The organism is Levilactobacillus namurensis DSM 19117 (assembly GCF_001434785.1).
In the GTDB taxonomy this organism is placed as follows: domain Bacteria; phylum Bacillota; class Bacilli; order Lactobacillales; family Lactobacillaceae; genus Levilactobacillus; species Levilactobacillus namurensis.
In genome coordinates this window covers 1-56,644 of record NZ_AZDT01000058.1, presented here as the reverse complement: position 1 = coordinate 56,644, position 56,644 = coordinate 1, and the positions used below count along the sequence as shown (strand labels likewise).

The 56,644-nt window shown below is 52.9% G+C and carries 60 protein-coding genes, 1 tRNA gene and 2 riboswitches; of the genes, 31 read left to right on the top strand and 30 right to left on the bottom strand.

What is annotated here, in order from left to right; genetic code table 11:
• Positions 1–553: 553 nt before the first annotated feature.
• Complete coding sequence (locus FD30_RS08770; RefSeq protein ID WP_056944713.1) at positions 554–1,024, bottom strand: MerR family transcriptional regulator; 471 nt, start codon at positions 1,022–1,024, stop codon at positions 554–556.
• 203 nt (positions 1,025–1,227) lie between these two features.
• Between FD30_RS08770 and FD30_RS08765 the strand changes: the two genes are divergently transcribed.
• The gene (locus FD30_RS08765; RefSeq protein WP_024746740.1) at positions 1,228–1,710 is read left to right on the top strand and encodes a C40 family peptidase; all 483 of its coding nucleotides are present in this window, start codon (positions 1,228–1,230) and stop codon (positions 1,708–1,710) included.
• Between the two features lie 162 nt (positions 1,711–1,872).
• Here FD30_RS08765 and FD30_RS08760 read toward each other — a convergent pair whose 3' ends face one another.
• Positions 1,873–2,310: a GNAT family N-acetyltransferase gene (locus FD30_RS08760; protein WP_056944712.1), complete on the bottom strand. Its 438-nt coding sequence runs from the start codon at positions 2,308–2,310 to the stop codon at positions 1,873–1,875.
• Positions 2,311–2,327: 17 nt separating this feature from the next.
• Positions 2,328–2,993, bottom strand: a complete 666-nt coding sequence (locus FD30_RS08755) for a histidine phosphatase family protein (protein ID WP_056944711.1) — start codon at positions 2,991–2,993, stop codon at positions 2,328–2,330.
• 273 nt (positions 2,994–3,266) lie between these two features.
• Between FD30_RS08755 and FD30_RS08750 the strand changes: the two genes are divergently transcribed.
• Positions 3,267–5,357 (top strand): LTA synthase family protein, encoded by a 2,091-nt coding sequence (locus FD30_RS08750; protein WP_056944740.1) that lies wholly within the window; start codon positions 3,267–3,269, stop codon positions 5,355–5,357.
• A 553-nt stretch (positions 5,358–5,910) separates the two neighbouring features.
• Here the strand turns inward: FD30_RS08750 and FD30_RS08745 are convergent.
• Entirely contained in the window at positions 5,911–6,915 is a 1,005-nt protein-coding gene (locus FD30_RS08745; protein ID WP_056944710.1) for an NAD(P)/FAD-dependent oxidoreductase, read from the bottom strand.
• Positions 6,916–6,956: 41 nt separating this feature from the next.
• On the opposite strand from FD30_RS08745, the gene FD30_RS08740 reads away from it, so the two are divergent.
• A complete protein-coding gene (locus FD30_RS08740) occupies positions 6,957–7,712 on the top strand; it encodes an alpha/beta fold hydrolase (protein WP_056944709.1) in 756 nt (251 codons plus the stop codon).
• On the opposite strand, the gene FD30_RS08735 is transcribed toward FD30_RS08740, so the two are convergent.
• Positions 7,704–8,744, bottom strand: a complete 1,041-nt coding sequence (locus FD30_RS08735; RefSeq protein WP_056944708.1) for a PrsW family intramembrane metalloprotease — start codon at positions 8,742–8,744, stop codon at positions 7,704–7,706. The genes FD30_RS08740 and FD30_RS08735 overlap by 9 nt on opposite strands.
• 156 nt (positions 8,745–8,900) lie before the next feature.
• On the opposite strand from FD30_RS08735, the gene FD30_RS08730 reads away from it, so the two are divergent.
• Positions 8,901–9,860 carry a nucleoside hydrolase gene (locus FD30_RS08730; protein ID WP_024746733.1) on the top strand — a complete coding sequence of 320 codons (960 nt, stop codon included), beginning with the start codon at positions 8,901–8,903 and terminating at the stop codon, positions 9,858–9,860.
• A gap of 112 nt (positions 9,861–9,972) precedes the next feature.
• Here the strand turns inward: FD30_RS08730 and FD30_RS08725 are convergent, their stop codons facing one another.
• The 6 genes from FD30_RS08725 to FD30_RS08700 form a co-directional block, all read right to left on the bottom strand.
• Entirely contained in the window at positions 9,973–10,629 is a 657-nt protein-coding gene (locus FD30_RS08725; RefSeq protein ID WP_056944707.1) for a hypothetical protein, read from the bottom strand.
• A 78-nt stretch (positions 10,630–10,707) separates the two neighbouring features.
• Entirely contained in the window at positions 10,708–11,511 is an 804-nt protein-coding gene (locus FD30_RS08720; RefSeq protein WP_056944706.1) for a Cof-type HAD-IIB family hydrolase, read from the bottom strand.
• Positions 11,512–11,566: 55 nt separating this feature from the next.
• On the bottom strand, positions 11,567–12,388 hold the full coding sequence (locus tag FD30_RS08715; RefSeq protein ID WP_056944705.1) for an alpha/beta hydrolase: 822 nt from the start codon (positions 12,386–12,388) through the stop codon (positions 11,567–11,569).
• On the bottom strand, positions 12,388–13,677 hold the full coding sequence (locus FD30_RS08710) for a PTS transporter subunit EIIC (RefSeq protein WP_056944704.1): 1,290 nt from the start codon (positions 13,675–13,677) through the stop codon (positions 12,388–12,390). Before FD30_RS08710 ends, FD30_RS08715 begins: the two co-directional genes overlap by 1 nt.
• 139 nt (positions 13,678–13,816) lie before the next feature.
• Complete coding sequence (locus tag FD30_RS08705; RefSeq protein ID WP_056944703.1) at positions 13,817–14,638, bottom strand: HAD-IIB family hydrolase; 822 nt, start codon at positions 14,636–14,638, stop codon at positions 13,817–13,819.
• Between the two features lie 131 nt (positions 14,639–14,769).
• On the bottom strand, positions 14,770–15,939 hold the full coding sequence (locus tag FD30_RS08700; RefSeq protein WP_056944739.1) for a D-alanyl-D-alanine carboxypeptidase family protein: 1,170 nt from the start codon (positions 15,937–15,939) through the stop codon (positions 14,770–14,772).
• A 329-nt stretch (positions 15,940–16,268) separates the two neighbouring features.
• Positions 16,269–16,360: riboswitch (TPP riboswitch) on the top strand.
• A gap of 86 nt (positions 16,361–16,446) precedes the next feature.
• On the opposite strand from FD30_RS08700, the gene FD30_RS08695 reads away from it, so the two are divergent.
• The 6 genes from FD30_RS08695 (at position 16,447) to FD30_RS08670 (ending at position 21,123) form a co-directional block, all read left to right on the top strand.
• Positions 16,447–17,013 carry an ECF transporter S component gene (locus FD30_RS08695; protein ID WP_056944702.1) on the top strand — a complete coding sequence of 189 codons (567 nt, stop codon included), beginning with the start codon at positions 16,447–16,449 and terminating at the stop codon, positions 17,011–17,013.
• Positions 17,014–17,029: 16 nt separating this feature from the next.
• Entirely contained in the window at positions 17,030–18,454 is a 1,425-nt protein-coding gene (locus FD30_RS08690) for an ABC transporter ATP-binding protein (protein WP_056944701.1), read from the top strand.
• Positions 18,444–19,097 carry an energy-coupling factor transporter transmembrane component T family protein gene (locus tag FD30_RS08685; protein WP_056944700.1) on the top strand — a complete coding sequence of 218 codons (654 nt, stop codon included), beginning with the start codon at positions 18,444–18,446 and terminating at the stop codon, positions 19,095–19,097. Before FD30_RS08690 ends, FD30_RS08685 begins: the two co-directional genes overlap by 11 nt.
• Before the next feature lie 17 nt (positions 19,098–19,114).
• Positions 19,115–19,759 (top strand): thiaminase II, encoded by a 645-nt coding sequence (tenA, locus tag FD30_RS08680; protein ID WP_056944699.1) that lies wholly within the window; start codon positions 19,115–19,117, stop codon positions 19,757–19,759.
• A 76-nt stretch (positions 19,760–19,835) separates the two neighbouring features.
• On the top strand, positions 19,836–20,198 hold the full coding sequence (locus FD30_RS08675; RefSeq protein ID WP_056944698.1) for a hypothetical protein: 363 nt from the start codon (positions 19,836–19,838) through the stop codon (positions 20,196–20,198).
• A 157-nt stretch (positions 20,199–20,355) separates the two neighbouring features.
• The gene (locus tag FD30_RS08670; RefSeq protein WP_056944697.1) at positions 20,356–21,123 is read left to right on the top strand and encodes an SDR family NAD(P)-dependent oxidoreductase; all 768 of its coding nucleotides are present in this window, start codon (positions 20,356–20,358) and stop codon (positions 21,121–21,123) included.
• 212 nt (positions 21,124–21,335) lie between these two features.
• Here the strand turns inward: FD30_RS08670 and FD30_RS08665 are convergent, their stop codons facing one another.
• Positions 21,336–21,527: a hypothetical protein gene (locus FD30_RS08665; protein ID WP_056944696.1), complete on the bottom strand. Its 192-nt coding sequence runs from the start codon at positions 21,525–21,527 to the stop codon at positions 21,336–21,338.
• Positions 21,528–21,767: 240 nt separating this feature from the next.
• On the opposite strand from FD30_RS08665, the gene FD30_RS08660 reads away from it, so the two are divergent.
• A complete protein-coding gene (locus tag FD30_RS08660) occupies positions 21,768–21,968 on the top strand; it encodes an LBP_cg2779 family protein (RefSeq protein ID WP_056944695.1) in 201 nt (66 codons plus the stop codon).
• Between the two features lie 59 nt (positions 21,969–22,027).
• On the opposite strand, the gene FD30_RS08655 is transcribed toward FD30_RS08660, so the two are convergent.
• From FD30_RS08655 to FD30_RS08635, 5 genes are all read right to left on the bottom strand, one after another.
• Positions 22,028–22,540 (bottom strand): O-acetyl-ADP-ribose deacetylase, encoded by a 513-nt coding sequence (locus FD30_RS08655; RefSeq protein WP_056944694.1) that lies wholly within the window; start codon positions 22,538–22,540, stop codon positions 22,028–22,030.
• A gap of 5 nt (positions 22,541–22,545) precedes the next feature.
• Positions 22,546–22,806 (bottom strand): zinc-ribbon domain-containing protein, encoded by a 261-nt coding sequence (locus tag FD30_RS08650; RefSeq protein ID WP_056944693.1) that lies wholly within the window; start codon positions 22,804–22,806, stop codon positions 22,546–22,548.
• A gap of 14 nt (positions 22,807–22,820) precedes the next feature.
• The gene (locus FD30_RS08645; protein WP_056944692.1) at positions 22,821–23,165 is read right to left on the bottom strand and encodes a hypothetical protein; all 345 of its coding nucleotides are present in this window, start codon (positions 23,163–23,165) and stop codon (positions 22,821–22,823) included.
• A gap of 53 nt (positions 23,166–23,218) precedes the next feature.
• Positions 23,219–24,382, bottom strand: coding sequence for a hypothetical protein (locus FD30_RS08640; RefSeq protein WP_056944691.1), 1,164 nt, complete (start codon positions 24,380–24,382; stop codon positions 23,219–23,221).
• Positions 24,383–24,462: 80 nt separating this feature from the next.
• Positions 24,463–25,473 (bottom strand): asparaginase, encoded by a 1,011-nt coding sequence (locus FD30_RS08635; protein ID WP_056944690.1) that lies wholly within the window; start codon positions 25,471–25,473, stop codon positions 24,463–24,465.
• A 56-nt stretch (positions 25,474–25,529) separates the two neighbouring features.
• Here FD30_RS08635 and FD30_RS11570 point away from each other — a divergent pair, with 56 nt between their 5' ends.
• From FD30_RS11570 to yaaA, 10 genes are all read left to right on the top strand, one after another.
• Positions 25,530–25,700 carry a hypothetical protein gene (locus FD30_RS11570; RefSeq protein WP_156652559.1) on the top strand — a complete coding sequence of 57 codons (171 nt, stop codon included), beginning with the start codon at positions 25,530–25,532 and terminating at the stop codon, positions 25,698–25,700.
• Positions 25,701–25,785: 85 nt separating this feature from the next.
• Positions 25,786–25,884, top strand: a riboswitch (purine riboswitch).
• Positions 25,885–25,997: 113 nt separating this feature from the next.
• Positions 25,998–27,365 (top strand): nucleobase:cation symporter-2 family protein, encoded by a 1,368-nt coding sequence (locus tag FD30_RS08630; protein ID WP_056944689.1) that lies wholly within the window; start codon positions 25,998–26,000, stop codon positions 27,363–27,365.
• A 162-nt stretch (positions 27,366–27,527) separates the two neighbouring features.
• Positions 27,528–28,424: an ABC transporter ATP-binding protein gene (locus FD30_RS08625; protein ID WP_024746712.1), complete on the top strand. Its 897-nt coding sequence runs from the start codon at positions 27,528–27,530 to the stop codon at positions 28,422–28,424.
• Entirely contained in the window at positions 28,417–29,637 is a 1,221-nt protein-coding gene (locus FD30_RS08620) for an ABC transporter permease (protein ID WP_056944688.1), read from the top strand. The genes FD30_RS08625 and FD30_RS08620 overlap by 8 nt, the downstream gene beginning before the upstream one ends.
• A gap of 17 nt (positions 29,638–29,654) precedes the next feature.
• Positions 29,655–30,026, top strand: a complete 372-nt coding sequence (locus FD30_RS08615) for a hypothetical protein (protein WP_024746710.1) — start codon at positions 29,655–29,657, stop codon at positions 30,024–30,026.
• Between the two features lie 165 nt (positions 30,027–30,191).
• Positions 30,192–30,264 (top strand) — tRNA-Ala (locus tag FD30_RS08610).
• 1,578 nt (positions 30,265–31,842) lie between these two features.
• Complete coding sequence (locus FD30_RS08600; RefSeq protein ID WP_056944686.1) at positions 31,843–32,583, top strand: hypothetical protein; 741 nt, start codon at positions 31,843–31,845, stop codon at positions 32,581–32,583.
• A gap of 278 nt (positions 32,584–32,861) precedes the next feature.
• On the top strand, positions 32,862–33,806 hold the full coding sequence (locus FD30_RS08595; RefSeq protein WP_147000052.1) for a hypothetical protein: 945 nt from the start codon (positions 32,862–32,864) through the stop codon (positions 33,804–33,806).
• Positions 33,807–34,082: 276 nt separating this feature from the next.
• Positions 34,083–34,457 (top strand): hypothetical protein, encoded by a 375-nt coding sequence (locus FD30_RS08590; protein ID WP_056944684.1) that lies wholly within the window; start codon positions 34,083–34,085, stop codon positions 34,455–34,457.
• A 112-nt stretch (positions 34,458–34,569) separates the two neighbouring features.
• Positions 34,570–35,316 (top strand): peroxide stress protein YaaA, encoded by a 747-nt coding sequence (gene yaaA, locus FD30_RS08585; protein ID WP_056944683.1) that lies wholly within the window; start codon positions 34,570–34,572, stop codon positions 35,314–35,316.
• A 3-nt stretch (positions 35,317–35,319) separates the two neighbouring features.
• Here the strand turns inward: yaaA and FD30_RS08580 are convergent, their stop codons facing one another.
• From FD30_RS08580 to FD30_RS08570, 3 genes are all read right to left on the bottom strand, one after another.
• A complete protein-coding gene (locus FD30_RS08580) occupies positions 35,320–35,706 on the bottom strand; it encodes a hypothetical protein (RefSeq protein ID WP_056944682.1) in 387 nt (128 codons plus the stop codon).
• A 102-nt stretch (positions 35,707–35,808) separates the two neighbouring features.
• Positions 35,809–36,399: a pentapeptide repeat-containing protein gene (locus FD30_RS08575; RefSeq protein ID WP_056944681.1), complete on the bottom strand. Its 591-nt coding sequence runs from the start codon at positions 36,397–36,399 to the stop codon at positions 35,809–35,811.
• A gap of 229 nt (positions 36,400–36,628) precedes the next feature.
• Entirely contained in the window at positions 36,629–37,150 is a 522-nt protein-coding gene (locus FD30_RS08570; protein ID WP_056944680.1) for a GNAT family N-acetyltransferase, read from the bottom strand.
• Between the two features lie 278 nt (positions 37,151–37,428).
• On the opposite strand from FD30_RS08570, the gene FD30_RS08565 reads away from it, so the two are divergent.
• The 4 genes from FD30_RS08565 to FD30_RS08550 are packed head-to-tail and all read left to right on the top strand — an operon-like array spanning position 37,429 to position 41,207.
• Entirely contained in the window at positions 37,429–38,541 is a 1,113-nt protein-coding gene (locus tag FD30_RS08565) for an ABC transporter ATP-binding protein (protein ID WP_056944679.1), read from the top strand.
• The gene (locus FD30_RS08560) at positions 38,528–39,343 is read left to right on the top strand and encodes an ABC transporter permease (protein ID WP_056944678.1); all 816 of its coding nucleotides are present in this window, start codon (positions 38,528–38,530) and stop codon (positions 39,341–39,343) included. The genes FD30_RS08565 and FD30_RS08560 overlap by 14 nt, the downstream gene beginning before the upstream one ends.
• A complete protein-coding gene (locus tag FD30_RS08555) occupies positions 39,340–40,140 on the top strand; it encodes an ABC transporter permease (protein ID WP_056944677.1) in 801 nt (266 codons plus the stop codon). Before FD30_RS08560 ends, FD30_RS08555 begins: the two co-directional genes overlap by 4 nt.
• A complete protein-coding gene (locus tag FD30_RS08550; RefSeq protein ID WP_056944676.1) occupies positions 40,137–41,207 on the top strand; it encodes an ABC transporter substrate-binding protein in 1,071 nt (356 codons plus the stop codon). Before FD30_RS08555 ends, FD30_RS08550 begins: the two co-directional genes overlap by 4 nt.
• Positions 41,208–41,409: 202 nt before the next feature.
• Here FD30_RS08550 and pstB read toward each other — a convergent pair whose 3' ends face one another.
• From pstB to FD30_RS08530, 4 genes are all read right to left on the bottom strand, one after another.
• Complete coding sequence (gene pstB / locus FD30_RS08545; protein ID WP_056944675.1) at positions 41,410–42,213, bottom strand: phosphate ABC transporter ATP-binding protein PstB; 804 nt, start codon at positions 42,211–42,213, stop codon at positions 41,410–41,412.
• 12 nt (positions 42,214–42,225) lie between these two features.
• Complete coding sequence (pstA, locus tag FD30_RS08540) at positions 42,226–43,113, bottom strand: phosphate ABC transporter permease PstA (RefSeq protein ID WP_056944674.1); 888 nt, start codon at positions 43,111–43,113, stop codon at positions 42,226–42,228.
• On the bottom strand, positions 43,103–44,056 hold the full coding sequence (gene pstC / locus FD30_RS08535; protein ID WP_056944673.1) for a phosphate ABC transporter permease subunit PstC: 954 nt from the start codon (positions 44,054–44,056) through the stop codon (positions 43,103–43,105). Before pstC ends, pstA begins: the two co-directional genes overlap by 11 nt.
• Before the next feature lie 71 nt (positions 44,057–44,127).
• Positions 44,128–45,024 carry a phosphate ABC transporter substrate-binding protein PstS family protein gene (locus FD30_RS08530; protein WP_056944672.1) on the bottom strand — a complete coding sequence of 299 codons (897 nt, stop codon included), beginning with the start codon at positions 45,022–45,024 and terminating at the stop codon, positions 44,128–44,130.
• 316 nt (positions 45,025–45,340) lie between these two features.
• Here FD30_RS08530 and FD30_RS08525 point away from each other — a divergent pair, with 316 nt between their 5' ends.
• Positions 45,341–45,688, top strand: coding sequence for a hypothetical protein (locus FD30_RS08525; protein WP_024746692.1), 348 nt, complete (start codon positions 45,341–45,343; stop codon positions 45,686–45,688).
• A gap of 62 nt (positions 45,689–45,750) precedes the next feature.
• Here the strand turns inward: FD30_RS08525 and FD30_RS08520 are convergent, their stop codons facing one another.
• Both FD30_RS08520 and FD30_RS08515 read right to left on the bottom strand, forming a co-directional pair.
• Positions 45,751–45,954, bottom strand: a complete 204-nt coding sequence (locus FD30_RS08520; protein ID WP_024746691.1) for a hypothetical protein — start codon at positions 45,952–45,954, stop codon at positions 45,751–45,753.
• A gap of 63 nt (positions 45,955–46,017) precedes the next feature.
• A complete protein-coding gene (locus FD30_RS08515) occupies positions 46,018–46,281 on the bottom strand; it encodes a PTS sugar transporter (protein WP_024746690.1) in 264 nt (87 codons plus the stop codon).
• 160 nt (positions 46,282–46,441) lie between these two features.
• Between FD30_RS08515 and FD30_RS08510 the strand changes: the two genes are divergently transcribed.
• Genes FD30_RS08510 through FD30_RS08500 form a run of 3 tightly spaced genes read left to right on the top strand, consistent with a single transcriptional unit; the run spans position 46,442 to position 50,420 of the window.
• Positions 46,442–48,805, top strand: a complete 2,364-nt coding sequence (locus FD30_RS08510) for an ATP-dependent DNA helicase (RefSeq protein WP_056944671.1) — start codon at positions 46,442–46,444, stop codon at positions 48,803–48,805.
• A complete protein-coding gene (locus tag FD30_RS08505; protein WP_056944670.1) occupies positions 48,802–49,494 on the top strand; it encodes a hypothetical protein in 693 nt (230 codons plus the stop codon). The genes FD30_RS08510 and FD30_RS08505 overlap by 4 nt, the downstream gene beginning before the upstream one ends.
• Positions 49,491–50,420: a sce7725 family protein gene (locus FD30_RS08500; RefSeq protein ID WP_056944669.1), complete on the top strand. Its 930-nt coding sequence runs from the start codon at positions 49,491–49,493 to the stop codon at positions 50,418–50,420. The genes FD30_RS08505 and FD30_RS08500 overlap by 4 nt, the downstream gene beginning before the upstream one ends.
• 118 nt (positions 50,421–50,538) lie before the next feature.
• On the opposite strand, the gene FD30_RS08495 is transcribed toward FD30_RS08500, so the two are convergent.
• Entirely contained in the window at positions 50,539–51,582 is a 1,044-nt protein-coding gene (locus FD30_RS08495) for a lactonase family protein (RefSeq protein ID WP_056944668.1), read from the bottom strand.
• A gap of 137 nt (positions 51,583–51,719) precedes the next feature.
• Between FD30_RS08495 and FD30_RS08490 the strand changes: the two genes are divergently transcribed.
• A complete protein-coding gene (locus FD30_RS08490; RefSeq protein ID WP_056944667.1) occupies positions 51,720–52,166 on the top strand; it encodes a GNAT family N-acetyltransferase in 447 nt (148 codons plus the stop codon).
• 116 nt (positions 52,167–52,282) lie between these two features.
• Here FD30_RS08490 and FD30_RS08485 read toward each other — a convergent pair whose 3' ends face one another.
• From FD30_RS08485 to FD30_RS08475, 3 genes are all read right to left on the bottom strand, one after another.
• Positions 52,283–53,917: an APC family permease gene (locus FD30_RS08485; RefSeq protein WP_056944666.1), complete on the bottom strand. Its 1,635-nt coding sequence runs from the start codon at positions 53,915–53,917 to the stop codon at positions 52,283–52,285.
• 252 nt (positions 53,918–54,169) lie between these two features.
• The gene (locus FD30_RS08480) at positions 54,170–54,880 is read right to left on the bottom strand and encodes a VIT1/CCC1 transporter family protein (RefSeq protein ID WP_056944665.1); all 711 of its coding nucleotides are present in this window, start codon (positions 54,878–54,880) and stop codon (positions 54,170–54,172) included.
• Positions 54,881–54,897: 17 nt separating this feature from the next.
• Positions 54,898–55,584, bottom strand: coding sequence for a VIT1/CCC1 transporter family protein (locus FD30_RS08475; RefSeq protein ID WP_056944664.1), 687 nt, complete (start codon positions 55,582–55,584; stop codon positions 54,898–54,900).
• A gap of 278 nt (positions 55,585–55,862) precedes the next feature.
• On the opposite strand from FD30_RS08475, the gene FD30_RS08470 reads away from it, so the two are divergent.
• On the top strand, positions 55,863–56,384 hold the full coding sequence (locus tag FD30_RS08470) for a Fur family transcriptional regulator (RefSeq protein WP_056944663.1): 522 nt from the start codon (positions 55,863–55,865) through the stop codon (positions 56,382–56,384).
• Positions 56,385–56,644: the final 260 nt, after the last annotated feature.

Here is a 56,644-nt window from a genome sequence, read left to right as displayed (position 1 = left end):
GGGTAGACTGTCGTATCCCCCGCCTTACCGGACGGCCAGACAAGGCGGGAACGCCGTGGGCACCACTTCGAGCCAAAGAGCGGTCTCGAAGCTGGGCCTTTTCCTAGGCGAGCTGAAACCCGCTCACCAAGGAAAATTTCACGGCTGAGCCTTGTCTGGCCGTCCTCTCGGCTTACAGTTGTGTGTCACCATATCGGAAATGCACTATCAAACCATGTTCCCCAATCCTATTGGTGCCTCATCAGTAAAAAACCTCATTCTAAACAGGATAAGGTTCCACAGTGGTCATTTGGGTGAATTAAACCATCAACTTGTTGGTATTTCCAATTTTAAGTGTCAGAAAACACTGTCTTGGGTACGCACAATTTAGCCGTGAGATTGGGCCTGAAGAGGCTCAGTAGTGTCGTTTGGGTTATTTCCCGGATTACCCAAAGGCCAGCTTGGGGACTATGGATTTGGACGCCAAGTCGTGCCCACTGCGTTCCAGCCTCTTCAGGCCCAACCGGTAAGGCGGATGACCATCACCACGGTGACCGTTCGTCAATTTCCAGCATTAAGCCGGAAACTGACGGGTCACGCGTTGTGCTTCTGCATTAGGCAATAGCTGGTAGGTAACCGGCCCCTCCTCTGGAATCAACGCCATTAGGGTCTGCTGGTCGTCAAAGCGGCCCATGTTGAGCGCCATTTGACCATCGATGTCAGCAAAGCCTTGGATGCCCTGCTTGATGAACCGGTGAAGGATCCGCGCATTATCCTGGCGCTTCTGCGCGTGCTCAGCAGCGGCAGCTAACGTATACCCCTGGTCCAAGAAGTACTTCATCATAGAGACTAGGACGAAGGTCTTAAACGCGTAAACCCGCGCTTGTTGCCCGTCTTCCCGTTCTCGCGAGTGAATCAGGCCCTTCTTTTCCCAGTATCTTAACTGGCGCGCAGAAACTCCCGTCATCGCGGATAATTCCCCGATTCGAAAGACCAGTCGGTGAACATCAAAAATATTTCGTATCTCCTCAGTAAATTCTGCCACGTCGTTTCGCACTCCTTAGCAATTGTCAAATAAGTTACCAATTCTGTTAAATTCTAACAAGCTTCCCGCTAAAAACCAAGTTAAATCCCAAAAGTAACGTTTTGTTTAAGAGTTTTAACGGCATTGCAACTGGCTTGTTACATATTTGTCATATTGCACTGGTAATCTAGTACTTGTAAATTCATGAGGAGCTGTGATTAGGAATGAAAAAATTTGTCAAACGAATTGCCACGTTAGCTTTAACTGTTGCCGGTGTGATGACTTTTGCCACGACTACGGCGTCTGCCGATTCATCCAGCAACGCATCCGATGCTGATTTTTCTTCAATCTACAAAGTTGCTAAGTCCAAGTTAGGTGCTAGTTACGTTTACGGTGCCGTTGGTCCTAACGTCTTTGATTGCTCAGGGTTCACGAGTTACGTTTACAAGAAGGGTGCCAAGATTACCTTACCACGGACGGCCCAAGCTCAATACAACAGCTTGAAGCACGTTTCCTACAAGCACATCAAGAAGGGTGACTTAGTCTTCTTCGGTGGCAGCAAGTACAGCATTTCCCACGTTGGGATGTACATTGGTAAGGGTAAAATGATCGATGCACAAAACCGTGGTGTGGTTCGCGAAGCCGTTCACGCCCCATGGTGGCACGCGGTAGGTTACGCCCGCGTCTCTGCTTCAATCGCTGACTAATAACTAGATGACGATCCTCATGAATACTTAGATCGTGATTAAGAGTTGAACCGTTACGCACCAGCAGGTGGCTGGTCGTAACGGTTTTTTGTTTGCCACAAAAAGCAGGCTAACGGAAGGTGCAAGACCATTCCGTTAGCCTGCTTTTTTAGTCTCGGATGCCTAGTGGGCAGCCTTATAGCGCATGGTCCGGTGCTGGATCCCCGCTTCTTCAAACGGCTCTCCGACCGGCTCAAAGCCTAATTCTTGGTAGAAGGCGATTGCGGGCAACTGTGCGTCTAATTCGATGTGGGCCACATCTGAACGTTGCGCATCCCCAATGATCTGCTTGATCAATTGGCCGGCATACCCGTGATGCCGGGCTGACGCCACCGTTGCGACCCGCTGAATCTTCACGCGGTTCCCCGCCAGCATATCGATGCGCGCCGTGGTCACGGGCTGGTCATCGACGTACCCGACGTAGTGCATCTTGTCTTCGTCAGTGCCGTCCAGCTCGTCCTTAGGGTCAATCCCCTCTTCATTGATAAAGACCGCCTTACGAATTGCTACGGCGTCTTGGTAACACGGATTTAACTTGCCCCATGCCATTCTACATTCCATCAAACCAACCTCATTCCTTAATCTTTTTGATTGTAACTCAAGACCTGGATGTCGTCAGGCGTCAGCAACAGCTTGGTCAGACTCCCATTCGCTGGTCGGACACTCAGGTCATACTTGCCTTGGCCATACCGTTCCATCAGACTCAGCAAGGTATTCCCGTGACTGATCATCAGGACCTGGTCGCCATCCTTCAAGTCTGGATTCTGACGAATCAGATCAAAGCCTTGGTCGACTCGTGCCCAGTACTCTTGGTTATTTTCCGCTTGGCGGAACGGGTCGGCTTCCTTCAGAAAATCCTTGGCTTTCCCAATCGAATACGTCGACTCAATGTCTTTAAACGTTGGGACCCCATGGGGCGCTCCCGCCAGGTACCAAGCCTGTGCCATGTCCGTTCCTTCATAGTACCCGTAGAATTCTTCTCGGAAGAAGGGACTGGTGGTCAGCTTAGGCGTTGGGGTCGACTGGTTCGCCGCCAGGATTGTCCGTGCCGTCTGTTCAGCCCGAGTCGTATCGCTGCAGTAAGCCGCCGCAAACGGTACCGTTTTTAGCCGGTCGCCGGCCTGTTGCGCATCGGCGATCCCCGCTTCAGTTAACGGTGAATTACTCCATCCCTGCAACTTATTATAAATGTTGAAGTAAGTTTGGCCGTGCCGCACCACATACAGCGTGATCTGTTTATCCATAACGTCTCCACACCTTTCGTTTGAGCTACCTCTAGTGTACCAAATAACCTCTGCAAAGCGGTTACATTTTGGTCGTTGCTTTAAAGTTTTTCTAAACTTGACGAGAAGATTGCCACACCCCCCAATTATTTGCTAGGATAGGGAAAACGCGGTCAGCTCTGAACTGGTCGACGCACCGAAATTTTATGGTAGAATAAGGCTACTTATTCTGTCTTTTAAGGAGCAATTATCGTGGAACGTTTCAAACGTATCTGGGCCAGAACTGGCACCCGTATGGGCTTCGTGACCTTACTGGTGGTTTTGTTCTGGCTCAAGACCTTGATCGCCTACTTTGTGGACTTTAACCTCAACCTGAGCGATCCCTTTCAATTTCTGATTCTCCTGCTGAACCCACTGGCAACGACGATTCTGCTCTTTGGGTTGGCCCTATACTTCAAGCGGGCACGCTTCTTCTACCCCTTCCTCTTCCTGATCGATATTCTCAACTCGTTGTTGCTCTACATCAACGTCATCTACTTTCGAGAATTCACCGACTTCATGACGGTCAGTACCATGTTGGGCTATTCGAAGGTCGACCAAGGCCTCTCCGGTAGTTCACTGGCCCTGACCTCGCCCCACGACATCCTCTACTGGCTAGACTTAGTGGTTGTCCTGGTCTTGCTGGCCACCCGGCGAATCTACATCGACCCCCGTCCCGTCAACAAGCGGGTGGGCCTGGCGGTAACTTCCGCCGCCCTGCTGCTCTTTACAGCTAACCTGACTCTGGGCGAGATGGACCGACCACAACTGCTGACCCGGACTTTCGACCGAACCTACGTGGTCAAGTACCTGGGGTTGGACGCCTTTACCGTCTATGACGGCATCAAGACGCAACACACCAGCGAGGTCCGCTCCCACGCCAAAAAGTCGGAGCTCAGCGGAATTCTGAAGTTCGTACACAAAAATTACGCGGCACCGGATAAAAAACTCTACGGCGTCGCCAAAAAGAAAAACGTCATCGTGATTCACTTGGAAAGTTTCCAACAATTCCTGATCAATAAAAAGATCAACGGCCAAGAAGTGACCCCGTTCCTGAACAAACTCTACAAGAGCAAGGCCACTTACAGCTTCGATAACTTCTTCCACGAAGTCGGACAAGGGAAGACTTCTGACGCCGAAACCATGCTGGAGACCGGGACCTTCGGCTTATCGCAAGGCTCCCTGTTCACCCAACTGGGGAACGATAACACGTTCCAGGCCGCACCAGCCATCTTCGACCAAGCCGGCTACACCACCGCGGTCTTCCACGGAAACGTCGCTAGCTTCTGGAATCGGAGCAACACCTACAAGAACCTGGGATACCAGTACTTCTTCGATGCCAGTTACTACGATACGTCGGGTGACAAGTCCTTGGGTTACGGCTTAAAGGACAAGTTACTGTTCAACGACTCCGTCAAATACCTCCAACACCTGCAACAACCGTTTTACGTGAAGTACCTGACCGTAACCAACCACTTCCCGTACACCCTCGATAGTGAAGATTCCACCTTCAAGACGCCGAATACCGGTGATAAGACCGTCGATAACTACTTCAAGACGGCGCATTACCTGGACCAATCCGTCAAGGAATTCTACCACTACTTGAATAAGTCCGGTCTCGCCAAGAACTCCCTCATCATGCTTTACGGGGACCACTACGGCATCTCCAACTCCTCCAACCCTGCTTTAGCCAAGGTCTTAGGGGTAGACCCGGATGACTGGAACGATTACGACAACGCGCAACTCCAACGGGTCCCCCTGATGTTTAACATGCCGGGGTACACCCATGGTAAGATCGAACACCAGTATGGCGGGGAAATCGACGTCTTACCGACCCTGATGCACCTGATGGGGATGAACTCCAAGAAGTACCTGCAGTTCGGGACCGACCTGTTCTCTAAGGAACACAATCAGGTCGTGGCCTTCCGGAACCGTGATTGGGAAAGTCCCGACTACACGTCGGTAGACGGCACCATTTACAGTAACAAGACTCAACAGGAGATTCACCCGACTAAGGCCCAACAGGCCCGAATCGACAAGATGCAGAAGCACGTCAACCAAGCACTGAGTTTCTCCGATTCCCTGAACCAGAAGAACTTACTGCGCTTCTACCATCCTAAGGGCTTTAAGGCGGTCAATCCAAATCACTATAACTACGCGGATGGCCTCGAAAAAGCCGAAAAGATCGAGAAGAAACTGGGGCTCAAATCAACCAGCCTCTTCTCCCGGAACCGTGACAAGTCCACGCAATCCTGGTACCAGACCGATGCACCGGAATTGCACCACAAGGAAACGGACTCCAACCGTATCAAGATTACCAACCAAGACGATACCAGCGGCAAGTAATCAACAGCACCACAAACGAAAACCGGAATCACTAGTTTGGACTAGCGATTCCGGTTTTTTTTGACGTCTGAGGTAATCCCCCGCCTTACCGGTTGGGGACTCTTAAACTAAAACACTAAATCTTATCAGACCTCGAGTCCGTGGTAGGCATCATCATACTTGCGCCATGGCTACAAACGGATGGCAACCTTATTCATACCAACCACTACGGCCCGTTGGCAAATCATGTTCCGCTATGGTTACAGGATTGTAAGCCGAGAGGACGGCCAGACAAGGCTCAGCCGTGAAATTTTCCTTGGTGAGCGTTCCTTAGCTCGCCTAGGAAAAGGCCCAGCTTCGAGACCGTTCTGTGGCTCGAAGTGGTGCCCACGGCGTTCCAGCCTTGTCTGGCCGTCCGGTAAGGCGGATGACGATCACCATGGTTTTGTCTTAGGATTGTATACCGTAAGGGCCTATGGTCAATCTTCAGTGCCAAATAGGCCACTGCCATTCAAAAAGCTCTATAAAACCGACTTGGTTTTACAGAGCTAATCTTAGTATAGTTGCAATCGAGTCATTGATGAGGCGTTGGCCGGTGAAGCGAGGTACTATGAATAGGGCCCCGCCGTTCGGGGAAGAAACGGTCCATGATCCCGTGCACCGCCAACGGAGCCTCCCCGTAACCCGTCGCAATCAACGGTTGCTTCCCCGGATAAGTGACCCCGTCGCCAATCGCGTACACGCCGGGGACGTTGGTGGTCATCGTAGAATCTACCGCGATCAACCGGCGTTCTCGGGCCACCTGGAGGTCCCAGCCCTCAATCACGTGATAGTCGGAGGTGAAGCCGTAGCTGACCAGTAGGGTATCCACGTTCAAGGTCTGCTCTTCCGTCGCCCCAACCTGCTTTAGGCTCACGTTCAGGCTCTGGTCCGCGGCGACCGTTACGTTGCGAATCAAGTACGGTGTCTGGACCTTAACCGTCGATTGATGCAAGAGGTCCACCATGTGTTCCAATCCCCGGAATTGGTTCCGGCGGTGCACTAGGGTCACGCTGGCCGCCACGGGCTCCAGCATCAGAGCCTGGTCAATCGCCGAATCACCGCCACCGGCTACCAGGACGCGTTTGCCCCGAAAAGCTTCTCGGTCGGGCACACTGTAGCGCAACTGACCACTCGCCACGAGTTCCGCGGCGTTCGGTACCGCCAGTGGCCGGGGCTGGAACGCCCCGTTACCCACCGCAATAATCACGGTTCGCGTCTGCGTGGTGCCGGCTGGTGTGGTAATCTGAAAGCCCTCTGCCTGCGCCTCAACGTTGGTCACCGGCTGGTGAGTCTTAATGGTCAACGGAAATTGTGCGAGTTGTTGCCGTTGGGCGGCAATCAAGTCGCGGCCTTGAATCGCCGGGAACCCGGCAACGTCCAGGATGGTCTTCTCCGGGTACAGGGCGTTGACCTGGCCACCCAAGTCGTCCAGGCTCTCCACCAGCTGCGTCCGGGCGTTGCGCATCCCCGCGTAGAAGGCAGCAAACATACCGACGGGACCCCCGCCAATAATCGTGATATCGTAAGTCTCTGTCATTTTAGTTCCTCCATAATTTGTGATTGAAAGGTGATTCCTGCATGCATTATCAACGTTTCTGGATCAGTCTCATCGTAACCCTGGCCCTCTTGGGGGGACTGACGGCGGCTTGGGCCAACCATCACCAGGCACTCCGCCACCTGCGCGTTCCCCAGACCCGTACCGCCACCCTACTTCTTCCCGGTGACGGTGGCAACTGGCTTTCACTGCGCAGTATGACCCTGACGCTGGCCCAACCGCACCTGGCCACGCACAGCCTGACCGCACACGTGGCCGCAAACGGCCGGGTGACCTGGGACCACCTAGCCCCCGTCCGGGCCAACAATCCCCTGATTCCCGTCTTGTTTGCCGACAATACACATCCGCAACGGGAAGCCCGGCAACTGGTCACGGTGATTCAGCAGTTACATCAGCGCGACCATATTTCCCGGGTTAACCTGGTCGGCCACTCCTCCGGTGGGACCATCGCTGTGGCCTACCTCAACCAGGCTCCTCAAGACACCGCCCGGGTAGGTAAGCTAGTCTGCATCGGCGCCGACTTTCCCGGCGTCGCCCCCCTGCGACGTCCCGAACCGCAACTCCAAGTCCTCAACCTCGCCGGGGTCATCGGTCAGGTCCCCAACGACGGTGAAGTCCCCGTCAGTGACGCCACCAAGCTCCGGGCGTTAGTTGACGGTAAAGTCGCTAGTTACCACTTCCGACTGATCCACGGCCAGGTCTGGCAGACTGAGCATTCGCTTCTGCATGAGAACGCGACCGTTGACCGCATCATCGCGACTTTCTTATTCTCAACCTAACTGCGTCTTCTTCAAGATACGTTGCCCTTGTAAGGTTCGCGCCTCCCGTAGCCCCGCGTTGATCAACACGAAGATGGCTAACCACCCGATGGCAATCAACAGCCACTGTTGCAGGTACAGGATATTCAGAACCGCAAACGGTGCATTCCAGTCCCAGGCCGCGTGAAGCCCAATCGCCAGAATGTAGAACCGTAAGAACTTAGGCGCCACCATGTTGCTTCCGGTGATCGGTCGATGCCGGTCCTTGGCTAGAATAATGGCAGCTCCCATGATTGCCGACCAGATGGTGTGGGTTCCGATGGCCTGCCAGCTGCGCATCAGCAGGGTGACCAGGCCGTACTGGCCGGTGTAGCCCGCTGTTTCAAAGACGGCAAACCCCGCGCCAATCGCCGCCCCTACCAGCAATCCGTTAAAGATATAGTTGAGGTGGAAGCGGTTGATGAAGGAGGCAATCACCAACATCTTGGCGGTCTCTTCGATGAACCCGATGATGACGGCCGACCCCAACGAAACGCCGTTGCCCGACGGAATCAACGAATACAGGATCATCGTGGCCACCAACGATAGGATGCCGCCCACCAAGAAGACCGTTAAGAGCTGATAAACCGAAATATTTTGAAAAACGTTCATCTCAAAAAACATCATCATCAGTGAGAATGGTACCGTGAGTGACCCAATAAAAATCATCCCCGGCACGGCATTATTACTGCGGAAAACCAAAAATAACATGGCTAACAGGAAAAAACTGACTCCGAGTAATGCAAATACGCGCGAAAATAGCCAAGGCTTGACCGGGGTCACCGAGACAGCCTCTAGCGACGGCGTGGTCTCGCGAGTTCCCACGATAAACAAGGCTTCCGCGGCATCGTGGTCGTGAGTTTTGAAGACTTCGGAGAACATCTGAAACAGGTGAATCTCAACCACCTTGTTCTCCCCCGTCCACTCATTCATCTCCTTAGTCGCATCGTCTAGTAGGTGATTATGGTACTCAAAATGCCGTTTAAACGGCTTTACAGACTCCTTATTGGCCATGCTTGTTCCCCCTCATCATCGCCTAAGTGTGTATGCTTACCATCTTACCTTGATACGCCATCAGCTTCAACCACGGGGTTGATTAATGAAACCAGTTACATTATAGTTAAACTAGGCTTTGTAGCCAATTACGTACCAAAGAGGGGATTAGTTACTATGGCAAAACGTAAAATGATTTTGGACCTGGACACGGGGATCGATGATTCCTTGGCAATCGCCTACGCGCTAGGTGCACCGGATGTTGATCTGATCGGTATCATGAGTTCTTACGGGAACGTCTATGTCGAAGACGGTGCGGTCAACGCACTGAAGATCTTGGAATTATTGGGCCACACCGATATTCCAGTCTACGTGGGTGAGAGTCACTCCTCGACCAGCGACCATTTTGACCGGATGCAAGTTAGTGCCAACATTCACGGTGAAAACGGGATTGGCCAAGTAGAACTGCCAGACCCTTCACGTCCTGTTGAGAAGGGGTCCGCAATCGACTTCTTAATTGATTCCGTACATAAATACGGTAAGGACCTGACCTTAGTGCCAACTGGTCCGATGACCAACTTAGCAGCTGCTTTGAAGAAAGCACCTGAAATTGCGACCGAAATCGGCAACATGACGTTCATGGGTGGGGCCTTGACCTTACCTGGGAACGTAACCTTCGTCGCGGAAGCCAACATCAACCAAGATGCTGAAGCCGCTGACGCCGTACTGACGAGTCCAATGCACTCGACCATGGTCGGGTTAGATGTCACGTTACGGACGTTGCTGACGCGTAAGGAAACCCAACAATGGCGTGACTTAGGCACTGTTGCGGGTGAAAAGTTCGCCGACATCGTGGACTACTACATCGATGCTTACCGTCAATTCAACGACAACTTAGGCGGTTGTGCCTTACACGACCCACTCGCCGTTGGGGTTGCGCTGGACCCAAGCTTCGTCCAAACGCTGGACCTGAACATGCGCGTGAAGTACGGCAAGGAAGACTACGGTCGGACGATTGGGGACGAAAACCGTCTCAACGAACCAACCAACGTCAAGGTTGCCGTTCAAGTCGACAAAGACCGTTACCTGAAGGTCTTCATGGACTACCTGACCACCCTGTTCAAGAACAACAAATAAGCATAATTTTATCAAACACGCCGACTGGTCCGCTGACCGGTCGGCGTGTTTTTTGTTTCCAATAACTAAAAAATGGCGGGAAGCCCCCACCATTTCGGTTACATTAAATGCCTTATTTTAAGTTAAAGTTGGCTACCAGCGTCTTAAGATACTGGTTGACCTGCTTGGTCGTGGCCTTTTGCCGTTCTGCCGCCGAAACGTCCGGATACTGAATATCCAAGGCTTGGCTCACTTGCTTGGTCAGCGTGGGCTTCGCGTACTTATTGGCATACGACTTCGCTGGATTCTTCTTAGTCAACGTGTAGGTGTAGGTCTTGCCGGACGTTGAGAGGTACCGTTGCTTAGTGGTCGACAACTTGGTGGTGAACTTAGTGGCTGACTTCTTAGTCAGCTTGAAGTTATAGGTCTTCTTGGACAACGAAGCCTGCGGCGTCTGCTTGTTCGTGGTCTTAAAGTTGATCAACCGGTACTTGCAAGACAGCGTCCGCCCGCAGTTACTAAGCTTGAAGGTCGTGGTCGGGACCCCGTACCGAATCCCCACTTGCTTGCCGAAGTCCCCTAAGACTAAGTAATTTTGGACGCGTTTACCAGACTTGACGGACTTAAAATGAAAGGCCGTCTTGGACTTAGCACTCTTATAATACCGCTGTAGATCAGAATTCTTAAAGCCGGGCGCCTGCTTGGCACTGGCCACACTTGGCACGGCCATCCCACTCAGGGTCCCCAACGTGACCAATGCCACTCCTAGCTTGATTCCTAAACGTCGCATAAGCTCTCCTCCTTAAAGTGATGCCCATTCAACATTCATACTGCCACCATTGCACCTAAACCGCAACTGAAACGCCTCTTACCCGAAGACTTGGTCCAGGTAACCAGCGACTCCCGCCGCATTATTGTCGCGCGTCGTCTGGTGATTAGCAACCGCCTTGACACCGGGTTGCCCGTTCAACATCGCGACACCGTCACCAGCGGCTTTGATCATGCCCAGGTCGTTCTCCGCGTCACCAAAGGCCATCAGGTTGGTAAAGTCCCAACCATAGTGGGTCAACAACTGCCCTAACCCCACGGCCTTATCCATATCCGCCGCTAAGAATTCCAAAATCTTAGGTTGCGAGCGAACAATGTGGTACTGGTCCTTGAGCTCTGGCGTCAATCGGGCTACGACCTGGTCCAAAGTCGCAGCATCCGTCGCCATGACCGCCTTGCTGTAAAGGGTCTCGGGCAGGTCCTCAAAGCGCATCGGCTTGAACGTCATCGGAGCCTTCAGCATCTGTTGGTACACGGACGGCGTCAAATCGTTCATGGGATAGACCTGGTCAAAGTCCAGGATATCCAGCGGGTACCCGTTGGTCTTGGCAAAAGCATGGAGCGCCTTAAAATCGCTCCGGCTCAGGCCACTCTGGGCCAAGGTCTCCTTGGTCGCGTTGTTGACCACTAACGCCCCGTTAAAGGTGATCGTAAAGTCATCATCCCCGGTCAACCCCAGCTGTTCAATGTATCCCCAGATGGCGTTGATGGGCCGTCCCGTACAAAGGACGATCTTCAACCCGTTCTCATGCAACCGCCGCAACGTCGCGACGTTGGTGTCATTAATCGTTTTATCCGTGTTCAGTAGCGTCTCGTCAAGATCGAGCGCAATCATCTTAATCATTCTCAATACCCTCCAATGTACCTTCAGTGTACCCGTTAACGCGCTGAAAGTGAACCTACTTTAAGAGGTCTTGGCGCATCAGCTTAATAATTTGTTGATTTTCTGGTAACCCACCATGCTTGGCCTGCGTCCCCGTCACGGTGACTTGGGTAAAGCTCTTGACCTGCTTTTGAAAAATATACTTCCCTCGGTTGACGCTATCAACGGGCACAATTCCGTCCCCGCCATACGTCTCCGTTCCGGCAATCGAATAGACCACCAGTTCCTTGGGCAGACTCTGACGGTCCGCAACCAATTCCTTGAAGAGCGGCGTCTCAACACTGGTATCCCACTCTTCCAGGTTAAAGGGGGTCCCAATCGTCATCAGTCGCTCGGCATGGGCGCCCGTGGCCTGCAAGTCGTGTTCCATGAACAGGGTCAAGACTAGGCCCCCGTTAGAATGGCCCATTGCCGAGAAGCGGTTGAAGTGAAAGGCCTTTTGGAGCGACTTAAAGGCAATCGTAAACCACTTGGCCTGACGTTGAATATTCGCCGGACCATCCCGTGAGTCCTGAAACCCCACGACGATGAAGGGACGATAATCGCCCTTACGAATGGTCCCCGTGGTTTTCAATTGGCCATTGGTCAGGACTTCGACCCGCAACAGGCTATGCTGCGTGCCCATCTCCGTATTCAACTGCTGGACTAACTGATTGAACCGGTTCTGATTGGCACTCGACCCTGGCACCATGATAATGGGTGCCAGGGGGCTCCGGTAATTCGCCCGGACCTGGGCCAACTGTTGGGACCGCCAGAACAGCCCGGGAATCGCCAAGAGTAGCAGTAACCCCAGAATTAGTCCCAGGCCACCTAAACGTTGTTTCGTCCAAAACTTCATCACGACGCCTCCCCCTGCTTCACTAACTGATCAGCTAAGTTCGCCCACTTCACGAACGGGTAGTAGATGGCCGTGCTTAAGACCAAGTTAACGCCCGCCAACAAGACGGGCGTCCAAGCACCACTAGTCCCCAAAAACGCCAATAACGGCCCCGGCGTCCCCGTCAACAGCGGGTAAGCCGTGGCGGGGACCCAGTGCAGGCCTAAGAACAGGCAACTGGTCCCGATACAAGCCACCGGGGCTAGTAGTAACGGAATCCCCAGAATGGGACTTAGCACGACTGGCAACCCCAGTAATAGCGGTGCATTGAAGTTCCCCAGCACGGGCACCAGGCTCAACCAGCCGATTCGGCGTTGTGCCGCGTTCCGGCGGCCTAAGAAGATGGCCATCAGAAGGCCAAGGGTCATCCCCGGGCCACCCATGTTGACGTAGGTCTGAATCACGGTTTGCTCAGTCAACGGGTGCGGTAAGTGCCAGCCCGGCGTCGTCAGGACCGCTGCCAAGTTCTCACCAGCGACCAGGGACTGACTACCACTGTTCGGAATTGGTCCCAGTGACCCGCCCCAAGTGAAGAGCCCGTTTAAGACGCTGAAGTCGATCAACCGCCAGACGTCATTGGTCAGCTGTAACGGGGCGCGCATGATGGCCATGAACGTGGCGTGCAGGCTAAACGGCTGGCGCATCAACCAGTAAGCCGCGACTCCGGCCGCAGCCACCATCCCCACTAGGCTAAAGGTCATGGGCCGCACTAAGTCATTTTCAGGTTGGCGCCACCGTAAAACACCCCACCGGTAGGCGTTGCCCACGATCAGCCCCATCAGCAAGCCCAGGACCAAGCTCCGTAACCCCAAGTCCATGGCGACCCACTGGATGGGCCGGGTCACCGCTAGTGTCAGGGGGTTCACGTTAATCAGTTCTAACCCCAAGACCCCCACAAAACCGGCCGTTAACCGGTCGTTGGTCCGTGGCGTGGCGGTCGCGACTAACTGGTAAGCGACCACGAAGGCTGCCCCTAAAGTGGCCATGCCAAAGGCTCCCGCTTGAAGGAGTAAGGTAATCTGTTGAAGCCGGACCCGTCGTAGCAACCAGTCCGGTACGTGCAATGTTCGATAGTAATAACCGGTGGGCTCCAACCACGCCTGGTTGACAAAGTCCGCCAAAGTCCCCAACACTACCAGCGGTAAAATTACCCGAAAGCTCCGGTAAATCGCCGCAATCTGCCGATTCTGACGCCACCGTACTTCACCGGCAATCAGCCACCGACCTAACCGACTAACCCGTTCTGTCATCCGACCATCCCCTAATCACCTGCGATTGTAGCGCATCACAGTACTCCCGACTCAGTCGCACGCTTAGTTGATGTACTCACCCCTCAAACTGAGTATTGTCCGGAAACGCGATGGCGATTTCCCGTAAAACCACCATCCATTAAGCCGTTAGCCACGCCTCGAGCTGGTCAAGGACGGCGGGTGCCGCGTTGGTCTGAGCCGTGTGCCGGGGAATCGCAGTGAGTACTTCCGGGGACGCGTTAGCCATGGAAATCCCCTGTCCCACGGTCTGGAGCATCGCGAGATCATTCCCCGAATCACCAAACGCTGCGGTCTGAGCTACCGGAATCTGCCATTCCTGCTGCAGCAAGCGAATGGCCGCTCCCTTATTGACCGTAGGCAACGTCACGTTCAGCCCGCCCAGCCCACTACTGGTCCCCAGGAGTTGCCCCGCAAACTGCCGGTTAAAGGCCGCGACCTGGTCCCGCACATCCGTCCGTAACCAGGTCAGATCTAACTTTAGAATCGGTTCTGGGACCGTCAGCAGGTCCGGAACACTGGTCAGACTGGGGTAAAAGGCTCGTGAGGCCGCAAAACGCTGACTATCCGCGGCCAACGTGGTGTAAGCCCGCTGCGCCCCGCACGCAATCAGAAAGTTCTCCGACATCTCAGGAGCTGTCTGAATCCATTGAATGGCAAAGCGGCTTAGGTCTGAGGGAATCTCAGCCATCCGCAAGACGCGTCCCGTGCCCGTGACGATCAGCGCCCCGTCTTCGACCACGTAAGTCAACCGACTGGCATGCGCTAAGTCACCGAACAAGTCATGCACGTGGTCGAGCGGATCTCCCGTCGCAATGACGAATCGGCTTCCCTGCGCGTCCAGGGCGCCTAGTAACCGGTCAAACCGGTCGTGGTCGTACTTTCCATGCGGGTCTAAAAACGTGCCATCTAAATCGGTGGCAATCAATTGGGGTAGTTCCATCTGGTCTCAGTCCTCTCATGTTCAAAAACTGCTCTCATCATACGCGAGCCGTCACGTCCATTGCAACCAACTGTCTTCTATGGCGCAAAAAAAACGCTTGGAGTGACCACTCCAAGCGTCCAATAGTATGATTAAGCGTTCATGCTGCTACTCTTGTATGCGTAGTTCATCAGCGAACGGGTCTCAGTGAACTCATTTTCATCGTGCAAGACCACCGTGATCAACCGGTGCTTGCCCGTCTTTTGACCAGTTCCGACGAAGCAGTAGCCCGCCAATGGCGTGTACCCGGTCTTCAAGCCGTCGACCTTTAACGAGGCCTGGTAATACTTCCGCCCCTTCAACAGGTTGTTGTAGTTGTAGAGCAACTGGCCATCCACATACTTCGAACCAATCTGACCGTCCGTGACCACCCGTGGGTAGTCCGTGATCAGGTGCCGGGCAATCTTGGCCACGTCGATTGGGGAGACCTTATTGGCGTTGGCTGACCCGTAACGGTAGCCAAATGCTGCCAAGTCACTGTTTTCCAACCCCGAAGCGGAGACAAAGCTGGCGTGCTTTAAGCCCCAGGCCTTGGCTTGAGCGTTCATCTTCCGGATAAAGGCGCCGTTACTGCCAGCGACCCACTTCCCCAACGCAATCGCCGCGTTGTTGGACGAATCCAGGTAAGCCGCGTAGTAGAGGTCCTTGACCGTGTACTTGTGCCCGGACTTGAACTTAAAGCCCCCACAAGCAGCACTGTTGCCCATGGCAATCAGCCCTTTACTGCTAGTGTTGACCACGTCGTTCCAACTGCCCTTGCCACTTTCGACCTTTTGCAGCGTCAGGTAGAGCGTCATGATCTTGGACACGGACGCGATAGGCCGCGCCGTGTTCCCGGCTTTAGACCAGATCACCTTACCAGTCTGGGCATCCATGGCCACCGCCCCTTTGGCGTACTTCAAGGACAGTGGGGCAGTCCCCTTCTTCAGGTAACCGTGCCAGACCCAGCCCTTGATGGACCCCGACTTATTGGCCACATACAGGTAAATGCCCTTGGAATTGGCATGCTTTAACGTGGCTTGCTTTGTGGCGTACCAGGTCGTATTGGGATGCGCCGACAGATTCACGACTTTACGCGTGTGTGTCTGATTATACAGGGCCCCCTTTTTCGACTTTTTATGGTAGGCCGTCTTAGTGATGGTCTTGGACGTGACTGTCTGATAAGCCGCCGCTTGGGCCGTTGTCGCTTGGCCAACGCCCAAACCAACCATCAGAGTAACCAACAGGGCGAAAAGGCCCCACTTAAATTTTGTGACTTGCATAATTGTTTCTTGCGCTCCCATCTTATTACATTTCTAATAATAACCTAACACGTCAATCACGCCACGGGTAGCTTCTACCGCTTTTTGTAACCAGCTTGTTGTGACCGTAACGTGCTTGTAATCCATTTTTAAGTCCTTGAACTAAATAGTCTCGCAACTACTTTGTGCTAACCCCTGCATTACGCGCTAACTTTACGTCAACCAGATGATTTGAGGCCCCACCGATTAGACTTGAGCACTATTCAAGTTATAAAAGCTTAGACCACTCCGTACGATTTTAGAGGATAGCGGTTGCATTTTTCGTTCAGATTAGTTACGCTAAAAGTAATTTAAATCCGACGGGGTGCCTATTTTGGCTGAGATTAAACCCATTGAACCTGCTCTGGTTAAGACCAGCGAAGGGACGGTGTATTTTCAAATGCAAGCAAGAACCCCACCTAGCCGCGCGCTACGTGGGGATCTTTTTGGTTGTGACCGCGTCACTATAACCTATAGGGGGAAGACAACATGCAACGTTGGCACATTCGTGACATTATTCTGGTCACCATTTTAGCAATTTTTATGGGGGTTATTTTTTGGGCCGTGGGACCACTCTACGCCGTTTTAACAGCCGCTTTAGCACCCGCGGGACTTCAGCCGCTGGCTAACGAACTACTCTTAGGTATCTGGGTCATGGCGGGCCCCTTAGCCGGCTTCATCATCCGGATTCCCGGATCCGCAACTCTAGGCGAATTCCTAGGGTCTGCGGTGGAAATGTTCCTGGGGGGAACTTGGGGCGCATCTACTTTAATTTCTGGTGCCGTTCAAGGTATCGGTTCCGAATTAGGCTTCGCCGCCGTGGGTTATAAGGTCTACAACTGGCTAACCTTAACACTCAGTGCACTGACCACCACTTTGGTCACCTTCTTATGGGACTACTTCCGGTCCGGTTACAACGCCTATCACCTAGGCTTCTTGCTGGTGTTACTGGTAGTCCGCTTCGCCTCAATCTTCGTCTTCGGGGGAATCCTGACGCGTCTGATCACCAACCTCTTAACTCGGGCCCACGTCCTCCCCGCAACCTCTAAGAACTAAACTGGAGGGATTCACTTTGGCAACCATTACGATTCAACACTTAACTTACGCACCACCAGCCCGGGAGACTCCCGTGCTCAAGGACTTAACGGCCACCTTTAGGGGCGGTCGTTTTTCCCTATTGACTGGTCCATCTGGCAGCGGCAAGACCACCCTACTCCGGTTGATCGCCGGCCTGACCCCGCTCCCCACCACGGGGACCATCACCTTCGACGACCAGGCCCTGGCCTCATTCCCGGCAACCACCCACTCCCGTAGAGTCGCGTTACTGTTCCAGGAACCCAGTACCCAATTCACCATGGATACCGTGACTAACGAGTTGCGCTTTGTCTTGGAAAATCAGGCGGTCGACCCAGCCCAAATGCCCGCTAGAATTGATGCCGCCCTAGCCTTCGTCGGCATCGCCAAGCTTCGTGACCGCTCTTTAATGCAGCTATCCGGCGGGGAACAACAGAAGGTCGCCCTGGCCAGTATTGTGGCCATGGACAGTGACGTTATCTTACTAGACGAGCCCTTTGCCAGTATCGATCCACCGACGCGCCAAGTTCTGATGACCAAGCTGGTCCAACTCTGCCACGAGCGCCATAAGACCGTGATTCTCGCCGACCATGACCTCAGTGGCTATGACCAATGGGTCGACCACCTGACCGTCTTAGATCACGGAATGGCGACCCAGCTCTCGGCCGCCGCTACCCAGGCCCGCCTAGCCGCCTTTACTCCGGAACGGTTACGGCTTACTCAGGTCCAGCTCCCCGCACCCGATACGCCGCAGGTCCTGACTAGCCACCAACTAGGGTTACGCCGAGGGACCCGACAACTGTTGCGGCCCCAAGATCTCGCCATCCTAGCGCATAAAACCACGCTGATCACCGGCCCCAACGGTAGTGGAAAATCCACTTTCTTCCGCGCGCTGGTCCGGCTGAGTTCCTATGATGGTACGATCACCTACCGCCAACAGGACATCCAAAAGCTACGGCGTCGCACCTACGCTCGCCATGTGGGGTTGATGTTTCAAGCCGCTCAAGCGCAATTTCTCAACGTCACCCTAGGTGAAGAATTGGCGTTGTCCCAGAAGAACGGTCAACACGCGTACTTCACGCCCGACCGGGTGGCCGCCGCGCTCAAAGCCCTCCAGCTCAATGGCCGTGAAGACCAGGTCATCTACTCACTCAGTAGTGGCCAGCAGAAGAAGTTCCAGTTGCTCTGCATGCTGATGATGGCCCCCGACGTACTCCTGCTAGACGAGCCCCTAAAGGGACTAGACCTGGCCTCGATTCACGCGGTACGTCAACTCCTGACGACCACCCAAGCAGACCTCAAGCTGACCTTAGTGTTGATCAGCCATCAGCTAAGCGGCCTCGATAGCTTTATCGATTACCACTTGGCCTTGGCCGACCAACAATTCAGCTACCAAGCTCAGGAGGTGCGCCATGAATCCTAGTCTCAAGCTCGCTACCGTCGTGTTGATTGCGTTCGAAATTTCGTTTACCCAAGTTTTGACCGTCAACTTGGCTTTGATTGGCTTTAGTTTAATCGTCTTAGTGGTTCAACGTATTCACTTCAAGACTCTCCTGTGGCTAACGGCCGTTCCCCTCTTCTTAGCCAGCGCCCTAGTCTGGTCACTGGCCTTGCAGGGGGACGCCTCGCACCACTTCTTAGCGGTCATCTTCACCCGGATGTTCGTCTACGTCTACTTGGGGGCCACCTTTACTCAGACCACCCAACCGCTGGCCTTGGCCCGTTCGCTGGAACAGAATGCTAAGTTGCCCGCGAAGTTCGCTTACGGGTTCCTGGCAGCTTTCAATCTGCTGCCTAAGATTCGTGCCGAGGTCGCAACGATCCACGCCGCCGCCCTGATGCGGGGACAGGTACTTCACTTCTGGTCCCCCCAACTGTACTTCAAGGTCATCCTAGCGGCCATGAACTGGTCAGACCAGTTAGCGGATGCCATGACCTCACACGGATTCGTCGAAGGGGCTCCCCGGACTTACGCGGTCACGATTCCCCTCCGTCGGCGCGATTGGCTACTCTGTGGTCTGGGCTTTGTCGTGGTCCAAATCGGCCTCTTCGTCGGCTTGCCTTAACAGAAAGGAGTTTTTTGATGTTCACTGATCAAGCTCATGCCGCTACCCGCACCAGTTGGGCGGCTTCCAAGCACCATCCCTTCATTCAAGCCTTGCAAGCGGGGACCTTACCCGCAGCCACCTTCCGGTATTATCTGATTCAAGACCACCACTACCTGCAAGAATTCGCGACGATTCACGACTTAGCCGCGGACCAGGCCACGGATCCGCAGGCAGCCCACCAGTTACGGGCCGGAGCTGAACACTTACGCCAAGGCGAGATGGCGGTCCGCGAAACCTTCTTTAAGCAACTCGCCATCACGGATGCCGAAATTGCGGCGACGCCCATGGCTCCCACGGGGTACGCCTATACCAGCCACCTCTACCGATCCCTAGCGACCCTAGGAACCGCTGGTGCCGTAATCGCCCTATTACCGTGTTACTGGCTCTATGCCGAGATTGGCCACGACCTAGCCCACCAGGGATCACCCATCCCCATCTACCAGGCTTGGATCGATACTTACAATGCCGACGACTACGCCGGAGAGATGCCTGACCAATTGGCCCTCGCCAACCGGGTCGCTACTCCCCAGAACACGCCGGCCCTCCTGGATATCTTCCAGAAGAGCAGTTGGTACGAGTTACACTTTTGGCAAATGGCTTTGGATCACGAAACCTGGTAACCTAAGCATTAGGATTCCCAATCGCGCGCGCTTGCTTTATAATAAAGGCACCATCTGAGGGAAAGCGGGTGTCGTGATGCAAAAAATTCGTCAAATGACCTTTCTTCAATTTTTCGGTTACTTAGCTTTAATCCTAGGCATTCTGATTGAAGGGTACGCCCTGTTGAATCACCCCGGCAGCCTGAGCAGTGGTGATGACATGTTCGGTGGTGCCGTGGTCCTGGCTCTAGCAGTGTCCTTTCTCCACGACCGACCACTGGGCCGGAAGTTGGTCATCATTGCGCTCAGCACCCTGGGCTTCGGCTACTTTACCTTCATCCACACGCACGCGTGGCTCTGGACCATCCTCTTAGCCATCGCCATTGCGGCCTTCTTGATTTACGTCGTGGGGATTCGCGAAGATATTCACCGTAGCCACAGTGACTGGTTACACTTTTAAAGACTTGTTTTGATTCCTATCGGGCCACCCCGCTAAACGGGGGATGGCCCGATTTTTTGTGACCTCAGTAAATAATAATTTTTGTTGAAACCGTTTACATTTCTATGGTATACTCCTCGCTGATCATAATACTATCAGTACATAGGAGGACGATAACATGCAAATCACTTACGACTTCTCTGATAAACGCGTCATCATTACCGGTGGTGCCGGCGGCATCGGCCTGGGAATGGCCACGGCCTTCGTCAAATCGGGCGCCAGTGTCCTGGTGGTCGACGTCAACGCTGAACTCATCGCGCAAGCCAAGCGGGAGCTTCAGGCACTGAATGCCGGTCAGGTGGTCACGCTGCAAACCGACATCAGTACCAAAGCCAACGACCAACTCATCATCGACACGGCTGTCAAAGCCTTTGGCGGAATCGATGTGCTGATCAACAACGCCCACGCTTCCCACCAAAAGCCCTTCACTGCACTAACCGACGATGACTTGGCCCTGTCCTTCAACACCGGCTTCTACCCGACCTGGCATCTGATGCAACTGGCTTATCCACAGCTCAAGGCTAACCAGGGAAGTGTCATCAACTTTGCCTCGGGGGCTGGAATCAACGGGCAACCGACCCAAGCCGCCTACGCTGCGGCCAAGGAAGCCATTCGGGGGCTTTCCCGGGTGGCGGCCAACGAATGGGCTGCCGATAACATTCGGGTCAACCTGATTTCCCCAATCGCCGAAACGGCCGGTGTGAAGCGCTGGAAACAGGCCGCTCCGGACCAATACAAGGCAATGGTCAACCAGATTCCGCTCCACCGACTGGGCGATCCCGAGCACGACATTGGGGCGGTCGCCCTCTTCCTAGCCAGCGACGCCAGCAGTTACATCACCGGTCAGACCTTCATGGTCGACGGTGGTGACATCAAGCTTCGTTAATTAAGGTCCCTTGCTTGCCAGCGAAATGGTCATGGCACGCAAGGGGCTTTTCGTATTGGAAGGTGAACAGACCAAAAGAAAACAGGCCAACCGAAGTCGACCTGCTTTCCCGCTTGATAGACTACAAGAGACTGTAGTCATGTAATCATCACGATTACCATTAATTAATAAAACCACCGGTTCACCCGGCACCCGTTTTAATGCCCGCAAAATTACCGTGGCATCTCCCGCGTCGTCGGCGGGATCTGTGGTTCGGACTGCGCAACATGGGGCCCTACGGCGTGCGCCGTCAGTAGCCACGAAAGACCACTGACCACAGCCAGTAGGACGATTGCCGTTCCCAGTCCCAGAATAATCCGTTTTAAGTTCACCTTGTCACCCCGTTCATCCCGACTTTCCGTCAACACGTGACCTCTAGTGTACGGGCTGAACGTCACAAATCGATGACAGCGACCCAAAATCGCGGTAACAATTCCTTAACACACAGAAAATTCATATTGCATTTTAGTTTACGCAATTTTGGGCCATTCATCAAGTAAAATTCAAAATATTCTCGGATACGAGGACTTATTCCCCAGATTTCGCCAAACTTTAGTATAATAAACAGTGAGCAGCAAGATGGATTATCATTTGGAGGGATATTAATGAGTCAAGAACAAGAGCTAAGTAGTCTGGCTGAAGCAATCATCGCCTACCAAAAGAAATACGATAAGACCGACGGCGAGATGGCCTTTGGTTCTCGCCTAACCGTTGAGAAGTTCCACGCCATCAAGACCGGTGAGCTGCAGCCCACTACCGACGAACAGGCAGCGCTCCACAGCCTAATTGCCAAGAAACCACTTTAAGCCAAGCAACAGACCTGAGTCTCCCTTTTGAAGGCTCAGGTCTGTTTTTGTCTTCATCGTCATCCCAACGCGGCCCAAGCTTGGCGGTACGCCTGCGCCGTGGTCGCATCAAACGCGACCAAGCGGACCCGCAGCTCCTGCTTCGAAGCGGCTAACCAAGTCGCAATCGTCTGCGTTGCCACTTGTGCCGCCGCGGCCAGCGGATAGCCGTAGACCCCGGTACTCAGGGACGGAAAATCAACCGTCCGGCACCCCTGCGTCGCGGCCAAAGTCAGACTATTGCGGTAACAGTTGGCCAGCAACTCGGCTTCGTGGTGGTGACCACCTTGCCAGACCGGTCCCGGCGTATGAATCACCCATTTAGCGGGCAACTCAAACCCGGGGGTCAGCTTAGCCTCGCCGGTGCGGCAACCGTTCAGGGGCACGCAGGCCGCGAAAAGTTGCGGTCCCGCCGCCCGATGAATGGCCCCATCAACACCGCCACCACCCAGTAACGTGGTATTTGCCGCGTTTACGATGGCATCGACTTGACTTTGCGTGATATCGCCCTGAATGACCTCAAAACTTCCCATCTCATTCACTCCTTCGACCACGGCCAATGCCAACGGTGTTTCGTAGTCGTGGGCTGAGACCCTTCCCGCGCCTTGAGCCGTTTCATGCCCTCCCGGTAAGGATTAGCCGATAAGGTGTTCAGGTTCAACTTCGGTTTGGCCGGTGCCGCTTGGGGTTGCTTCACCTCGCGAAACGGCCGGAGATCCGTATGACAGCGCGGACAAGTCTGGTCGGTCGCCGTAATTTTAGCCCCACACTGGGGACAGAATTTTAGATCCGTTGCCATGTTTATTAAACCTCCTAATGTTGCCGGCGTTGTTGATGTTGCTGGTTCCGGTTCGCATTGCGTTCATGCGTCACGGCCGCTTGCTTGGCCCCTTCCGCAGCCCGTTGCTTGCGCCGTTGTGCCCGAGCTGCCGCATCGGCTTTCTTCTTGGCGTCAGCGGCCTTGCGCTTGGCTTGGCTACGATAGCTAAAGTAACTCCAAGCGCCAACCGCCAACAACGCTAGAATGATCTGTAAAGGCACTAACGCCCAGTTCACATTCTTCGCCAATAACCAATCGTACATAATCAATAAAATCGACATGGCACCCACGACCGACACCGTGTCGCGCATCCACCGCGGTAACTTTTTCCACTGCATCATTCAAAACTCCTTATGTAGACCGCCGAGCGCCCGGCGGCTTTTTTCCGTTTCTATAAATCGCCCTCGACTTTAAGTTGTCGCTCCGTCAAGTAGGCGTCGAGGTACCCGAAAGCCACTTCATCCACGTCAGTAATCGCGTACGCCTTACCGACCTGGTCAACCTGATTATCCACTACTTCATGAAAGATGAAGTGCTGATTGCCGACCTGTGCGGGGTAGCCCAGCACGCTAGTCCCGTCGTGGAGCTTCAGCCGAATGATCGACCGGAACGTGGCCGCTTGCGTCAGTCGGGCCGTAAACTGGTCGTCCGTGGCATCGAACAAACGCTCATCGTTGAGAACTGGTTGAATGGGGTGTTGCCGCGCTTGGTTCAGCAGCGTAAACAACCGCATGGTCTGCAGATAATCCGACTTCAGCATCACCGCGTGCAGTTCACTTAGCCGCATCAGGGTATATCCACCGAACTGACCGGTCATGTCGACCAAGTTCAAGATCACGGCATCTGCCGTCACCGTATTCACCCGGCCCACGAAGAATAGGTCCTGGTCGTGCTTAGGAATCAAGGCCACGAAGAGTTCCCGGCCCACTAACTCCCGCAAGGTCCCTGCAATCAGCTCCGGTGACGTGACCGTCACGGTCTCCTGATGCGGCAACTTTTGAAGGCGGGTCGCGGCAGCACTCTGTAAGGATAGTTCCTGACCTTGAAATTCGATGACCTCGATTTGACTCGGGTCGATCTCGCGAACGGGGCGGTCCTGATAATCGAACTTATTCAAGAGTTGAATCGTCACCTTATCCGCGGCGATGCCCGTCACCAGTCCCTCGTAGAAGTGCTGATCCTGATTCAGGACCAACATAATCACCAAGTGGTCGACCCACGCGTGACTCAGAACTTGTCGGCGTAAGTCTCGCTGCGGGTCAAAGTGCATGGTCAGGCCCCCGGCGGCCACGAAGTGTTCGTCATGGGCCGTCTGAATGCGAAACGCCATGTTATCCAGATCATCACTTGAAAATTCGACTTCATCTACCACGTTAAGGTCCAAGAAGACGGCACCATCCGGTAAGCCATAATCGTCATAGGTCGCCAGAATGAGGCCTTGGGCCCCCACAGCCGTCACGTATCCGGTATACACCACGTCTTGGTTCACCTGATAGACGTTGACCAGTATCTGCTGTGCTAGGGCCCGGTTAAGATCGTTAACAATAGAATTCATCATGTGGCCCCCTTTTCTGCTTTTTTGAAAATTCTACCATATTATGCGAAAAATAGCTCGCCACGGCCGTCCATTTCCGATTAAGAGACCGCCGTCCGTAAGAAGTCTGCCAAGTCGGAGCCCGTTAACCCAGCACTGAGTCCGACCAGTAACTTAATGCGGGCCTTCTGGCCGTTCAGTCCTTGACACAACAATAACCCCATCTTGCGCAAGCCGATCCCGCCACCCGGGTAATCATAGATGTCCTCGGCCACACCGTTGTAACACCGTGAAACCAACACGATTGGAATCTGGCGGTCCAGTAACCGTTGAATCCCTGGCAGCGTTGCCGGCGGCAGGTTTCCCGCGCCGACACCCTCGATAACTAGGCCCTGGGTTCGGTCCGTCGCTAAGGCATCAAACAGACTGGCGTCCATCCCTGCGTAGGCCTTTAAGAGGTAAACGCCGTCGATCACGTGGTCGATGTCGCAGGTGGTCTGCTGGATCAACTTCTGGAAGTACATGGGGTGGCCCTTGGTGACCAACCCTATCGGCCCAAAGGTCGGGGTCCGGAAAGTCGCCACGTTGGTGGTGTGGGTCTTGGTCACGTAACGCGCCGTGTGAATCTCGTCGTTCATGACCACCATCACGCCATTATCCCGTGACGCATCGGCCGCGGCCACCTCGATGGCCGATTGAAAATTGTACAAGCCGTCCGAGCCGACTTCATTCGACGACCGCATGGCCCCCGTCACCACTACGGGAATCGTGTTCGGTAACGTCAGGTCTAAGAAGTACGCCGTTTCCTCCAGCGTATCGGTCCCGTGCGTAATCACGACCCCGTCGATGCCCTGGGCTTCAGCCTTTAGAATCCGCTGCTTGATCTGCAACATCTGAACCGGCGTCATGTGGGGCGACGGCAAGTTGAACATTTCATCCGTGATCAACTGGACCCGGCCCGCCAGAATCGTGGCGTCTTGGGCAATTGGGTTCTGGTCGTTGGGCACGACCTCCCCTTGTGCGTTTTGCGACATGGAAATGGTGCCCCCCGTGTGAATCGCTAAAATCTTCTTCACAACATTTACTCCCCTTCCAAAAAATTGGTTACCCATATTGTACCCTAGTTGCGGTAAAATTTAGGTAAGAGTTTAGAAAGGAGGTCGCCAGGATGCCCCAACCTAAAAAAGCGGACCACTTCTACAAGCCTGGACCCGAAGTTCACCCCAAAAAAGACAGTGTCTCCGGTGGACTGGCCGACTGGGGACCGTTGATGGCCCTGTTCAGTACCGGCTTTAAGAAGCTCTGGCACCTGATCAAAAAATCCCCCAATGCTCACTAACGATTTTGGCTAAACCCGCCATCAGTGGTCAACCCGGCCTTGTGTTTTTAGCGCCACCGTGCTAAAGTAAGTAACATTCTACATCAGTTAAATTAATGAAATTGCCTATATAATGCCAAGATAAGGTTGGTAAGTCTCTACCCGGAGCCGTAAATTCCGGACTATAAGCAAATTGAGGACCGAAACTCTTTTTGCCGATGAAAAGAGTCATCGGTCGAGTTTTACCGCTCCCTTTTTGCGTTATGCGAAAAGGGAGCTTTTTTGATTTCATTCACAGACATGATAGGAGGAAATATCTTGCAAACCACGCAATCATCTCAAGCTACGCAAACGACTGACGGCCAACCCGTCTCCACCTGGAAGGCCGCAATTCTGGGGTTCCAACACCTCCTCGCCATGTACTCCGGCGACGTCTTAGTGCCCCTCTTGATTGGTGGTGCGTTACACTTTAACGCCATGCAAATGGCTTATCTGATCAGTGCCGACATCTTCATGTGCGGTATCGCGACCCTCCTCCAGTTAAAGCGAACCCGCTTCACCGGAATCGCCTTGCCCGTGGTCTTGGGGTGTGCGGTCCAAGCCGTGACGCCCCTCTCCGCCATCGGTCGGAACTACGGGGTCGGTACCATGTACGGGGCTATCATCGGGGCGGGGCTCTTCGTCTTCCTGAGTGCCGGTTGGTTCTCCAAGATCAAGAACCTGTTCCCCCCCGTTGTCACGGGGTCGTTGATCACCATCATCGGGTTCACCCTGATTCCCGTGGGCTTCCAGAACCTAGGTGGTGGCGACGTCAGCGCTAAGAACTTCGGGGACCTCAAGTTCCTGTTGGTCGGCTTCCTGACCATGGCCATCATCTTAGGCCTGAACGTCTTCGCTAAAGGCTTCATGAAGTCACTGGCCATCCTCTTAGGAATCCTGTTAGGCACCGTGATTGCGAGTTGGTTGGGCATGGTTAACCTGAGTGCCGTGGGGCAAGCCAGTTGGTTTCACCTGCCGCAATTCTTCTACTTCAGCACGCCCAAGTTCGAGTGGTCGTCCATTCTGACCATGATTCTGGTCTCCTTAACCACCATGGTCGAATCGACTGGGGTCTTCTTCGCCTTAGGGGACATCACGGGCAAGCAGATTAAAGAGGCCGACTTAAAGCGCGGCTACCGGGCTGAGGGCATCGCCGTGATCCTGGGCGGACTCTTCAACACCTTCCCGTACTCGACCTTCTCCGAAAACGTGGGGGTGGTCCAACTTTCCGGTGTTAAGACCCGCAAGCCCATCTACTTCTCCGCCCTTTTCCTGATGCTTCTGGGGCTCTTACCTAAGATTGGGGCGTTGGCAACGGTCATCCCCGACCCCGTTTTGGGTGGTGCCATGATCGTGATGTTCGGCATGGTCGGCGTCCAAGGTATCCGCATGCTCCAACAAGTCGACTTCAAGGACAACAATAACCTGTTAGTCTCGGCCATCTCGATTGGCCTTGGGTTGGGCGTGACGGTCTACCCGCAGATTTTCCAAGACCTGCCGCAATCCCTGCAAATCATCGTGAATAACGGGGTCGTCATCGGGAGCTTCTCCGCTGTCATCTTGAACGTGGTCTTCAACTTGCGGCCACAACGTGCGGCTCAAGCCGCCCAAGCACAAGTCAACAGTACGGCCCAATCTCGAAAATAACCTAAAACGCCACTCCCGTTCCGCAAACCACTGGAACGGGAGTTTTTGAGTAAAAATCAACCCTTTGATGACAAATCAGTCCCCCATCCCGGCAAGTTCTTGGTTTGCCTAGCGAACTCACGTATAATGGACTTATTCTAATCTGACGAAGGAGCGCGCGCTATGCTAAGCATTCAACACATTCGAAAATCGTTCGGGGACGTCCAGGCCCTCAACGACATCAGCTTTGATGTCCCGAACGGTCAGATTCTCGGACTGATTGGTCAAAACGGGGCCGGCAAATCCACCACCTTCCACAGTATCCTGAACTTCATCACCTTCGATGGTCAGATTACTTGGCAAGGACACGCCTTTTCAGCGGAAGACTTCAACCACATCGGCTACCTTCCCGAAGAGCGTAGTCTGATGCCGAAGCTAACCATCGAACAACAAATCGTTTACCTGGCTCGGCTGAAGGGTCAGTCGGCTAAGGTGATCCGCCCCCAGATCGACGACTGGTTGGAACGGTTCGCCGTTAAGGGCACCCGCAAGAGTAAGATCAGCGACCTGTCCAAGGGGAATCAACAGAAGGTCCAATTGATCTGTACCCTGATTCATCAACCCGACCTTCTGATCCTCGACGAACCCTTCAGTGGTCTGGATCCAGTCAATGCTGACTTACTCAAGCGCGCTATCCTGGACGCTAAGCAACGGGGGGCGGCTATTATCTTCTCCAGTCATAACATGGAAAACGTCACCGAGGTCTGCGACCAACTGGTGATGCTGCGCACGGGGAATATGGTCCTGCACGGGACGCTCCAGGACGTCCGCAACCAGTTCGGCAAGACCGAGCTGTTCGTCACGACTGACTGGGATGCTCGTCGGTTAGCGACCCTCCCCGGCGTCGCCAGCGTCACGCCCCGGCAACCGGGCCAATTCCGGCTCCACCTGAGTGACCCAGCCGCCGGGCCGGCCATCTTCGCCAGCCTAACTCAGGGCCACTACATCGAAGAATTCAGCCAGCAGCCCCCGACCCTTGATGAGATTTTCCGAATGAAAGTGGGTGAAGCAGATGCTTAAGACCTGGATTGTGACCGCCGAGACCTACCTGCGTCAGATCAAGTCATGGAGCTTCTTCTTCATGATTATCGGTCCCTTCCTGATGCTGGGACTGACACTGGGAATCAGCTACATTAGCGCCAACAGTGCTTCCAGCAGTCAAGAGATTGCCGTTGTGGGGACACAACCCGTCTTACGCCGCCAGTTCATTGCCCAGCACCCGACCGAGTTGAACACCAAGATCACCACGGTCGCCGCCGCGAAGAAGGCCTTAAAGGCCAACCACTTGGCGGGCTACCTGACCATCACCACTACGGAAGATCAGGTCAACGCAGTCTACCGGGGGAACCACTCCCTCAGCAAGGGCGTTGAGGCCCAGGTCCAAAACTTCCTGGCTAAGACCCAACAGCTGACGAACTACCAAGCCGCTAAGTTAACGCCCAAGCAACAGGTTCAGCTCCAACGAACGCCTAAGCTGACCCAACACATCGCCTCTAAGGCTGGCACGGCTAACCTGGCTAAGACCATCTCGTTCTGGTTAATTGTGACCATGATTTACATTATCTTGATCACCTACGCCTCCATCACTGCCCAAGAAATCGCGTCGGAAAAGGGCACGAAAATTATGGAGATCATCTTTTCCAGTACCACCGCAACCAGCTACTTCGTGGGTAAAATCACCGGTATTCTGCTGGTGATCATCACCCAAATCGTCATTTACCTGCTGGGGGGCTGGGCCATTTACGCCTGGGCCTTAAGTCGGAAGGGTCTCCACGCGATGATTGCGCAATACCAATCTTTGATCGACGGTGTCCTGCATAACCTCCTGAACCTGAATCTCCTCTACCTCTTCATCGGTGTGGTATTGTTCACCCTGTTGGCCGCGTATAGCGGCGCACTGGTCGCTAAAGCTGAGGATGCTTCCAAGGCCGCCCAACCCGTGGTCATGTTGGGCATGGTGGGCTTCTTCGCCACCTTCCCCTTCCAGAACAACTTAGACGCCCTTCCCGTTAAGATCATGTCGTACATCCCGTTCCTCTCGTCATACTTCATGCCGATGCGGATCATTAACGGTACGGTTGGCCTGGGAACCCAGTGGCTCTCACTGGTCATCGCCTTGATTACGACAGGCTTGATGAGTTGGGGCATTGGCCACCAATACCAGCACCTGATGTTACAATCGGATAGCCAGACGCTCTGGCAGCACTTGCTCAACCGGCGTCGGCGGAATTAAACGAAAGGAAGTCACCAATGGCTGAAAAAGACCGTTACTACCAACCTTCAGACGTGGAAGACGCCTTATTAGAAGTTCAAAAGTTATTTAACAGCTACCGTAGTGCGCCCCTGACCCAGGAGCTTTTAACCTACCACCAGAACCTCACGAGCCGCTTAACCAGCGACTTACGGGATGCTGCCCGGACCGAACAGCGACCTGACCTGGTCACTGCCACCCAACAAATGGCCCAAGCCATGCAGAACTGGACCAATGTCCGACTCTCGGGGCAGCCCTATCCTGGTCGTCTCCGGCATTTTAAGTTCGTCCCGGACGCAACTGGACCGAAATTCAAACGGCACGTGGTCAAAGATCACGGCTCGGGCACTCACCGCAGTAGCCGCCACTAACGACAAAAAGCCTGGGATAAAATTCCCAGGCTTTTTTTACTGCGTCTTAACTATTCGGTGTTGAAACCTGCGACCAAAGACACTCTTTTTGCAAGATTTTAGATTTTTATTCAGTTGACCATTAACTTTTTCGACCAAAGTGCTATACTAAATTTATAGTCATTTGGGTCCTTAGCTCAGCTGGGAGAGCGCCTGCTTCGCATGCAGGAGGTCGTCGGTTCAAATCCGGTAGGATCCATTTTTGTGTATTTAGAGATAAATAACAGGCTTCAAAACACCGTGATGACAGTGTTTTTGATTTAACACATCATCATTGAATGTCATTTAAAATGGCATTCACAAAACAATAAATTACCCAGCGGTGGTAGGGATAACGAACTGTTAGCTTAATGGCTAGCAGTTTTTATTTTGTCCTCAATACCGTAAAAGCCCCACTCAAACAGTCGGGCAGAGCTTTGCTTGTGTGCATACGTGGTATCGCTATCGTTATCAGGCACGTTCTGCGTACACGTTAAGTCGTAAAGTGGTAAAAGTTATACATCCTGATTACTCTCACGATTGACAGTGCTACGAGATGTTCCCGGGACGGTTTCTGTCATCCCCACTCCTAGGTGCATTTTAAACACACGTTCAAGGTTACAGATACCCTGGTTCAGGGGGCCACACAGCTTTGTCTAGCAGTATCATAGTGGCAGGGAGTGAGCTTATATGAGTAAACGAAAGAAAATAGATTATGAAAACCGCACTGAAATTGCTACTGGTATTGGTGTAACTCTCACGCTAGTTCTGCTAGTGATACGGTTATTCTAGGAGGCAAAACAATATGAGTAAAAAGCTAATTGGATACGTTGGACCATTGTGCTGGTACTCCTAGCAATTACGTGGGCGCTACAAATTTTGGATGGAACAGAAAAACTTAGCATGGAAACAGTAACACTCGCTATCTCAGTAATAGCCCTAGTAGTTGCAGTAATTGGACTAGTCCTAGCAATTCGCAACTTGCACGAAGCAAGACACTTATTTATACGTAACAGTGACTGTTAGCCAACTCCAGTTAGTGATCTTCATATTGTGTAATTTACATACAAAATGTAAAAATAATAAATAGACGTGAATGCTATAAACAATTGAAGCAAGAAAAAAATGACCTTTAAGAGATTACTAGTTATGCTTCCTTTGATATATTTACGATCAATCATTTCTGATTTAAATGTCCAACTGGCAAAGCAACAGACTACTGGCAACAAAAAGATAATGTATTTGGCATTTGTGACCTCGTCGACACCACTAATTCCTAGATGCATAGGAATTGCGCTTTTCAAATGAGGATATATCCACAATGAAAATATTATTTCGCCCAGATATATGCCTACAAATGCATAGAACGATTTTTTATAAAAGGAATTAAATCTGAAATTTAACATGTTATTCACCTGCTAACTCTTCCTAAATTTACGTCTCGCAGTATAACACTGATAATAAAACGAGTAATATGATAATGTCCAGTTCTTCAAATCACTAACCTGTAGTTGTTAGGTCATAAAAGCCACTCCGCCTACCGTATGGTATTAACCCATACGACAAGCGAGGTGGCTTGTTGGTTGGTCGTGATTACACGGCCTCTTCCTTTACATTCATTTAAGCAGCTCTCCGCAAGAAATCCAAGTCCATCGCCCTATCTGACAATACCAGTAGAATCCATTTTGGGTTCTTTAGGGATAAACAGCAAGTCTCAAAACACTGTGATGCCAGTACTTCTGATTTAACATACCTTAAAGGTTATCCGTGTATCTTTATCATTGAGGAGGGATTTCTGATGAGACAACTTACCAAACACTTACTCGTATCATTGACCGTTATCATTAGCGCTTTGGGCATGGTTCAAAGCGTCCACGCCGCCACTATCAAAACCGGCTATACAACGCTAAAGACAGCTGCTTCTAAGCGCAACGTGACCACCACTGGGAAGCACGCATTATACACGAAACCTGGGACGGTTAAAGGTGCTAAACTGGTGGCTTCCAAAGCCCTCATGAAGACATTTGGGACCTACACCACTAAAGACGCCCAAACTTACGCCGACACCACTAAAAATCCGTCCCATAAGGGATCTACCTACTACTTCCGCGCTTATGGCTACAAGGTGACCAATACCGGATCCGTCTACTACCGCGTCGTGTCCATGAACAAAAAGTACCGGGGTTACGTTTATGGCGGCAAGAAAATCGGTAAGTTTTCCGGTGGGCTCAAATCTGCCAAAACAACTTCAGCCGTCACCACCTATAACCACGCCAACGAAGCCGTCGGTATTGCCGTTCCTGGGATTCTCTGGAACGTTGTCCCTTACACACAATACCCCACGAAGAAACTAGGCCAAATGAAGGAAACCACTACCACTTCCCTGCCACACGCCGCCAAATTTAAAATCGTTAAGGCTGCTAAACGTACCCGGGAAGGCGACGTCTTCGATTACATTGTCTCAACGGATCAGTACCACTACGCCGGTTGGGTCAAAGCCTCGTATATTCGGTCGTATACCGATATCGATACTGACTAACCCATTACTGCATCCTCATATTCAACCTCAAAACAAGTCATTCTCATTTTAGGGAATGGCTTATTTTTGTCTTTCTCCCCCCCACGTAAATCGGCATCCCCCAAAAAGTATGAATAATAAATCTCTTTACTGATTAATAAGCTAGATTTCAATTTTAAATCACCTACGCTACAATTAAATGGTTCAAAATATATTAGGGGGTATTATAATTGTTTAAATTAACCGGGAGAGGGACCACGAGTTTAATGTTACTAGGAACACTTATAGGAGCGGGACTAATGGCGAATACAACCGCCAGTGCAAAAGCTTCTACACCCACCGCTGCGCAAATTGCCGAAGAACGTGCAGAAATAGCGGCCAATGAGAAAAAGGTCGATAAATCCATCGATAAAATTGCTATTCGTAACTTATTTAACTTAAAGACGACCTATAATACCGGAATTGGTGTTACTGATAAAAACGATACCATTGATTCACATAATCTTTATCAAACTTATAAGTTAGAAAAACCGTTAAAACTTACCAATGAATTCAAGCACAAAACCGTCACCCTACATAAGGGATCCGTTGTGACCGGTTTAAGTGATGGCGCTGGTAATCTGCAAAGCGTTGACAACACCACGTTAAGTATCAAAAATCAAAAGAAAGTCTTTAAAAAACTCGGTAATTGGCACTATAGTTACATCGCAAATAAACAGAATAATGGCGCCACGCGCGCATACACACGTAAGACAGCCTTTTCCGCTAACTCCCTAGCGAGTTTCCCGATGCTATCTGTTAAGACTGCCAAAGCACAGTATGACGCCGCAACCATGTCCCTACCTTTTATTTCAGTAACGGCGGATAGCCACCTAGTTTATCATAAAAGTGGTCAGACCTTTAAAGCCACACGTTACGCTAAAATCAAGAAATTCAAGCGGACACACTCAAAGATCACTTACTACCTCAATAAGCGCTTAAAGAGTGTCAAGACTAAGAAAACTAAGGTCGGCAAGGTTTATCGTTATAAACTAAGCTTTAAATTAGGCCATGTCTTCCAAAGTCGTGATAGCTACAACGGGGATGCCGGTGCTTACAACTTAACTATTAAGAACGGCAAGCAACATTTCTTTTTCCCACTAGATGAGGTCGCCGAGTCTTATATCGCTTCAATAAATGGTAATGAATATGTTAGTGACCACGAACAAAAGATTTCAACGGCTTACATCCAAGGCCTTTACTAATACACGCTTCCCAAAAGACTACCCTCGGGTGGTCTTTTCGTCTTAATTATGATGCTTCCCCAAAAGGATTGAACAGTGAGTATACCTAACTCGCCTTTCCTAACCAGTGAGTCCCCTTATGCCCGCCATGTCGGCGATTAGCCGTTGCAGTCACTAGTCAATTATCGACTTAATTACTGAGCGGGACGGCAATATTGACGCCGAACGGTCACCCCGATACACTAGGTCTCAGATAGCCAATAGCGACTACCTATTCATTTCTAGGGGGAGTTATTTATGAAAAAAGTTTTAGGTTATGTTGCTAGTGTCGCCGCTTTATTCGCTTTAGGGGGCTGTGCTTCAACCAGTGCCCAAGGGAGTAAAGCTAGTGTTAAGACGGTTTCAACTGCTAAGCAGATCAAGTTACGGACGAACTATCACAAGAACGCCCAAAAGCTTGAATTCAAAAACGGTCGGAAAAATGCTAAATTGACCGTCTTAAACGGCAAGAAGCAATGCGTCAAGAAGTTCAGCGTGGCCAACAAGGGGAACTTCGATATCAAGTTGTCGAAAGCCCAAGCCAAGAAGCTGAGCCAATGCAAGACCTTTAAGTACGCCGTTGCCCAAAAGGGTTACAAGACCTACACCGTGTCCAACCCCGTCTGCAAATAACCTAAGCAAAATTGGCCTATCTAAAAAGTCGGCAAATTAGCCGACTTTTTTTGATATCCTGCTTTATTCTTTTGATTAATCGTATACTAAAAGGCGAAAGGTGGCCTGCCCCATGAAAATTATTATTGCGCCCGCTAAAAAAATGGTCGTCGATACCGACACGTTCGCGATCGACGGTCTGCCCCAGTACCTGCCCCAAACGGCCCAACTTCTCGACCGCTTACGGGAATTGTCCTATCCCGAGGCCAAGGCCTTATGGCACTGTAGCGACAAGCTCGCTGAACCGAACTATCGTTGGCTACAGCAACTCGATCTGCACCACCAGCTCACTCCGGCCATCCTCAGCTATACGGGCATTCAGTACCAGTACATGGCGCCAGACCTCTTCACCGCGCCTGCTCTCGATTACATCCGTCAAAGTCTGCGGATTCTTTCCGGTTTCTACGGTATTCTTCGTCCGTTCGACGGTATCGTTCCTTACCGCCTCGAGATGCAGGCCAAGCTTGTGGTGGGGGCCACGGCGAACCTGTACGCGTTCTGGGGGGACCGCCTCTATCACGCCCTGGCTACCCCGACGGAGCCCATCATCAACCTGGCCTCCCAAGAATACGCCAAAGCGATTCGCCCTTACCTGGCACCCCAACAGCCCTTCGTGACCATCGTCTTCGCGAGCCTGGTCGACGGTCGGTTAAAGACTAAGGCCACACTAGCTAAGATGGCCCGCGGCGCGATGGTCCGCTATCTCGCTGAACATCAAGTAACCTCCGTTGCCGGCATCCGCGCCTTTGACCATCCCGACTACCACTTCGATGCACAACGGTCCACGGATACCCAGCTAGCCTTTCTCAACCAACAGTGATCCTCAATCGGCCACCACAGGCTCCGTCACCGACAACCCTAACTGTGCCATCAAGCGCACGACCTCCTGTTGCGTGGCCTGCCGATCTAGCGCCGTGTCTTCAAATAGACTCACCATGTGGCTGCCCACCATTAACAACTCGTCGTTGGCACTATCACGATTGCCCAAGAAAGACACCTTAATAAAGATATCTAGAGTCTTCACACTGTCCGGCCGCTGCTCCAGCGCCGCCTGCACTAACTCCTGCAACACGATCTTTAAGTTGCGGCGTTGGTGCTTTTTCTTTTGATAATCGGTGTAGTACGGTAGAAAAAGCGCCACACAGACTGCCAATAATTCCGCCGTTGCCTCGGCCCAGTCGGCTAAGGGTCCTATCTCCAGAATTGCCATGTTAATCTCCTCCCATTCGGATACCCGTTTTCGACTACCGGATATTCCGAACCAGTGTAGACTAACTCGGCCTAAATTCACGCTAAAACGGTCACAATCCCGCTACTTAATTTTGACACCGAACAGACCTAAGATGGGAGCCGCCTGCACCGGATTAATCACGAGCCCCGCTAAGCTCTGAGGAGTGGCGTCGACTTCTAGTTGGTCAAAGGTACTGGTGGTCAGGTCAACGCCCTTCAAGCGCGTCTCCCAAAAACTCGCCCGGTTCAAGTCACACCGGTCTAAAACTAATGGTGGCGTCACCCGACAAGCCCGTAAATACGCCTCTTTTAGCGTTGTCGTGGCTAGCCGACACCGTGTGAGCTGCGCCCCACTAAGGTTCAGGTAATCCCCCCGACTATCCGCCACCGTCACGTCCTGCCACCGATTCTCCAGAAAAGCGGTTCCCAGTAAGTTACACCGGGTAAACGTACACCGGTACAGGACACTGTGGGTCCAGGTCCGGTTCGCGAAGTCACAATCTTGAAAGTGGCAATCCAGCCACTCACTGTGGTCCAAGTCACCGACGAACTGGCACCGGTCCAGGTGAACATCGCTCACGTGACTAGGTAAGCTGGGCAACACTAACGTGCACTGCTGATAGGTCTGGTACGGCTCCAAGTCCATCACGTTAATCGTTTGATCTTTGATCATGGGTCATTCCTCCTGACTGGTCCTAGTCTAGCAGACGTCACTCGCTACTATCTGTGGATTTTCTCATGGCTTAAAACCACTTCTTCCCCCTGCACCCGGTGTTCCGACCGCCAAACGACGTCACAAGACGCCTAAGCCCCCCGTAAAGGCGTAAATTCTCATCAAAATTTTACGTAATCGCGGTCCGCTAGGCTTTTCCGACCTACTGGGAGGCCCCCTTCAGTGCGGCTTAATTTTGACCGTGCTGGGTTGCTTCTGGAAAATGGCGACCCAGAATGTCTAAACTGTACAATGCGCCGTCCATCTCAGCCACCTCTGGTAGGTGGCCCCAAACTGTAAACCCGTTGCGCTTAAACAACGCCTGACTGGGCGCATTATGACTGAACACAAACGCCACGATTCGGTCAATGTCCAGCCGGGGCAACTGGGTCGTCACAAACGCTAACGCCCGTTGGCCCAAGCCCTGGTGCCGAAACGCCGCATCAATGTATAGACTGATTTCGACCGTGTGGTGGTAGGCCGGCCGCCCGTAGAAGGATTCCAGACTGACCCACCCCGCGATCGTTCCCGCCACCCGGATCGTCCAAATGGGCCGACTCGCTGGGTCGAAACTCGCAAACCAGGCTTCCCGCGACGCCACCGTTACGGGGGTCAGGTCGGCCGTTGCTAACCGGCTGGGGATAATTTCATTATAGATTGCCACAATTCGCGGTAAATCCGCGGGTTGCGCATTTTCAAACGTAACCGTCATCGATTGACCACTCCCTTATGGTAGTTGATTATAGGCTTCCCCGCGTGATCCCGCTACGGTCAATTGCCCCAACTAAGCGCGATTGCTACCGCGGGGGAATCCGGTTGGGATGTCACTTAGCCACGTACCGGTTAAGTGGGTTGACTGCCACCCCGTCTCGACCCAATTTCTGCTTAGTTGCCGGTTTATTTTTAGGACTAAACCCGCTATAATCAATAGAGCTGTAAGGGGTTTACCACCCTCAACGCCATCGAAATTCTTACAGAGGGGGTTGTCCAATGGGTCAGCCAATTATCGAACTCCGTCACGTCATTCAACGCTACGGAGACCATACCATCTTAAAAAATATCAACCTTACCCTGGAACCCGGAAAGTTCTACACCCTACTAGGTCCCTCCGGTTGTGGGAAAACCACGATTCTACGGACCATTTCCGGCTTCAACCAGGTCACTTCCGGCGACGTCCTATTCGACGGTCACCGCATCAACGACGTTCCCGCCAACCACCGGAACGTGAACACGGTCTTCCAAGACTACGCGCTATTCCCCCACCTCACCGTCGCGGAAAACGTCGCCTTCGGTCTGACCCTGCAAAAGCGCCCGAAATCAGAAATCACCCAAAAAGTCGACCAGACCCTTAAGCTGGTTCGTTTAGCCGGTTATCAGGATCGCGCCATCAGTGCCCTCTCCGGGGGCCAACAACAACGGGTCGCCATCGCTCGAGCCATCATCATGCAGCCCCGCGTGCTCCTCTTAGACGAGCCCCTTTCGGCTCTGGATGCGAAGCTCCGCCGGGAAATGCAATACGAATTGCGCGACCTCCAACAACGACTGGGCATCACCTTTCTGTTCGTAACCCACGACCAAGAAGAAGCCCTCGCGATGAGTGACGAGATTTTCGTGATGAACAACGGGGAAGTCCTTCAGAGCGGGACCCCCGTCGACATCTACGACGAACCCATCAACCACTTTGTCGCGGACTTCATCGGCGAAAGTAATATTCTGCCCGGCAAGATGGTCGCCGACTTCCAAGTCGTGGTCAACGGCCAACAGTTCGAGTGTTCCGACGCGGGAATCCCCACCGACGAACCGGTCGAGGTCGTACTTCGTCCCGAAGACCTCACCCTAACTGACTTAGCGCACGCTAAGTTGACCATGACCATCGACACGCAACTCTTTCGGGGAGACTACTATGAGATTGCGGCGACGGATACCCGGGGCCACAGCTGGTTGATCCACTCGGTCAATCCTGCCGAAGATGGGGAGACCATCGGCATCAGTTTCCGGCCACAGGACCTCCACGTAATGCGGCTCCACGAAAAGGAAGCGGAATTCGACGCCCGCTTGGGGACTTACGAAGGAACGGAGGACGCCGACCATGACCAACCGTAAAAACTGGGGCTACTTTCTCCCCTACGGTCTGTGGCTGGTCCTCTTCGTGATTGCGCCGGTCGCCTTGATCGTGTACCAATCTTTCTTCAACTTAGACCACCAACTTCCCCTGAACAACTACGCGACCTACTTTCAATCCGGCGTGTACTTAAAGATGACGGCCAACTCCATCTGGTACGCCCTGCTGATCACCCTGTTCACCGGAATCATCAGCTATCCTACGGCGTACGTGCTTCATCAACTGAAGCATCGTCAATTCTGGCTGTTGCTGGTCATCCTCCCCACCTGGATCAACATCTTACTTAAGGCCTACGCCTTCATCGGCATCTTCAGTCAAGCTGGTATGGCCAATAACTTCTTGCGCTTTATCGGCATTGGCCCGCACCAGCTCTTATTCACCAACGCCAGCTTCATCTTCGTGGCTACCTATATCCAGATTCCATTCATGATCTTGCCCATTTATAACGCCTTAGACGACCTCAACCCAGCCTACGTCAACGCCAGTCTCGACCTCGGCGCCACCCGGTGGCAAACCTTCCGTCGCGTCATCTTTCCGTTAACGCTTCCCGGGGTCAAGGCGGGCGTCCAAGCCGTCTTCATCCCCTCGCTATCCCTCTTCATGCTGACGCGTCTGATTGGCGGAAACAAGGTCATCACCTTAGGGACCGCGATTGAGGAACACTTCTTGACCACCATGAACTGGGGGATGGGGTCAACGATTGGCGTGATTTTGATTCTGGCCATGATTATCGTGATGCAACTGACCAACGACCATGACCAACCAGGGGGGTTCCCACGATGAAAAAGTTATCTCGAGCATACCTTATTTTGATTTTCATCATTCTTTACGTCCCCATCATCTATCTCATTGTCTATTCATTTAGCGCGGGTGACACCATGACCAACTATCACGGGTTCACCTGGAAACACTACGCGGACCTCTTTGCCGACCCCCGGATGTTGGCCATCGTGGCCAATACCTTGCTAGTCGCCCTATTGTCCGCCCTCATCGCGACGCTAATTGGCACACTGGGGGCTCTGAGCATCCACCGGACGTCTAAACGCGTCACCCGGGATGTGTTGTTGAACCTTAACAACATTCTGATGGTCTCTCCCGACGTCATCATCGGGGCCAGCTTCTTGATCTTCTTCACCACCCTCAAGCTGCCCTTAGGCTTTGGCTCCGTTCTCCTGAGCCACATTGCCTTTGAGATTCCCATCGTGGTCTTGATGGTCTTGCCCCGATTACGGGAAATGCGGCCCGCGATGCTGGCGGCGGCCCAGGACCTGGGGGCGACCACTAAAGAACTCCTATCCCGGGTAATCATTCCGTTCATCGCCCCGGGAATCTTCACCGGGTTCTTCATGGCGTTGACCTATTCTTTGGACGACTTTGCCGTGACCTTCTTCGTTACGGGAAACGGCTTTTCCACCCTGTCCGTTGAGATTTACTCCCGGGCGCGCCAAGGAATCGACCTCGAAATCAACGCTCTCTCCGGGGTGATGTTTCTCTTCTCCTTACTGCTGGTCGCCGGCTACTATTGGCTCCAGCAGCGGCATCATCGCCGGAAAAATAAGCGTCAGGGGGCGACATTATGAAGCGTCTATTGACCATCGTGGCCTTGCTTTTGGGCGTCTGTGGCCTACTGGCTTACACCAGTCACACGCTGACCACCTCCAGCGGCAGTACCGGTGCCAAGGTCCTCAATCTGTATAACTGGGGAGACTACATCGACCCCCAACTGCTTACCAAGTTCCAAAAGGAAACGGGCTACCACGTCAACGTAGAAACCTTCGACAGCAACGAAGCCATGTTTACCAAGTTGAAACAGGGCGGCACCCACTACGACCTGACCGTTCCCAGTGACTACATGGTCAGCAAGCTCAAGCAGGCCCACCTGCTGCAGCCCATCGACCGTAGTCGCTTAACTGGCCTGACCAACTACGACCCCATGTTTCTCAATAAATCATACGACCCGGGCAATACCTACTCGCTTCCCTACTTCTGGGGAACCCTAGGAATCATCTACAATGACCGCTTCGTAAAGCCGGGCAGTCTGACTCACTGGTCTCAACTCTGGTCCCCTAAGTACCGCGACCAGATCATGCTGATCGATTCCGCCCGTGATATCCTGGGGATGGCGTTAGCCGAACAAGGCCATTCCATGAACACCACCAATCCCGCAACTTTACGGGCGGCTACCCACAAGTTGAACGCGTTGAGTCCCAACGTGAAGGCGGTGGTTGCGGATGAAATTAAAATGTACATGATTCAAGATGAGGCCGCCGTGGCGGTCGACTGGTCCGGCGAAGCGGCGGAAATGCTGAGTCACAACCGCCACCTCCACTACGTCGTTCCGAGCGAAGGGAGTAACTTGTGGATTGACAACTTAGTCATCCCCAAGTCCGCCCAGCACTACACCGCCATCTACGCCTTCTTGAACTTCATGAGTCGGCCAGACAACGCGGCTCAAAATGCCGAGTACATTGGTTATGCGACGCCGAACCGACGGGCTAAGGCCCTGCTTCCCAAGACGCTTCGGAACGACCGGCAGTTCTATCCGACCCGTCAAACGACTCGTCACCTCCAGATCTATCGTGATTTATCACCCAACGTGGTGCAAACTTACAACGACCGGTACCTGGAATTCAAAATGCACCATTGATCCTAACCCACATGGTCACCAGAATGCGAAAATCCATTCTGGTGACCATTTTTTGGTGCGTTCTTCCATTTTGGAAAACCCATAATCAAGACCGAAACACAAAAAACGCCAATCACCCCCTGCACGAAGCAGGGTGGGCGATTGACGTCACCGATGAGCCACAGACTAACTTTTTAAGATTGGAAGATCCGGCTTCCCAAATCTATCCGAAGCTACCAGAAATATAATCTTGGGTCACGGGAATTTGCGGATTGCTGAACATGGTGGCCGTTGGCGTGTACTCCATCACGTGACCCAAGTGGAAGAATGCACACTGGCTACTGATTCGCGCCGCTTGCTGCATATTATGCGTCACGATAATAATCGTGTACTTTTTCCGCAACTCGGCTAGGGTCTCTTCGACCTTGACCGTTGAGATGGGATCCAAGGCGCTGCAGGGTTCATCCAGCAACAAAACATCGGGTTCCATGGCAATCGACCGTGCAATGCAGAGTCGTTGCTGTTGCCCCCCAGATAAAGCCAGGGCACTCTTATCAAGGTTATCCTTGACTTCGTCCCACAGCGCCGCCCCGCGAAGACTGCGCTCGACCCGTTCTGCTAGGACCTGCTTATCCTTGATGCCTTCCGCCCGCAAGGCGTAGATGATGTTCTCCCGAATCGACTTGGAGAACGGATTCGGCCGCTGGAACACCATCCCGATGTGCCGCCGAATTTCGTAAATGTTCACGTCAGGTTCGTTGATATCCACATCGTGATACCAGATTTTCCCGGTCACCGTCGCGATACCATCGTTCATCCGATTCAACGAACGCAGGTACGTCGACTTCCCGGAACCTGAGGCCCCAATCAAGGCCGTAATCTGGTTCTTCGGAAAGCTCAGACTGGCATCGTGCATGGCGTGGTTACTGCCGTAAAAGACCTGCATGTCCTCCGTCCGTAACGCTAAAGGGACATTATCGGCAAAGGTCTGAATGGCCGTCTTTTCAAATGAATACTCTTTTAACATGTGGACTCCCCCTTACTTACTGGCCGTGACCCGCCGGTACAGGTAGTTCCCCAATACCCGCGCGCCCAAGTTAAACAGTAAGACCGCAATGATCAGCACGGCGGACGCCGCCGCAGAAAGCTGGGCCGCATTGTTGGCCAAACCTTCCGTATTGACCTTCCAAATATGCACCGCAAGTGTTTCGGCGGGACGCAAAGGATTTAACGGACTGGCCGCATCCATGGGGTTCCAATCAGCGAAGTTGGTCACCGGCGCACTCTGACCCGCCGTGTAGATCAACGCCGCCGCTTCCCCAAAGACCCGACCGGCACTCAACACAACTCCCGTAACGATTCCGGGTAAGGCCACCGGGAGAATAATGCCAATCTCCGTCTTCCACTTCGACATTCCCAACGACAAGCCCGCTTCCCGCTGATTACGCGGAACTGCACTCAAGGATTCTTCGATGTTCCGGGTTAACAGTGGCAGGTTAAAGAACGTCAGGGCAATGGCCCCAGAAATGACGGAAAACCCAATCTTAAACTTGACCACGAACAGCAAGAAGCCGAACAGCCCCACCACCACGGAAGGTAGTGAGCTGAGGACTTCGATGGCGGAGCGAATCAAGTGCGTTCGCCAATTGTCCTTCGCGTACTCCGCCAAGTAGATCCCGGCACCCAAGGAAATGGGAATGGAAATCAACATGGTTAAAACCAGTAAGTAAAACGAGTTGAAGAGTTGGACCCCAATTCCACCAGCACCACTGAAGGAATCCGTGGTCCCTGTTAAGAAGGACCAGCTCACGTGGGGTAACCCCGAAATTAAAATGTATGCCAGCAAGAAAAACAGAATGCCGACCACTGCAGCCACAATCACGTTAATGGTAATCGTGGCGAGAAAATCTTTTTGTTTAGCGTTCATGACTCAGTTGCCCCCTCTTAGCAATCAACCGGACCAATGCGTTAAAGAATAGTGACATCAACAGCAAGATCAACGCCAAAGACCACAGGGCGTTACTAGGTAACGTTCCATCGATAGTATCCCCGATTCCCGTCGTCAACTGACTGGTCAACGTTGCGGCTGGTGAGATCAGGTTCTTAGGCATAATCGCCGCGTTCCCGATCACCATCTGGACGGCTAAAGCTTCCCCAAAAGCACGGGCCATCCCAAAGATAATTGCTGTCAAAATTCCCGGTGTGGCTGCGCGCAGGATCACCCGCGACACCGTCTGCCACCGGGTCGCCCCCAACGCCAGGGAGGCTTCCTTGTAGAACCGCGGCACAGCACGCAGGCTATCGACCGTCATCGTGGTAATCGTCGGCAACACCATCACGAATAAGACGAAGGTCGCCGAGATAATCCCGAAGCCGGACCCACCGACCAGGTGCCGCATGAACGGGACCACCACCGCCAAGCCAATAAACCCGTAAACAACGGATGGAATCCCCACCAAAAGTTCAATGACGGGTTGTAAGAACTTCCGTCCCTTATTCGGCGCGATTTCGGTCATAAAGATGGCCGTTCCGACCGCAAACGGAGTAGCCACGATCGCGGCGGCAAAGGTGACCGCAAAGGACCCCACAATCATGGGCAAGGCCCCAATCTGACCCTGGTTCGGCGACCAGTTGGTGCCCGAGATGAACTTCCACAAGTTCACGTGGTTCTGCGTAAACGTCGCAATTCCCTTGGACGTGATGAACCACAGCATTGACGCCACGACTAAGATAATGACCCCAATGCATAAGTAACTGATGCCCCGACCTAGCCAATCTTCACGCGTCGCCCGGGTCGCCCGGTGTAACCGCGCCGTCCAATCATCGGTGCGGGCATCGTTTGGTTTTAAGTCTGAATTTGTTTGTTCCATGAGATGACTCCCCCTTAAAAAAAGTGAAGGTGCCCATTTTGCACCTTCACTGGTATCTCAACTAAGCGAGCTTAGTTTTGCGTAATCGTTCCCTTAGCATCCTTAGAAACTTTCATGTCGTGAATGCTGATGTAACCCATGTCTTTAACTAAGCTGTTTTGCACGTCCTTAGACGTCATGTAGCTTAAGAAAGCAGCGGTTGCCTTGTCAGGCTTACCCTTGGTGTACATGTGTTCGTAAGACCAGATCTTCCACTTGTTGGTTTCAACGTTGTTATCCGTTGGCGTCACATTATCAACGGAAAGAGCTTGTAACTTGTTGGTGAAGTAAGAGAAGGCTAAGTAACTGACCGCACCTGGCGTGGTGGCCACAATCTTTTGTACGGCACCGTTAGAATCTTGTTCTTGGGACTTCACCGCTGAAGCACCCTTCAAGACGGCATTTTCAAACGTTGCTCGGGTTCCGGAACCTTGGGCCCGGTTGATGATCACAATCTTTTGGTCTTTCCCACCAACCATCTTCCAGTTCGTAATCTTACCCGTGAAGATGCCCTTCAATTGCGACATCTTCAAGTTCTTAACCCCGGCATCCTTGTTGACCACGGGGCCCATGCCGACAACGGCTACCTTGTGGTCGGTCAATTCACTGGCCTTGATTCCGGCTTTTTCTTCTGCGAAAATATCGGAATCTCCCAGGGAAACGGCGCCGGATTGAACTTGGCTCAACCCAGTTCCGGAACCCCCACCTTGAACCGTCAAGTTAACTTTGCTGTTCTTCGCCGTAAATTGGGAACCGGCCTTGGCAGCTAATGGTTGTAACGCCGTTGACCCCACGGCCGTAACCTTTCCGGATAATGCTTCATTGCTGCTAGACTTGCTACTGCTAGTTGAACTGGTAGCCTTGCCACAACCAACTAATAATAAACTCATCGCAGCAATCCCCATTGCTAACTTTGTTCCTTTATTCATCCCTGTCACTCCATGTCTATTAGATATAGTGGATTTACCACATCGTAAGCTAGGTAGCGAACGCTGTGGTACCTCCCCTTAACTTACAAGACACATTCTAGCCGACCAATATATATTAATTGTCGCAATCGTGTAAATTTTAGGTAAATGTTGCCAAGGTCGCTATAATTGTTTTTATATCAACGTTTGCGCATTGTTCGGCTTGCCCAACTTCCTCCCGTTTTAAGTCAGATGCGTCGCTATCTTCCCTTATCGTGGGTCCACAATTGCGCCCGCTGATCAAAATGGCTAGAATTGACTTGTGAGGTGATTTGAAGTGGCAAAAAAGAATGAAAAGAAAGCACGGCACGATATCATCGTGGATATGAATGATTTTCTGATGGACTATGCCGCAACGAAGCTAGGTCGCCAACCCGACCTCGCTAAGCAAGTCGCAACCGCTGGACAACCCGACTTAACCGGTCTCGACCAGCTCTTCAACGATCACGGGGTCGGTCGACGGACCAAGTACCTGGAACTCGCCACCGGCTTTCTGCGCGATGAGGCCGATATTGACGCCAATCTCGCCAAAGATCTGACCGGTGAAAGTCAGCAACTCGCTCAAGAGGCCATTGCCTACCTGGGGAACCATACCCAAGACTTTGACCGTTGGGAAGAAGCTTAAGCAGCCAATCAAAAAATACGCTCGCAACAGGATTAGCTGTCGCGAGCGTATTTTCGTTTAGGTTATTGCCATTGCCACAAATCAGCCTTCATCTTAGTCGCAATCATCTGCGCTAAGAGATCGACGAACTGGTCAGGCATATAGGTGCTGGCGTCAAAAGACGTGGGCGCCCCGTTAATTTCTGTAATGATCGTTCCCTGATGCTTCAACTGCAAGCCGTACTTCGGCGCAATCTCGCAGAGCCGGTCAACCTGTGCTTGTGTCATCTGACACCCTCCAGTCTTGCTGCTCTTTGAGCTTAGCGACTTTTTCTAAGGGCGTCAAGTCGGCTAGTAACTGTACTTGTCCTTAGCCAACTGTTGGTGAACGGCGGCGGCCAGTAAGGCTTCATCCGGTCCCTCAGCCGTTACCGTGACGAAGTGACCGCCATAGTCCTTGAGTTGCGCAATTTCAGTCGCTTCACTAGGATCGATTTCGGCATCTTGTACTTTGATCAACACTTTACCAGTATAGTTCTGGCAAATTTTTTGCATCGCGGGCGCCTCGTCAATTTGGGGCGTTTCTTCATACAATGGGAATCCAATGGTCTTCATTTCTGATCACCTCTACTTACATTGTAAGCGATTTCACAATGGTTGCCAAGCCCCTTTTCTTCTCCCGAACGTCTGTTCAATCTCCACCCAAAATATGGTATGATACGCGTGTTATGCTTTTCGTTTAAACTCAAAATTTCGTCATTAAGGAGGCGTCCGGATGCCCATCAAACTTGGTGTTCGTGAATTAGTTGAATTCACCCTGCGCGCCGGTGACCTCGGTGCCACCAGCAATAGTCAAAATACCGCACTACTGGGCGCTAAGATCCACCGCCGACTCCAGAAGCAACGGGCCGATGACTACCAAAAGGAATACTACCTCGACCTGCCGTTAACGCTCCGGGGCCACGAGTACCTACTCCACGGCCGGGCCGACGGCGTCACGTTAGGCGAGACCACCGCTACGATCGAAGAGATCAAAACCTCCGACGGGGATTTCGACCAACTTCCGGCCAACAAGGTCACCCTATACTGGGCCCAGGTCAAGCTGTACGCCCACCTCTTATTTCATAAATTCCCCGACCTACAGACCATCACGTTGACCCTGACCTACTACCAGACCAGCAACGACACCACGACTCAAAACAGCCAGACCATCAACCGGCAAGCGGCCGCCGCCTTCTTCCAAACGGTCATCGACGCCTACATCACCTGGCTGAAACTCCGCGACGATCTCCGCGAACGGCGCGACCCTACCATTCAAGCACTGACCTTTCCCTTCGACCAGTACCGTCCCGGTCAACGGGAACTCGCCGTTGCGGTCTACAAGACGATTCTCAGTCAGCAACACCTCTTTGCCGAGGCGCCAACGGGGACCGGCAAGACCATTTCCACGCTCTTTCCAGCCATCAAAGCCATCGGTGAAGGCGTCATCCAGCGGATCTTCTACCTGACCGCCAAACAAAGCACCCGGCGTGTGGCCGAAGACGCCATTCAACTGATGGCCACACAAGGGCTACAGCTGAAGAGCATCACTCTAACTGCCAAAGAGAAGATTCAGTTCCCCGAAGAAGCCGACCTCACACCCGAAGAGAACCCCTACATGCTGGGCTACTACGACCGTCTCCGTCCCGCACTGGTCGACCTGATTCAACACAACGACCAGCTGACCCGGCCAGTCATCGAGACCTACGCGCGCAAGCACACCCTCGATCCTTTCGAGTTCCAGCTGGACGCCAGCCTCCTGTGTGACGTGGTCATCGGGGACTACAACTACCTGTTCGATCCTCAAGTCCACCTCCAACGGTTCTTTGCCACCAGCGATCCCGACAACTTCTTTCTCATCGACGAAGCCCACAACTTGGTCGCCCGTTCCCGGGAGATGTACTCCGCTGCTATCGCCAGCCGGCCCCTGGACCACTTGCTCGAGCTCAGTACCGGAGCCCCGCAAGTCAGTCGGAAGCTCCGCCAACGGATCCGTGACCTGCGTCAGACCTTCGATGATATCTGCGCACCTTTACGGTCGGCAGGAAAGACCGACAGCACATTTCTCTCACCCCCTGCAGAAATCGATCACGAGTTGGGGCGCTTCATCGAAGCCACCCACGATTGGCTGATCGACCAACCCCAGACGCCCTTCACTAAGGCCCTCCTAGACGTTTACTTTGCGGCCATCAGCTACCAACGAATCGGCGAATTCTACGATGAGACCTACCGTATGCGGTTGACCTTAGCGGACGGCAACATCGTCCTCAAACAACTCTGCTTGGACCCCAGTGCCTTTCTCGCGGACAGCCTCGACCTGGGTCACGGCGCCGTTCTCTTCTCCGCGACCCTCTCCCCCCTGGACTATTATCAGACCGTTTTGGGTGGGGGTACGGACAGCTTGGCTTACCGACTGACCTCCCCCTTTCCGCCCCAGCATCAAGGTCTGTTCATCACCAACTATATCCAGACCACCTACAAACAACGCCAAGCCAACCTGGCGAAGATCTTGGTCGCCATCAAGACCCTGGTCGACGCTAAAACGGGCAACTACCTGATTTTCTTGCCCTCTTACAACTACCTGTTGACCGTGGTCGCCGCCTTTAACCTGGCCTACCCCCACATCCACACCGTGGCGCAACAAGCAACCATGAGCGAAGCCGACCGAACCGCCTTTCTCGACCAATTTCAGCCGACCCCTACCACAACGTTAGTGGGCTTTGCGTTACTGGGCGGCATCTTCTCGGAAGGAATCGACCTCAAAGGCGACCGGCTCATCGGCGTAGGCATCGTCAGCGTCGGACTCCCCGGAATCAATCCAGAGACCGACCTGATTCGCGACTACTTCGACAGTCACGACCAGCCCGGCTTCGCGTTTGCTTACCAGTTGCCCGGCCTCAACAACGTCTTTCAGGCTGCCGGTCGCCTGATTCGGGGAGCCCATGACGTGGGCGTGGTTTTACTGATGGACCAACGTTTCACCGCTCCCCGCTACACCCAGCTCTACCCCCCTCACTGGCAGCACTATCAACGACTCTACCGGTCCGAACAATTAGGACCAGCCCTGCAGCATTTTTGGAATTCGGAGGCGTCAAATTGAAAACAAACTTAACGCTCGCCATGGAGCACACCCTCTACGCTTATTGTCGGGAAGCCGGCGCGACCGCGGTCGAAGAGGTCACCATGCCCGACGACCAGGGAATCGTCGACACGCTGAGTTACCAGGCACTAGCCGACGGGACCATCGAATGGCGTTGTTACGAACTGAAGGTCACCAAGAGTGACTTTCACTCACACGCCAAGCTTTCCTTTGTCGGCCACTATAACTACTTCGTCTTACCGCTCAAGCTCTACCAGGAAGTTGCCGACGAGATTCCTGCTAAGATTGGGGTCCTGCTCTACCGGCCGTTCGACCCGCAACTCCTGGCGACCGCCACGGAACCCCCCGCAACGCCGGGTTACCTGACCGTGGCACGGCCACCGCGCCACCAAGGCCTACGGGTTCCCGCCCACGAACTGCTGACCCGGTTCATCGCCTCGCAGGCCCGCGAAGTCTTCAAGGCCAAACAAATGGCCACGGGGCTGAAGCAGTACAGTACCGAACGGCTCTACGAAGAATTGAAGAAACGCCACCTGCACTATGACGTGTACGACCCAGACCACAACTTCTACGACCGCTTCATGGCCGACACCCAAGCCACCGCCGTCACGGCCCTGCAATCGGAAGTCGACGCTTTGGCCTTAGAGAACCACGACCTCTTGCAACGACTCCGGGAGGCTTCCTCATGATCTACTTTCCCTACTTTCGCGGTCGCCAATTCGACCTGCAGGCCCTCAAAGCCATCGCCCAAGATCAGACGCTTCCCGCCAACATCATCCCCATCATCGAACCCGTACGGGACATCAAGGCCTTACCCCAGACCATTGCGGCCTTTCTGGCACACAACCATCCCCTGGTGGTCATCACCAACCCCACCGTCAGCGACTACGGCTTGACCCAGCAGAAACTGCACGACTGGACCTCTTGGCAACACCACCCCCAGTTGATCTTAGGCCACGTCCTGACGCCGACCACCACCGCGGCCGACCTGATGGCCCCGGCTGGTCAACGAACCCTCTTGATTGCACGCCAATACGACGAACTTACCGCGGCACAGCACGCCCACTGGCTGACGACCACGCAGCCCGACTACCTCTTGGTCCCCCCGGAAGCTCGCATTCGGCAATTGCTGGACCGGCCCCAGATTAGCCTGTACGACCACGCGTGGTTCCCTGACAAAGACCAGACCTATGCCAACCTGACTGATGGTTTCTTCAGCGATGATTGGCAACTGGCCGCGCTTCGGGGCTACCAGGGGTTCAGCGATTACACGATTGGCGGCAGCCACTACAGCGAACACGGCTATCCTGCGCGTGCCGTGACCCTGCACGTGACCTACTTCGTTCATGACCAGTTACGGATTCACCGCTTCGTATCGGACGACCGGGCCGACTTCAAGCACCCTAAGGAAAAATTCTTCCAAGCCGTTGCCAAGTTGGCGGCCTGGTTGCCCGCTCAACCAGAGCAGACCCAGACCCCGGCCCTCCAACAGCTCGCGGCCTACCATGACCAGCACCACTTTCCCGGCCTGGGGGTGGTCAAGCGCCTCAGCCTGATGCACCACCTTGAACTGATGGCCCGCTATTTTCGCGACCACTACCCCGAAAATTCCTAACGACTCATCACTCCAAGCCGTTAAGGCGGTAAATTTAAAGCGACCGTTCATCACCTGAATCTACCAGGTACGAACGGTCGCTTTATGTTGTCTTAACTTAAAATTGTTGTGCCCCACTCTAAGCTGGCAGAACGCTGACCCCTTCTGGGACCATGAAGTCCTTTTGCGCCAACGTCAACTTACCAGTTGCCGCATCGCGTTTGAAGAGACTGGCGTTGTCGGAGTTTTGATGAACCACCAAAACCAAGCTTTCGTCAGCCGTCCAGTTAAAGTCCCGTGGGAAGTCACCTTCCGTTGCGATCCGTTGAATCACCGTCAACGTGCCGTCATCGGCAGCGGACAAGACCGTGATGGAATTGTTGCCCCGGTTGGACACGTAAACGAAGCGGCCATCGGCACTCAAACGAATGGCTGCGGAACCGTTGTGGGCGGTCCAGTCGTCTGGAATCACGTGGGTAATCTGCTTAACGGCAAACTTACCGGCATCAGCGTCGTAGGTCAACGTGGCCACATTACTGCTCAGTTCACCCACTAAGTAAGCCACGCCCTTGGTCGCGTCGAACGTGATATGCCGCGGACCATAGCCCGCTGGCAAGTCCACGTGGCTGACCGGCGTCAACTGACCGGCGTCGGAAACGTCGTACAGGTAAACCTTATCCGTCCCCAGATCACAGACCACTAACCGACCATCCGGCGTCAGATCCGCGTAGTGTGGGTGCGGCCCATCGGCCTGCTCCGGTGCTGGTCCTACGGGATCCTGATCAATGACTTGGTCAACTTGGGTCAGGGAACCGTCATCAGCAATCTTATAGACGGTGACCGCCGCCGTGTGATAGTTGGCCGTGTAGACCAGCTGGCGACCTTCGTCAACGGAGACATAGGCAGGGGATGACCCTAAGTCCAATACTTGTTGAATCGCACGTGGCTTACTGGTATCCGTCATATCATAGATAATCAGACCACCGTGCGTCTGACCATCCGTTTCTTTCTTGTTCACAACATACAGTCGTTGTGCCTTGGATTTGGCGATATAAGTTGGGCTCCCAGCGGAGGCTAACCATTCACACTTGGTCAGCTTGGCGGCATCCGTGTCAACACTTACCCGGTAAATGCCCCGGCTAATTCGCTTGGTGTAGGTCCCAATGTAAAACTCTTCGGTCATACTGTTACCCCTTTCAATATTCTGTATCCCTTTTCAGTATAGCACAGCTGGCCAACCGATACGTTGAAGTCACTAGCTCTTCTGCCCAATAACCTGTACAATGGGGGTAATTTACGTTTAGAAAGGATTCTTAATCTATGTCAAGCTTTGAAGGCTACCACCCGCTCCTCACCCCCAACTTTCGCTTCGATTGGCTCACGCAATTCCGGCTGAAACAAGTCTCACAACTCACGCACCAAGACCTGGCCGAGACCGCTGAATGGGTCAACGCGACCATGCGACACACCATGGCCCGGACCGCACTTACTTGGGGCATCGAACGTCGAGCTACCCATAAATTGGTCGGCTGGGGCGGCTTTGAGCGACTCAACCTTCAACAAAAAACCGGGCGCACCTACCTAACAGGTCCCAAGCTCCCCGCTAACGAACAACAAGAAATCGTTAATCGCCTGGTCCACTTCGCTCAAGAAGAGCTCGGGTTGGACGACTTAGAATTAGAAGCCAGCGCCAACCTCGATACGGCCGTACTGACCGCCGCGGGGCTCCTACAACGGGGCGACGTCTGGCATTGGCAACGTCGCTAGACCAGTTGCGTCCCCGTTTCACCAGTATATTGTCAAAACACCGTCTGGGATTCCAATCCCAGACTTTTTTACGCCTAAAAAAGCTCCCAGCCAGCCGGCTAGGAGCTTTACTTACCTTAATCTTTTTCAGAGACCCGGCGGTTCAACTCGACCGCAACGTCGAGTGAATCGCTCCGGTAGGCGTCGTGGACGCCCAGTGCGTAGCAGAACCAGCTCCCCACCAGGACGACCACAAAGTCGAGCGGGTACGGAATCCAGTTCATCCCGCCGAACTCGTGACTCCCCAGTAGCGACATCGCTGTCAGCCACACCATTTCAGCTAAGAGCCACCGGCCCCCGCGTAGACTTGCGCGGAGGGCTGCCCGAGTATTCGGTCGGCGAATCTCGTAGTAGACGTAGAAAATCAGGCCCAGGGCAATGACCCCAAAAACCTCAATCGTGGTCGGCCACTTCGCCCAGTAGATGGCCAAGCTGGCCAAGCCATACGCAAACGGCGACCAAAAGGTTAAGTGCCGCAACCGAAATGGCCGCACAAACTCGGGCGCCTGGCGCCGTAAGCTGGTGACCGTAATCGGCCCGGTCAAGTAGGCGATCAACGTGGACGTCGAGATAACGTCGGATAGCGCACTCCAGTTCCGAAAACCGGCAACTAAAGCCACCCCCAGCAGCATATCGACCACCATGGCTCGCCGTGGCGTCTGGTACTTGCGGTTGACTTCGCCTAATCTGGTCGGCATGTGCTTGGTCCCGGTCATCGCGGCCAAAGCCCGACTGGTGGTGGCCACAAAGGAGACCCCGGTCCCAAACGGCGAGACGAACGCGTCCAGATACAACAGCGTCGACAACCAGTTCAAGCCCAGTAAGATGGCAATGTCCGCAAAGGGCGACTGGAAGTTCACCCCGGACCAGCCCTGCATCAGGTTGGCGGCTGGCACGGACCCCACAAAGGCCACCTGCAGTAACGTGTAGATCACGGTACTGATGCCAAAGGCAATCACGATCCCCCACAGGATGTTCTTTTCCGGATGGTCGATTTCGTTCCCCATATTAATGGTGGTCTGAAAGGCGTTGTAGGAAAAGATAATTCCGGCGGCCGTGGTCGCCGCAAAGATGGATGAACTGCCGCCCGGCATAAAGCCCGCCCGGCTGACAAAGTTCTGCGAATCAAATCCCGTTAAAAACAAAACGACGATGGTCAACGTCGGAATTCCGAGTTTAAAAATTGAAATAAAGCTGGTAAACCGGGTCAGCAACTTGACCGACCAGAAGTTCAGCAGCGTAAATGCCAAAATAAACAGAAACACCACGACTAATCCTAGATTGGTGATGTTCCCCGAGGCGATAAAGCCCCGGGTCCAATTCGCCCACGCCCACGGCCAAGAACTCATGTACTGGACCGCCGCGACGGCTTCAATGGGAATAATCGTTAACAACGATAGCCAGTTCGCCCAACCAGCGACAAAGCCCAACAAGGGGCCGTGGGAGAAGGCCGCATACTGGCTCATCCCCCCACTGGTGGGAAACATGGTTCCCAATTCAATGTAATTCAACGCAATTGATCCGATGACGATTGCCCCGATAATCCAGGACAAAATCGCCGCGGGACCAGCAATTTGTGCCGCCATTCCGGCACCAAACAACCACCCCGACCCAATGATGGCACTCAGCGTTAGCATGACTAATGAAAACAAACTCATCTTGTTACGTTTCAAGCCAAAAGATTCCTCACTTTCGTCAGAGTATTGGGCCATTCTACACTTGGAATCTGGCAATCGCGTAAGAAACCCACTAAAGTTCACTTAGAATCATCATGAGGAAACTGCGTTCAGACGTGCCTTAAGCAGGACGTCTTCGGCTCCAGCGCGCACCTCACGTTCCAATGATAAAGTTTCTAATCTCGAATCACTGGCGCCTAAAGATTACTGGTTCTGGTCAACTTGACGCGCACGGCGTTCATCTCCAGCTTCTATGCGCTTGTCACCTGACTAGGCCGCCCAGCGCACCTAGAACAATTGCCCCACGTAATAGTGGATGAACATGGTGATGATCCCCACGATAACGTTCCGGATAATCGCCGTCTTGACCAGTCCGTGGCCTAACTTAGCACTCAAGAATCCCGTTAACGTCACGGATAAGAGCACCGCAATGATGGTCCCGGGCCACTGCCAAGCGTTCGGCAAAAACGTCATCGCGACCAGTGGAAAGACTCCACCGGCAGATGCAGAGAAGAGAGACGAGAAAGCGGCGTTCCAGGGATTCATGTAGTGGCCTAGCTTGATATCGTACTTGACCGATACCACGGTCCCCAACGCGTCCTTACTCAACAGGTCCTTCGCAATCGCCATTGACGTCTCCGCGGAGACCCCCCGTTGTTGGTAGAAGGCTTGGACGGCTTGGAGTTCCCCTTCAAAGTCTGATTTCAATAACGCCATTTCCTTATGAACCACCGACTTTTCCGTGTCCTTTTGCGTACTTACGGAGGCGTATTCCCCGGACGCCATCGAGAAGGCACAGGCTAACAAGTCCGATAGCCCCGCGATAAAGATCGTAAATTGATTGGTGGTCGCGGCCGCCACACTAAAGAGCACCCCAACCACCGTTAGGATCCCGTCGTTAGAGCCCAATACTCCGGCCCGCAACGTGTTAAGTTTCTCATCCATGGTTTGGTGTTCCCTTTGATGCTTCTTCGCCACAATTGCTTCATTCTCAGCCATTTGTCAAAACTCCCCTCTTATGCGAATAAGCGACCGATAAAGTAGGTCACTAACAGCGTTAGAATTCCCGCAATTACATTCCGAATCGTCCCGTTCTTCCGGTTCGCGTTCCCAAGAATTGCGGCGATGTACCCCGTGATTGCCAGAGCTACGACCACCGCAATGAACGTTCCGACAATGCGAATGTTCTTGGGGAGTAAGGTAATGGAAAGTAACGGCAGAATCGACCCCGTTGGGAACGAAATCATCGAAGCAATCGCGGCCGAAAACGGATTGGTATACTCGCCCACATTAAAGCCAAACCGTTCGCGAACGGACGTCTTCAGGGGATCCTTCTTCATCATTTCCTGCGTCGCTTGGTCGGCCAACTCCGGCTTGATGCCGCTGGCAATGTACTTATTCTTCACGAAATTATATTCGCCATCGTAGTCGTTATCCAACGCTACCGTTTGCGTCTCAATGGCCTTACGCTGCGAATCCTTTTGCGTGTTGACGGAGACGTATTCCCCCATGGCCATCGAGACCGTTCCGGCGATCATCCCGGCGATCCCTGAGATGAAGATGGCAAAGCTACTGGTGGCCGCACCGGCCACCCCCACAACGATTCCGGCGACGGAGAGGATGCCATCGTTGGCGCCCATCACACTGGCCCGCAAAACGTTGATCTTTTGTGCTAACGTTGCTGTCTTCTTTTTTGTTGCCATATCTAACAACCCCCTACATGTTTTCACCACAAGCACATTTATCGTACCACGAACCCAAGATAAAAAGTTCGGTTCGGCGAAATTTTTATTCAAGTTAGAATCATTCTTATCTACGAACAAATCTATTCTACCACCGGAACCCCAAAAGTAAACCCTTAGTGCAACCTGAATCCGCTTAATTAAAAATTATTCTAAAATTAAGCAGATTACTGGACGTTTAGCAGAAATGTGGTTTAATAGAAGCAAATTAGAGACATTCTAAAGAAGGAGGGATACCCTTGGCACAATCCGAAAGTTCTAATCAACTCTTAGCGCACGCATTAGCGACGCTAAAAGACCACCACATCCGTGTAACACCGCAACGCCAGATTATCCTGACTTACTTAGTCACCCACCATAATCACCCATCCGTTGAGACGATTTACACGGCGTTAACCGCTGAATTTCCTAATCTGAGCATGGCTACCATCTATAATACGTTGAATCTGCTGGTCGATTTAGGCATCGTGATCGAACTGCCCAACGACACCGGCGGCATCCGTTACGACTTTTATGGTCGGCCCCACTACCACGTGATCTGCGAGAACTGTGGTAAGATCACCGACGTCTTCGCCCCAGATTTTGGCCAGATCGAGCAACAACTCAATCAGGAGGCCAGCGCCCAGACGGGTTACCTGATTACCAGTAATCACGTTGAAGTTTACGGCCTCTGCCCGGAATGTCAGCAAAAATTGCACATCGATCCGGTTCGTAAGCAATGGTCCCAAACCAAGCCACAACCCACTGTCGATCCGCAATAAATCGCCTTTTGGGGATTGTTACACCTAAGTTACACGTGTCGTGAAGTTTTAATCTGTTTGCAAACACCCGAAGCAAAGCCCGGAGTTTCTGCTATTAAGCGCGTAATATTTGCGCTAAACGCCGTGACACCGCTTGTCTTCGGGTGTTTTTGCTGTTATCGTAAGACTGTTGATTTTTAACCGATTAAGTAACACCTTAATGATCGGGAGATTGCAAGAATTATCCGAACACTTATTAGAACCTCATCTGTTCCCAGAAG

Coding starts and splice junctions, on each gene's coding strand:
- FD30_RS08765 (WP_024746740.1), top strand. CDS start 1,228: ATGAAAAAATTTGTCAAACGAATTGCCACGTTAGCTTTAACTGTTGCC.
- FD30_RS08760 (WP_056944712.1), bottom strand. CDS start 2,310: ATGGAATGTAGAATGGCATGGGGCAAGTTAAATCCGTGTTACCAAGAC.
- FD30_RS08755 (WP_056944711.1), bottom strand. CDS start 2,993: ATGGATAAACAGATCACGCTGTATGTGGTGCGGCACGGCCAAACTTAC.
- FD30_RS08750 (WP_056944740.1), top strand. CDS start 3,267: ATGGGCTTCGTGACCTTACTGGTGGTTTTGTTCTGGCTCAAGACCTTG.
- FD30_RS08745 (WP_056944710.1), bottom strand. CDS start 6,915: ATGACAGAGACTTACGATATCACGATTATTGGCGGGGGTCCCGTCGGT.
- FD30_RS08740 (WP_056944709.1), top strand. CDS start 6,957: ATGCATTATCAACGTTTCTGGATCAGTCTCATCGTAACCCTGGCCCTC.
- FD30_RS08735 (WP_056944708.1), bottom strand. CDS start 8,744: ATGGCCAATAAGGAGTCTGTAAAGCCGTTTAAACGGCATTTTGAGTAC.
- FD30_RS08730 (WP_024746733.1), top strand. CDS start 8,901: ATGGCAAAACGTAAAATGATTTTGGACCTGGACACGGGGATCGATGAT.
- FD30_RS08725 (WP_056944707.1), bottom strand. CDS start 10,629: ATGCGACGTTTAGGAATCAAGCTAGGAGTGGCATTGGTCACGTTGGGG.
- FD30_RS08720 (WP_056944706.1), bottom strand. CDS start 11,511: ATGATTAAGATGATTGCGCTCGATCTTGACGAGACGCTACTGAACACG.
- FD30_RS08715 (WP_056944705.1), bottom strand. CDS start 12,388: ATGAAGTTTTGGACGAAACAACGTTTAGGTGGCCTGGGACTAATTCTG.
- FD30_RS08710 (WP_056944704.1), bottom strand. CDS start 13,677: ATGACAGAACGGGTTAGTCGGTTAGGTCGGTGGCTGATTGCCGGTGAA.
- FD30_RS08705 (WP_056944703.1), bottom strand. CDS start 14,638: ATGGAACTACCCCAATTGATTGCCACCGATTTAGATGGCACGTTTTTA.
- FD30_RS08700 (WP_056944739.1), bottom strand. CDS start 15,939: ATGCAAGTCACAAAATTTAAGTGGGGCCTTTTCGCCCTGTTGGTTACT.
- FD30_RS08695 (WP_056944702.1), top strand. CDS start 16,447: ATGCAACGTTGGCACATTCGTGACATTATTCTGGTCACCATTTTAGCA.
- FD30_RS08685 (WP_056944700.1), top strand. CDS start 18,444: ATGAATCCTAGTCTCAAGCTCGCTACCGTCGTGTTGATTGCGTTCGAA.
- tenA (WP_056944699.1), top strand. CDS start 19,115: ATGTTCACTGATCAAGCTCATGCCGCTACCCGCACCAGTTGGGCGGCT.
- FD30_RS08675 (WP_056944698.1), top strand. CDS start 19,836: ATGCAAAAAATTCGTCAAATGACCTTTCTTCAATTTTTCGGTTACTTA.
- FD30_RS08670 (WP_056944697.1), top strand. CDS start 20,356: ATGCAAATCACTTACGACTTCTCTGATAAACGCGTCATCATTACCGGT.
- FD30_RS08660 (WP_056944695.1), top strand. CDS start 21,768: ATGAGTCAAGAACAAGAGCTAAGTAGTCTGGCTGAAGCAATCATCGCC.
- FD30_RS08655 (WP_056944694.1), bottom strand. CDS start 22,540: ATGGGAAGTTTTGAGGTCATTCAGGGCGATATCACGCAAAGTCAAGTC.
- FD30_RS08650 (WP_056944693.1), bottom strand. CDS start 22,806: ATGGCAACGGATCTAAAATTCTGTCCCCAGTGTGGGGCTAAAATTACG.
- FD30_RS08645 (WP_056944692.1), bottom strand. CDS start 23,165: ATGCAGTGGAAAAAGTTACCGCGGTGGATGCGCGACACGGTGTCGGTC.
- FD30_RS08640 (WP_056944691.1), bottom strand. CDS start 24,382: ATGAATTCTATTGTTAACGATCTTAACCGGGCCCTAGCACAGCAGATA.
- FD30_RS08635 (WP_056944690.1), bottom strand. CDS start 25,473: ATGGGTAACCAATTTTTTGGAAGGGGAGTAAATGTTGTGAAGAAGATT.
- FD30_RS11570 (WP_156652559.1), top strand. CDS start 25,530: ATGCCCCAACCTAAAAAAGCGGACCACTTCTACAAGCCTGGACCCGAA.
- FD30_RS08625 (WP_024746712.1), top strand. CDS start 27,528: ATGCTAAGCATTCAACACATTCGAAAATCGTTCGGGGACGTCCAGGCC.
- FD30_RS08620 (WP_056944688.1), top strand. CDS start 28,417: ATGCTTAAGACCTGGATTGTGACCGCCGAGACCTACCTGCGTCAGATC.
- FD30_RS08615 (WP_024746710.1), top strand. CDS start 29,655: ATGGCTGAAAAAGACCGTTACTACCAACCTTCAGACGTGGAAGACGCC.
- FD30_RS08600 (WP_056944686.1), top strand. CDS start 31,843: ATGAGACAACTTACCAAACACTTACTCGTATCATTGACCGTTATCATT.
- FD30_RS08595 (WP_147000052.1), top strand. CDS start 32,862: ATGGCGAATACAACCGCCAGTGCAAAAGCTTCTACACCCACCGCTGCG.
- FD30_RS08590 (WP_056944684.1), top strand. CDS start 34,083: ATGAAAAAAGTTTTAGGTTATGTTGCTAGTGTCGCCGCTTTATTCGCT.
- yaaA (WP_056944683.1), top strand. CDS start 34,570: ATGAAAATTATTATTGCGCCCGCTAAAAAAATGGTCGTCGATACCGAC.
- FD30_RS08580 (WP_056944682.1), bottom strand. CDS start 35,706: ATGGCAATTCTGGAGATAGGACCCTTAGCCGACTGGGCCGAGGCAACG.
- FD30_RS08575 (WP_056944681.1), bottom strand. CDS start 36,399: ATGATCAAAGATCAAACGATTAACGTGATGGACTTGGAGCCGTACCAG.
- FD30_RS08570 (WP_056944680.1), bottom strand. CDS start 37,150: ATGACGGTTACGTTTGAAAATGCGCAACCCGCGGATTTACCGCGAATT.
- FD30_RS08565 (WP_056944679.1), top strand. CDS start 37,429: ATGGGTCAGCCAATTATCGAACTCCGTCACGTCATTCAACGCTACGGA.
- FD30_RS08560 (WP_056944678.1), top strand. CDS start 38,528: ATGACCAACCGTAAAAACTGGGGCTACTTTCTCCCCTACGGTCTGTGG.
- FD30_RS08555 (WP_056944677.1), top strand. CDS start 39,340: ATGAAAAAGTTATCTCGAGCATACCTTATTTTGATTTTCATCATTCTT.
- FD30_RS08550 (WP_056944676.1), top strand. CDS start 40,137: ATGAAGCGTCTATTGACCATCGTGGCCTTGCTTTTGGGCGTCTGTGGC.
- pstB (WP_056944675.1), bottom strand. CDS start 42,213: ATGTTAAAAGAGTATTCATTTGAAAAGACGGCCATTCAGACCTTTGCC.
- pstA (WP_056944674.1), bottom strand. CDS start 43,113: ATGAACGCTAAACAAAAAGATTTTCTCGCCACGATTACCATTAACGTG.
- pstC (WP_056944673.1), bottom strand. CDS start 44,056: ATGGAACAAACAAATTCAGACTTAAAACCAAACGATGCCCGCACCGAT.
- FD30_RS08530 (WP_056944672.1), bottom strand. CDS start 45,024: ATGAATAAAGGAACAAAGTTAGCAATGGGGATTGCTGCGATGAGTTTA.
- FD30_RS08520 (WP_024746691.1), bottom strand. CDS start 45,954: ATGACACAAGCACAGGTTGACCGGCTCTGCGAGATTGCGCCGAAGTAC.
- FD30_RS08515 (WP_024746690.1), bottom strand. CDS start 46,281: ATGAAGACCATTGGATTCCCATTGTATGAAGAAACGCCCCAAATTGAC.
- FD30_RS08510 (WP_056944671.1), top strand. CDS start 46,442: ATGCCCATCAAACTTGGTGTTCGTGAATTAGTTGAATTCACCCTGCGC.
- FD30_RS08500 (WP_056944669.1), top strand. CDS start 49,491: ATGATCTACTTTCCCTACTTTCGCGGTCGCCAATTCGACCTGCAGGCC.
- FD30_RS08495 (WP_056944668.1), bottom strand. CDS start 51,582: ATGACCGAAGAGTTTTACATTGGGACCTACACCAAGCGAATTAGCCGG.
- FD30_RS08490 (WP_056944667.1), top strand. CDS start 51,720: ATGTCAAGCTTTGAAGGCTACCACCCGCTCCTCACCCCCAACTTTCGC.
- FD30_RS08485 (WP_056944666.1), bottom strand. CDS start 53,917: ATGGCCCAATACTCTGACGAAAGTGAGGAATCTTTTGGCTTGAAACGT.
- FD30_RS08480 (WP_056944665.1), bottom strand. CDS start 54,880: ATGGCTGAGAATGAAGCAATTGTGGCGAAGAAGCATCAAAGGGAACAC.
- FD30_RS08475 (WP_056944664.1), bottom strand. CDS start 55,584: ATGGCAACAAAAAAGAAGACAGCAACGTTAGCACAAAAGATCAACGTT.